39 protein-coding genes, 2 pseudogenes and 1 CRISPR repeat array are annotated in these 47,636 nt (G+C 40.5%); of the genes and pseudogenes, 24 read left to right on the top strand and 17 right to left on the bottom strand.

Features of this window, described 5'->3' with window-relative positions:
- The 7 genes and pseudogenes from BV372_RS37240 to BV372_RS30250 form a co-directional block, all read left to right on the top strand.
- A pseudogene (locus BV372_RS37240) lies at window positions 1-232 on the top strand (hypothetical protein); the annotation flags it as partial.
- A gap of 110 nt (window positions 233-342) precedes the next feature.
- Window positions 343-735: a hypothetical protein gene (locus BV372_RS36800; protein WP_179198288.1), complete on the top strand. Its 393-nt coding sequence runs from the start codon at window positions 343-345 to the stop codon at window positions 733-735.
- Window positions 736-1,007: 272 nt separating this feature from the next.
- Window positions 1,008-1,601: a Uma2 family endonuclease gene (locus tag BV372_RS30270; RefSeq protein ID WP_086690520.1), complete on the top strand. Its 594-nt coding sequence runs from the start codon at window positions 1,008-1,010 to the stop codon at window positions 1,599-1,601.
- Between the two features lie 395 nt (window positions 1,602-1,996).
- The gene (locus BV372_RS30265) at window positions 1,997-2,587 is read left to right on the top strand and encodes a LemA family protein (protein WP_086690518.1); all 591 of its coding nucleotides are present in this window, start codon (window positions 1,997-1,999) and stop codon (window positions 2,585-2,587) included.
- 6 nt (window positions 2,588-2,593) lie between these two features.
- Window positions 2,594-4,510 carry a M48 family metallopeptidase gene (locus tag BV372_RS30260; protein WP_086690516.1) on the top strand — a complete coding sequence of 639 codons (1,917 nt, stop codon included), beginning with the start codon at window positions 2,594-2,596 and terminating at the stop codon, window positions 4,508-4,510.
- 391 nt (window positions 4,511-4,901) lie between these two features.
- On the top strand, window positions 4,902-5,156 hold the full coding sequence (locus BV372_RS30255) for a hypothetical protein (protein ID WP_086690514.1): 255 nt from the start codon (window positions 4,902-4,904) through the stop codon (window positions 5,154-5,156).
- A gap of 3 nt (window positions 5,157-5,159) precedes the next feature.
- Window positions 5,160-6,413, top strand: coding sequence for a murein transglycosylase A (locus tag BV372_RS30250; RefSeq protein ID WP_086690524.1), 1,254 nt, complete (start codon window positions 5,160-5,162; stop codon window positions 6,411-6,413).
- A 98-nt stretch (window positions 6,414-6,511) separates the two neighbouring features.
- Here BV372_RS30250 and BV372_RS30245 read toward each other — a convergent pair whose 3' ends face one another.
- On the bottom strand, window positions 6,512-7,381 hold the full coding sequence (locus tag BV372_RS30245; RefSeq protein ID WP_086690512.1) for a DUF5895 domain-containing protein: 870 nt from the start codon (window positions 7,379-7,381) through the stop codon (window positions 6,512-6,514).
- Between the two features lie 356 nt (window positions 7,382-7,737).
- A pseudogene (locus tag BV372_RS38490) lies at window positions 7,738-7,965 on the bottom strand (hypothetical protein); the annotation flags it as partial.
- A 26-nt stretch (window positions 7,966-7,991) separates the two neighbouring features.
- Here BV372_RS38490 and BV372_RS30240 point away from each other — a divergent pair.
- Both BV372_RS30240 and BV372_RS30235 read left to right on the top strand, forming a co-directional pair.
- Window positions 7,992-8,195, top strand: coding sequence for a type II toxin-antitoxin system HicB family antitoxin (locus BV372_RS30240; RefSeq protein ID WP_086690510.1), 204 nt, complete (start codon window positions 7,992-7,994; stop codon window positions 8,193-8,195).
- On the top strand, window positions 8,192-8,419 hold the full coding sequence (locus BV372_RS30235) for a type II toxin-antitoxin system HicA family toxin (RefSeq protein ID WP_086690508.1): 228 nt from the start codon (window positions 8,192-8,194) through the stop codon (window positions 8,417-8,419). Before BV372_RS30240 ends, BV372_RS30235 begins: the two co-directional genes overlap by 4 nt.
- 18 nt (window positions 8,420-8,437) lie before the next feature.
- Here the strand turns inward: BV372_RS30235 and BV372_RS30230 are convergent, their stop codons facing one another.
- Entirely contained in the window at window positions 8,438-14,155 is a 5,718-nt protein-coding gene (locus BV372_RS30230) for an alpha-2-macroglobulin (protein ID WP_179198287.1), read from the bottom strand.
- Window positions 14,156-14,573: 418 nt separating this feature from the next.
- On the opposite strand from BV372_RS30230, the gene pbpC reads away from it, so the two are divergent.
- From pbpC to BV372_RS36790, 4 genes are all read left to right on the top strand, one after another.
- The gene (gene pbpC, locus BV372_RS30225; protein ID WP_086690506.1) at window positions 14,574-16,907 is read left to right on the top strand and encodes a penicillin-binding protein 1C; all 2,334 of its coding nucleotides are present in this window, start codon (window positions 14,574-14,576) and stop codon (window positions 16,905-16,907) included.
- A gap of 39 nt (window positions 16,908-16,946) precedes the next feature.
- A complete protein-coding gene (locus BV372_RS30220) occupies window positions 16,947-17,264 on the top strand; it encodes a DUF433 domain-containing protein (protein WP_086690504.1) in 318 nt (105 codons plus the stop codon).
- A complete protein-coding gene (locus BV372_RS30215) occupies window positions 17,261-17,608 on the top strand; it encodes a DUF5615 family PIN-like protein (RefSeq protein ID WP_086690502.1) in 348 nt (115 codons plus the stop codon). Before BV372_RS30220 ends, BV372_RS30215 begins: the two co-directional genes overlap by 4 nt.
- A 144-nt stretch (window positions 17,609-17,752) precedes the next feature.
- Window positions 17,753-17,917 (top strand): hypothetical protein, encoded by a 165-nt coding sequence (locus BV372_RS36790; RefSeq protein ID WP_179198286.1) that lies wholly within the window; start codon window positions 17,753-17,755, stop codon window positions 17,915-17,917.
- On the opposite strand, the gene BV372_RS38020 is transcribed toward BV372_RS36790, so the two are convergent.
- The 4 genes from BV372_RS38020 to BV372_RS30200 form a co-directional block, all read right to left on the bottom strand.
- Entirely contained in the window at window positions 17,914-18,138 is a 225-nt protein-coding gene (locus BV372_RS38020) for a hypothetical protein (protein ID WP_256973547.1), read from the bottom strand. The genes BV372_RS36790 and BV372_RS38020 overlap by 4 nt on opposite strands.
- A gap of 68 nt (window positions 18,139-18,206) precedes the next feature.
- Complete coding sequence (locus BV372_RS38015; protein WP_256973546.1) at window positions 18,207-18,509, bottom strand: hypothetical protein; 303 nt, start codon at window positions 18,507-18,509, stop codon at window positions 18,207-18,209.
- Window positions 18,510-19,007: 498 nt separating this feature from the next.
- A complete protein-coding gene (locus tag BV372_RS30205; RefSeq protein WP_086690500.1) occupies window positions 19,008-19,502 on the bottom strand; it encodes a host attachment protein in 495 nt (164 codons plus the stop codon).
- Between the two features lie 221 nt (window positions 19,503-19,723).
- Window positions 19,724-20,173 (bottom strand): orange carotenoid protein N-terminal domain-containing protein, encoded by a 450-nt coding sequence (locus BV372_RS30200; protein WP_086690497.1) that lies wholly within the window; start codon window positions 20,171-20,173, stop codon window positions 19,724-19,726.
- Between the two features lie 361 nt (window positions 20,174-20,534).
- Between BV372_RS30200 and BV372_RS30195 the strand changes: the two genes are divergently transcribed.
- On the top strand, window positions 20,535-20,774 hold the full coding sequence (locus tag BV372_RS30195) for a hypothetical protein (protein ID WP_086690495.1): 240 nt from the start codon (window positions 20,535-20,537) through the stop codon (window positions 20,772-20,774).
- Here BV372_RS30195 and BV372_RS36785 read toward each other — a convergent pair.
- The gene (locus BV372_RS36785; protein WP_179198285.1) at window positions 20,749-20,895 is read right to left on the bottom strand and encodes a hypothetical protein; all 147 of its coding nucleotides are present in this window, start codon (window positions 20,893-20,895) and stop codon (window positions 20,749-20,751) included. The two genes, BV372_RS30195 and BV372_RS36785, sit on opposite strands and share 26 nt — an antisense overlap.
- Before the next feature lie 65 nt (window positions 20,896-20,960).
- Between BV372_RS36785 and BV372_RS30190 the strand changes: the two genes are divergently transcribed.
- On the top strand, window positions 20,961-21,359 hold the full coding sequence (locus BV372_RS30190) for a hypothetical protein (protein ID WP_086690493.1): 399 nt from the start codon (window positions 20,961-20,963) through the stop codon (window positions 21,357-21,359).
- Here BV372_RS30190 and bchH read toward each other — a convergent pair.
- Together bchH and BV372_RS30180 are read right to left on the bottom strand one after the other, a co-directional pair.
- Entirely contained in the window at window positions 21,339-25,034 is a 3,696-nt protein-coding gene (bchH, locus tag BV372_RS30185) for a magnesium chelatase subunit H (RefSeq protein ID WP_086690491.1), read from the bottom strand. The two genes, BV372_RS30190 and bchH, sit on opposite strands and share 21 nt — an antisense overlap.
- Window positions 25,035-25,118: 84 nt before the next feature.
- Window positions 25,119-26,729: a hypothetical protein gene (locus BV372_RS30180; protein WP_086690488.1), complete on the bottom strand. Its 1,611-nt coding sequence runs from the start codon at window positions 26,727-26,729 to the stop codon at window positions 25,119-25,121.
- Window positions 26,730-27,207: 478 nt separating this feature from the next.
- On the opposite strand from BV372_RS30180, the gene BV372_RS30175 reads away from it, so the two are divergent.
- On the top strand, window positions 27,208-28,149 hold the full coding sequence (locus BV372_RS30175) for an N-acetylmuramoyl-L-alanine amidase (protein ID WP_086690486.1): 942 nt from the start codon (window positions 27,208-27,210) through the stop codon (window positions 28,147-28,149).
- Between the two features lie 242 nt (window positions 28,150-28,391).
- Window positions 28,392-29,468, top strand: a complete 1,077-nt coding sequence (locus tag BV372_RS30170; RefSeq protein WP_086690484.1) for a peptidoglycan-binding protein — start codon at window positions 28,392-28,394, stop codon at window positions 29,466-29,468.
- Between the two features lie 14 nt (window positions 29,469-29,482).
- Here BV372_RS30170 and BV372_RS30165 read toward each other — a convergent pair whose 3' ends face one another.
- Window positions 29,483-30,067 carry a hypothetical protein gene (locus tag BV372_RS30165; RefSeq protein ID WP_086690482.1) on the bottom strand — a complete coding sequence of 195 codons (585 nt, stop codon included), beginning with the start codon at window positions 30,065-30,067 and terminating at the stop codon, window positions 29,483-29,485.
- A 381-nt stretch (window positions 30,068-30,448) separates the two neighbouring features.
- On the opposite strand from BV372_RS30165, the gene BV372_RS30160 reads away from it, so the two are divergent.
- Together BV372_RS30160 and BV372_RS30155 are read left to right on the top strand one after the other, a co-directional pair.
- Window positions 30,449-31,105 (top strand): hypothetical protein, encoded by a 657-nt coding sequence (locus BV372_RS30160; RefSeq protein WP_086690480.1) that lies wholly within the window; start codon window positions 30,449-30,451, stop codon window positions 31,103-31,105.
- A 104-nt stretch (window positions 31,106-31,209) separates the two neighbouring features.
- Window positions 31,210-31,617 carry a hypothetical protein gene (locus BV372_RS30155; RefSeq protein ID WP_086690478.1) on the top strand — a complete coding sequence of 136 codons (408 nt, stop codon included), beginning with the start codon at window positions 31,210-31,212 and terminating at the stop codon, window positions 31,615-31,617.
- A gap of 14 nt (window positions 31,618-31,631) precedes the next feature.
- Here BV372_RS30155 and BV372_RS30150 read toward each other — a convergent pair whose 3' ends face one another.
- Complete coding sequence (locus tag BV372_RS30150) at window positions 31,632-32,159, bottom strand: DUF1772 domain-containing protein (protein WP_256973544.1); 528 nt, start codon at window positions 32,157-32,159, stop codon at window positions 31,632-31,634.
- 958 nt (window positions 32,160-33,117) lie between these two features.
- Window positions 33,118-33,948: a D-alanyl-D-alanine carboxypeptidase family protein gene (locus BV372_RS30145; protein WP_086690474.1), complete on the bottom strand. Its 831-nt coding sequence runs from the start codon at window positions 33,946-33,948 to the stop codon at window positions 33,118-33,120.
- A gap of 100 nt (window positions 33,949-34,048) precedes the next feature.
- Between BV372_RS30145 and BV372_RS30140 the strand changes: the two genes are divergently transcribed.
- Together BV372_RS30140 and BV372_RS30135 are read left to right on the top strand one after the other, a co-directional pair.
- Entirely contained in the window at window positions 34,049-34,966 is a 918-nt protein-coding gene (locus tag BV372_RS30140; protein WP_086690472.1) for an AEC family transporter, read from the top strand.
- 279 nt (window positions 34,967-35,245) lie between these two features.
- Window positions 35,246-36,151: a CRISPR direct-repeat array (repeat unit 37 nt; unit sequence GTTTCAATCCCTGATAGGGATTTTAGTTAATTGGAAC).
- Between the two features lie 308 nt (window positions 36,152-36,459).
- On the top strand, window positions 36,460-37,266 hold the full coding sequence (locus BV372_RS30135) for a Uma2 family endonuclease (RefSeq protein ID WP_086690470.1): 807 nt from the start codon (window positions 36,460-36,462) through the stop codon (window positions 37,264-37,266).
- A gap of 27 nt (window positions 37,267-37,293) precedes the next feature.
- Here the strand turns inward: BV372_RS30135 and BV372_RS30130 are convergent, their stop codons facing one another.
- Window positions 37,294-37,812 carry a phosphoribosyltransferase gene (locus BV372_RS30130; protein WP_086690468.1) on the bottom strand — a complete coding sequence of 173 codons (519 nt, stop codon included), beginning with the start codon at window positions 37,810-37,812 and terminating at the stop codon, window positions 37,294-37,296.
- Window positions 37,813-37,883: 71 nt separating this feature from the next.
- Here BV372_RS30130 and BV372_RS30125 point away from each other — a divergent pair, with 71 nt between their 5' ends.
- Complete coding sequence (locus BV372_RS30125; protein WP_086690466.1) at window positions 37,884-39,314, top strand: MFS transporter; 1,431 nt, start codon at window positions 37,884-37,886, stop codon at window positions 39,312-39,314.
- 165 nt (window positions 39,315-39,479) lie between these two features.
- On the opposite strand, the gene BV372_RS30120 is transcribed toward BV372_RS30125, so the two are convergent.
- The 3 genes from BV372_RS30120 to BV372_RS30110 all read right to left on the bottom strand — a co-directional run bounded on the left by BV372_RS30120 (window position 39,480) and on the right by BV372_RS30110 (window position 42,751).
- Window positions 39,480-39,872, bottom strand: coding sequence for a DoxX family protein (locus tag BV372_RS30120; RefSeq protein ID WP_086690464.1), 393 nt, complete (start codon window positions 39,870-39,872; stop codon window positions 39,480-39,482).
- A 184-nt stretch (window positions 39,873-40,056) separates the two neighbouring features.
- On the bottom strand, window positions 40,057-41,412 hold the full coding sequence (locus BV372_RS30115; RefSeq protein WP_086690462.1) for a (Fe-S)-binding protein: 1,356 nt from the start codon (window positions 41,410-41,412) through the stop codon (window positions 40,057-40,059).
- Between the two features lie 55 nt (window positions 41,413-41,467).
- Entirely contained in the window at window positions 41,468-42,751 is a 1,284-nt protein-coding gene (locus BV372_RS30110) for an FAD-binding oxidoreductase (protein WP_086690460.1), read from the bottom strand.
- 900 nt (window positions 42,752-43,651) lie between these two features.
- Here BV372_RS30110 and BV372_RS30105 point away from each other — a divergent pair.
- Both BV372_RS30105 and BV372_RS30100 read left to right on the top strand, forming a co-directional pair.
- Window positions 43,652-46,378, top strand: coding sequence for a histidine kinase dimerization/phosphoacceptor domain -containing protein (locus BV372_RS30105; RefSeq protein WP_086690458.1), 2,727 nt, complete (start codon window positions 43,652-43,654; stop codon window positions 46,376-46,378).
- Between the two features lie 14 nt (window positions 46,379-46,392).
- Window positions 46,393-47,517, top strand: a complete 1,125-nt coding sequence (locus tag BV372_RS30100; protein WP_086690457.1) for an ATP-binding protein — start codon at window positions 46,393-46,395, stop codon at window positions 47,515-47,517.
- Window positions 47,518-47,636: the final 119 nt, after the last annotated feature.

Here is a 47,636-nt window from a genome sequence, read left to right as displayed (position 1 = left end):
CGAAACGGCAAATGTAGTGTCCGAAACGGCAAATGTAGTGTCCGAAACGGCAAATGTAGTCTCTGAAACGGCAATTGTAGTCTCTGAAATAGCAAATGTAGTGTCCGAAATAGCAAGTGTAGTCTCCGAAACGGCAAATGTAGTCTCCGAAATGGCAATTATGGATTTGGATGATAGACGCAATAGACCTTATGGAGAGTCGCACTGCAATTTTCCGAAATTCGCAACCTAAGTATGTGAGTAATTAAATTTGCTTCTGGTAGCTGTAACTTCATTTCTTCAGCATTCAGTTCTAGTAAAATCTAAGCTGAAAGGCTATGCAAGAAAATCTTTTAACAACACATGGCAGAAAAAAAATTAGAAGCTTTAATAGCGAAAACAGTCAAAAAAGCGATCAAAAAAGAAATAGGTAAATTTAAAAAAGATAATTTAGCGATTGTATCAAATCAAACTAATAATACATTAGACCGTTTTGTAGCTAATGTTGATACTTGGGAAGATAAAGACAATACGGAAGAAATTATTGATGATATATATGCCAGTCGTTATGTGAGTTTACCTTCAAAAGAAGATGCAGAACTTGAGCGTAAGTTACGAGAACTAAAGTTTAAACAAGAACTTAGAAAAGATTGGATATCATTTCTTTTAAAAGATGTAATAGTATATTCTGCTACTGTTATCTTTATCTTTACTGTCGCTGGGTTTTATCTATTCACTCTGATTCAGAGGTATTAACTTGCGTATTATATCCTGTGAGCAGCGTTATACTTGTGATAAGTAATCAATCATAAAATATTATTTCTGTATGAAATAAACCACATCTATTTTGAGAACCATAGTTTTAAAAGTAGTGGGAGCATCTTGCTCCCTGCTGGTAGTAGCGGGCAAGATGCCCACACTACTCCAGGTTTCTAAATGGACGAGGTTTAAAAAGATAAAAGTAGCCTTTAAGAGTTATCTTCTCGTTGCAACAAAGTTTAGCAATCTATAGATAAGACCAATAAGCTATGACTCCACAAATCCTAGATCAAATTACTACCTTGCAAGAACAGCGGTTTCTGTTACCTGGCAATTACACTTGGGAAGAATTTGAGAAGATTGAAGCTTTAACAGCAGATGCGCCAGGTTTGCGGATAACTTATCTTGACGGATGTATAGAGTTTAGAACTCATAGTGAAAAGCATGAGATTATTAAAAGTGTTGTAGCTATATTACTAGAAGCATATTTTTTTGAAATAGGTATAAAATTTATCGCTGTAGGTAGTGCCACCCGTCGAGCAAAAGAAAAGAGTGCTTCCTTTGAACCTGATGAATCTTACTATATTGGTGAGAAGAAAGAGCATCCTGACTTAGCTATTGAAGTTAATATTACCAGTGGCAGTATAGATAAACTAGAAAAATACAAGAGATTTAAAATTACTGAGGTTTGGTTTTGGGAAAATAATCAATTATCTTTATATGGATTAAATAATGATAACTATGAACAAATTACTCAAAGTACTTTACTAACAGAATTAGATATCAATTTATTAGTACGTTGTGTTTTAATGCCTTCAATTATTGAAGCTAGAGCAGAGTTTATCAAAGGAATTCGGCAGTAGTTGACCCATGTGTGAGTTGAAGTATTCTTGCCATAGCAATTCTATTTGATTCGTGAAAATAAATCTTGATTAATGAACCACTAAGGCACGAAGACACAAAGAAAAATTCAATTTCGTCCATTAGAGCTTAATACTGAAGTTATGAAGAAGGCGATCGCACTGTAAACCGTTTCATAAACAACATTAATCTAAGTAATTTTTCGTAACTAATTTTACAGGCGACGAAGCAAACTTGCGGAAAGTAGACTCTTGTGTATATCCATGACAATTTCGCTGGATATAACGGCTACTTTGATGGGTAATGCAAACAAGTACCATACTTGCTTTGCTTAATGGCAATTTTCCTGTCAGGGTGTTGCATTTCTCAATTCGCAAGTTTTTGGAACTTTAAGAATATGATCGGGCTTTTAATATTTTTGGTTGTTGTAATTGCCACTGTAGTTGTCATTATCATTAGTAGCTACAACGATTTAGTCAAGTATCGCAATCGCTACAAGAATGCTTACTCCCAAATTGATGTGCAATTACAGCGTCGCTATGACTTAATTCCCAATTTGGTGGAAACTGCTAAAGGTTACATGAAACATGAACGGGAAACCCTCGAAGCAGTAATTGCAGCCCGGAATTCTGCGGTTAATGCTAGTAGTCGCGCTGTACAAAATCCTGGCGATCCGCAAGCGATGCAGCAGTTGGGTAATGCAGAAGCGGCGCTGACGGGTGCGTTAAGTCGCATGATGGTACTTTCGGAAGCTTACCCTGAACTGAAAGCCGATCGCTCGATGAGTCAGGTGATGGAGGAACTATCTTCTACAGAAAACCGGATTGCTTTTGCACGTCAGGCTTTTAATGATGCTGTGACACTCTACAACACCAAAGGCGAATCGTTCCCCAGCAACTTAGTAGCACGCACTTTTAACTTTACTAATGCCGAGTTGCTGCAAGAAGCCACACCAGAAATGAAAACTGCTCCCCGCGTGTCTTTTTAGGTGTCTATGAATTTCTTTGAACATCAGGATAAAGCACGCCAAAACACACAACAGTTAATCGGGTTATTTGCGCTGTCGATCGCAGTTATGGTTGTGGCGATTTATATTGCCGCGTTATTTCTGTTTCGCATGGCTCCCCGGATTTGGTGGCATTCAGGATTATTTCTCTCTGTAGCTGGTGTCACCATTATTGCGATCGCTTTTGGCAGTGTATATAAAATCTTATATCTGCGGCAGGGAGGCAGTATCATTGCTCAGGAGTTGGGGGGACGACTCCTACTACCCGAAATGGCAGATGAACAAGGGCGACAACTGTTAAATATTGTCGAGGAAATGGCGATCGCTTCTGGTATTTCTGTGCCCGAAGTCTATCTCCTAGAATCAGAACAAGGTATTAATGCCTTTGCTGCTGGGTTTTCACCTAACGATGCCGTAATTGGTGTTACCCGTGGAAGTTTGCAACACCTAAGTCGGGATGAATTACAAGGAGTAATCGGTCATGAATTCAGTCACATTCTCAATGGAGATATGCGGCTGAATTTGCGTTTGATGGGACTGCTACACGGAATTTTGTTTATTTACTTAGCCGGGGAATTGCTGTGGCGTTGGCGCGTTCGCAGTAGCTCCGAAGATAAGGGTTTGCCTTTGTGGGCGTTTGGTTTGGCGCTGATGGCGATTGGCGGTATCGGATTACTCTGCGGTCGCCTAATTAAAGCCGCTGTCTCTCGTCAAAGGGAATTTCTGGCTGATGCCTCGGCGGTACAATTCACTCGCAACCCTGATGGTATGACTGGAGTACTGCAAAAACTCCAACAGATGGATTCACGCTTGATTACGCCAGGTGCAGAAGCCGCCAGTCATATGTTCTTTGGCAATGCTCTCAAACCTTCCTTTTGGGAAGATATGTTTGCTACTCACCCACCGCTTGCAGAACGTATCCGCCGTGTTGGGGGTTTGAATGCGCGTGATTTAGCTGCAATGCCATCTCCTATGCGCCATCAACCGCATTCCCAGGATGGATTAGCAATGGGTTTTGCTGGTGGTGGAAATACTACAACAGTCACACCAGAACAGGTAGTCAATCAGGTGGGAAGCGTTGCACCAGAGCATTTTGCCCATGCTCAAGCATTATTGGCGCAGTTACCAGAAACTCTACGCTTGGGAGTAAGAGAACAGCAAAGTGCAACAGCGATCGCTTTTGCCTTAGCTATAGATACAGAAAATCCCGAAGTACAACAACGCCAAATCGCTTGGTTAAGCCAAGTGCAACCTGCTGAGTTGGTAGAGAAAACACTAGAATTTAGTAGCGAAGTTAGCCAACTAGATCCCAGCTTGCGCTTACCACTTGTGGATTTGACAATACCCGCATTACGGCAAACTTCTGCTAAAGAATGCCAAAGGTTGTGCAAATGTGTTCAAGGTTTAGTGACAGCTAGAGGAAGTTTATCTCTGTGGGATTTTGTATTGCAGTTAGTACTGTGGTATCGACTCCAGCCTTGTATCAATCCCACATCAACTACAACAGTAGAATTTACTTCTATAGAACAGATTTGGTCAGATTGCATATTAGTACTGTCAGCACTAGCACGAGTGGGACAATCTCAACCGGATGAAATCGCCTATGCATTTCGTTCTGGTATTTTTCGCCTTCCGGGAGCCGGACAGCAAGAAAAACCAGATGCACCTGTTGCTTGTAACTTTACTGATATTAAGAAAAGTATTGAGCGCCTCCGCCTTGCTAGTCCTAAACTTAAGCAAGCTCTGGTTGATGCCTGCGCTCACACTGTTTTACTAGATAATAAAGTTACGCCATCAGAGGCAGATTTGCTGAGAGCGATCGCCATGACTCTAGACTGTCCTATACCCCCATTTTTAAATTCTCAAAGAGGTTTTCCCAAGCCCAAACAATCTTCAGCAAAGTAAAGTTCATGCCATGATTGATACCCGTACACACCAAGTCCGCCGTTGCGGACTTTTTATTTTGCAGAGTTTTGATTTTTGCAAAAACAGAGAATTTACTGGGAACGGGCTACGAGCTACGAGATCCCCGACTTCTTCAAGAACTCGGGGATCTCACTATCTTACGAGAACTGCTATATAAAGATTTTTTTCCCAAAACAATTTACTGGGAACTGTATCCGGGTAAGCTTCCGTCATAGGCGAAAGTACAAGTTAATGGTGAGGAGTGGTGAGTGATGAGTTATTAACTCAAAACTCTCTAAAATATCTGTGTCTGCTCCCGTATACTTCCCCTTCTCATTCTGGTATAAGGTGGTTAACAATGGGTTGAATGTGTTTCAAATAATTCAACTTTATGCCTAGAACCCCGAATGAATACGCAGTACACCTTCTACTAGAAAGTGGTCATCGCGAAGAAGTACGTTTTCCTACTATTCAAGAGTTTCAGAAGTGGTATAGTGGCGAACTTGTGCCAAAGTCTGCTTCTCATGACTTTATTAGCGTGCCGATCAAGAATATTCAAGGGGAGTATATGGTAGTACGCCCATCTCGAATTACCGCAATCCGGGTAGAACCAATTTTTAGCTCTAGTGTTGAAAGATACGATTAAATGATGAGAAAAACCCTTGCCTTGCTTTCCTTAAGTCTAGGAATTGCCTTTGTAAATACACTCTGGTCAGCTGTTGCTCAGGTTCCTGATTTACCACCGCCAGTACAGACTAATCCTGGAATACCTTTAGTAGTACCACCTAGCAATCCTGAAGTACAGCTGCCGCTCAAACCTACTGACTTAGGAAACTGTACCCCTAGCTATGCTTGTTTGGGCTGGGATGAGCAAATTTGGGGTAGCAGGGGTAAACGCGGCGATCGCCAAGCACTTTTAGCAGCAATTGATAATAGCTTACGTTACCTGGAAAAAGATAAGGCGATCGCTGCTTATCAACAATATCCAATTAAAGAAATTACCTTGGATCGGGTACGTCGGAGTTTGGTACGCTTCCGTCAGCTGGTTGTCAAATCTAAATCACCAGCCCAACTACAAGCTGCTGTCCGCAAGGAGTTTGTGTTTTACCAATCTGTAGGTAACGACGGCAACGGTACTGTTAAGTTTACCTCTTACTACGAGCCTGTTTATCTAGCTAGCCGTGTACGAACTTCTGAATACAAATATCCCCTTTATCGACTACCACCAGATTTTGACCAATGGGCTAAACCTCACCCAAAACGGATTGATTTAGAAGGTCAAGATGGGTTACTGGGGGATAAAAGCCAGTTGCACGGTTTAGAAATGTTGTGGTTCCGCGATCGCCTAGACGCATACATGATCCACATCCAAGGATCTGCCCAAATTCAGTTAACTGATGGTAAAAAAACCTCTGTTGCTTATGCAGGTGGAACAGATTATCCTTGGACAAGTATCGGCAAAGAACTTGCGAAAGACGGCAAACTCCCACTAGAGGGATTAACACTACCAAAGTTGGTCAGTTACTTTAAGCAATCTCCACAGGAATTGAGTAATTATTTGCCTCGCTGGGAGCGGTTTGTCTTCTTCAAAGAAACAAGCGGTACACCAGCCACTGGTAGTATTAATGTGCCAGTTACACCAGAGCGTTCCATTGCCACAGATAAGTCTATTATGCCTCCAGGCGCTCTAGCCCTGGTTTATACTGCTATTCCTTATCCCAATACTGTTGGTAACCTAGAGTTTCGGAATGTTAGCCGCTTTGTGCTCGATCAAGACACAGGTAGCGCCATCAAAGGGCCGGGAAGGGTAGATTATTTTATGGGAACCGGCAAATTAGCAGGCGATCGCGCTGGGATTACAGGCGGTAACGGCTCCTTATATTATTTATTGCTCAAAGAATAGATATTGGGCATGAGGCAAACAAGGAGTGTGGAAGGTGTGGGAAGATGGGGAAGACTAAGTGTGGTTTCTTTCTCCCCACACCCCAGTCCCCTCATCCCCTAATAAGGCGGATAACCAAAATCATCTTCATCAGCGTAAACATAAGAACTGGAAACACCCGCCATTTCCATTTTAGGTGTTTCTATTTTCACAGCTTCCTTACCAAATTCTTTGTGTTCTTCAAAAGTCTTACAAATTATTGTAGACTCAGGCGAATCAGAAGCTATTAAGTATTGTGTTAATGTTCCAACTGTCGGATGTTTGAAATCCACAGTAGAAGCAACCAAAACTGTATTTGGTTCTATGCCTCTTTCTTCACACTCAATGATGGGAGAAAAAATTCCGTGAGCATGGAATAGAGGACCTTTGGGTGACACAGCTTGCTTTCTATATGCCGCATAGGCCCTTTCTAATTCAGCAACAAAACCACTAACAACTTTACCTTGTTGATATTCGCAGTAGGTTTTGCTGAAACTTGCCCCAGCTGCACCATTAAGAGTTAATTGTAGTGGAGTTTCATGTAAAAACTTTTTATTTTCTCCTACTAAAAAAATCAAATACCGAGTGAAAGTTTTAAATTTAAGTTTATCTGCTAAAAAAGCATCGTAATTTTCTTTAAGTGTACCCAATTTCAGCCCAGTTTCTCTATCTTTGACAGATAGCGGTCCGCGACGTACTATCACTAAGTTTGGAGTACTAGTAATAAATACAGTTTCGGCTCCGGAGCTAAATTCATGCTCTACCTGTTGCCAATTATCGTCTGGCTGAAAGCCAACAGCATGGGCATTATCCAGCTTTACTGCCAAACCATAAGATTGGATACCATCTGTGCCATACCGAGGATTAATCATCTGACACCAGGGAATGACTTGAGAAGGGGGTGCATTAAATTTCTCGTCCTCAAAGTCGAACTTAGCAGATGCTTTCATCGTTTTAGGCTATCCAAGTGTTGTGCTAAATAAGTGTATCAGTAGTCAAGAGTTAAGAGTCAAGAGTCAAGCCTCAAGGGTCAAATCTTAATTTTGAATTCTTTGTCCCCCTTGCTTCCTCGTTCATACTTTACCAAATAGTAATACTTTTGTACCACTTATTTTATATATAGCAATCCGATTTGATTACTGAAATTATTTACATAGGGAGGGAACAGGGAACAGGGAACCGGGAACAGAGAAGAAGGAATAAAACTGTACTGAGTTTTTTTCAAAAATCAAATATGAGTCCTATATTAGGTAAATCCTAAAGTAGATTTTAACAACCGCTTCCCCTTGTCCGTGTCCCCGCGTCATCATCTGTTGCCTCTTTTTGGAGAATTGGTATTATTTCTCTCCTCTAATATCAGTGTAGACTCAGCCGCACGCCCAAATTCTTCTGGTGCATATTGCAAATGAACTTCCGCACCAGGCCAGAGGAATTTACCGGGGGTAACAGAACGTACTAAGTAATGCAGGCTATAAACTCCTGGCTCGAGGTGGTCGGCGTAGGCGATAATGCGATCGCCATAAATGATTAAAAATAGAGAAGTAAGTTCATTACCAAATTATGAAACTCAAAGTTGTATTAGAACCCAGTGATGAAGGTGGATACACCGTCTATGTTCCCTCGCTTCCTGGATGTATTAGTGAAGGAGAAACTGTTGAAGAAGCATTAGAGAATATCCAAGAAGCAATCGAACTCTATCTTGAGCCATTGGAAAATGAATTGAGTACTCAAGAGGGAGTAATTATTAGGGAATTGGTACTGTGAGTAAAGTTCCTATTTTACCTTACACTCAGATTATTGCTGCTTTAGAACGGGATGGATGGACAGTTGTACGCCAGCGAGGTAGTCACATTAGGCTAGAAAAAACCTGGCCAGATGAAGTTTTGAAATTGACAGTTCCGGCTCATCGACCAGTTAAGCGTTCTACTCTAGCCAAGATTTTAAAGCAGGCTCGTATAGACCTGGAAAGATTTTTAGATTTGTTGTAGCCAGAGATTACATAATTGTTACTTACTCTCCTCCAATATCAATGTAGACTCAGCCACACGCCCAAATTCTTCGGGTGCATATTGCAAATGAACTTCCGCACCAGGCCAGAAGAATTTACCGGGGGTAACAGAACGCACTAAATAATGCAGGCTATAAACTCCTGGTTCGAGGTGGTCGGCGTAGGCGATAATGCGATCGCGGTAAATATTTTTAAACCCAAGTTGCCAACTATCGGCTTTTGCTTGTAATGCTGCTGTTGTAGTTTGGAAACTTGCATCAACTGCTTCTAATCCTGCTGGTAGGGGATCTGTAATGACCACATGATCTACCGGATGATCGCTAATAATTTCTAAACCAATATCAAACACTTGTCCTGGTGTTAAAGTTAAGGGTTTATCAAAGGCGTAAAGTCCTAATTTTTGCAGAACTTTTTCTTCACCGACTTTCTGTATTTCTCTGGTAACTCGTAAACCGTTAAACTTTCCTGGTTGATTTCCTTGCAGGCGGTAATTATAAGCAACCAGATAATGTAATTTACCTCTACCTGATTTTTGCATAACTAAATCGTGACGACCACGAGGTAATTGATCCATTGGTACGTTTAGCTGCAAGCTAGGATTACTGTAGCCTTCAAAGCGATTTTCTCCTAACTTTTTACCAGCTAATTGTACAGAGGTAACAAAATTAGGTGGAGTGGGTTGTAGTTGACTATATTCTACTAAGGCTGTGAGTGCTTGGGCGTTGTTATAACTAGTTTGCCATGTGCCATTTCTTCGTTGTGCTAGCAAACTCTGAAATAATTTATCTACTACTTCCGGTTTAGCTTTGTTGGCAATAAATAGACGTAAAGCTTGCGCTTGTGCTGTTGTTGAGGAACTCATCCATCCCCAACTATTGGGTAGGCTAATAGCTGCTGTGCGACCAGTTTCATATATATTTTGTTGTAACTGGTTCAACATGGTTTGCGATTCGTCTTGCCATTCGGGAAATTGGGATAAGTACCGCGCTAGTTTGATTTGATTAACTAGATCAAAATTATTGCGCTGTTGATAAATATCTGCTAAGAAGCTATTGCGTTTATCTCCCAATTCTGCTAATGCTATCAATGCATTGAGTTGCAGTTGATTTTTACAAAGTTGCTGTTTGCAAAAGTCGTATTGTCCGGGGTTAGCGAGGACTTTCTGTAAATAACCCTTGAGGCGTGAAAGCATTCTAGAATCAATCAAACCGGGGAAGGCTTGATTTGCTTTAGCTAAAGATTCTGCTGCATAGGAAGACACCCAAGGATCGGATTTTTCTTGTCCTGGGTAAGAAGCAAAACCACCATCGGCTATTTGGAGTTTTTGCAGTTGTTCAGTTGCTAGATTTGCTTGTTGGTTGGTGTTGAATTCTGCAAATGTCTGTCCATATTTTTGTGACAGCGTTTGTAAATTCGCTGCAATAATTAACTGACTGGCTGCTGGTTCTGCGAATGGTAATTCATTATCAGCTAAAACTTGTTTGGCTGGTGCTTTAATTTCTGGTACTAAGGTACTCGCCAGTTGAATATTTAAACCTCCCGCATCTGGGAAGGTATTTTTATCGACATTTAATGGAATCTTCGTTTGCTTTTCGGTGATTCCTGTTTCCACAACTTGTTCGGTAATTTCTAGCGGCTTAATTTCTAGAGGTACTTCAAACGCATCGGTTGCATTATTTAACTGCGTGGTGAAGCGAACTTTCCCAACTCCTACATTCTCCGCCACCATTGGGAAGCGATAAGCTTGGGTAGCTGGTTCGGCTTTGGTTTGTAAATTTGTAGCGGTGGGGTTTTTATCAGCAAATTTTACTGTACCGCCAAGTTCACCGTTAATTGAGAGATTTCCGCTATTTCCAGTGTTGTTGGTGACTGATAAACCTGCGAGGATGCGATCGCCTGGACGGGCAAATTGTGGCAAGATGGCATTAGTCAGCAATGGTTTGGTAGTGATAAATGTGTTATCGCCATTGCCAAAACGCAGATTTCCATCGGTAGCCACAGCCATGACTCGCCATGTGGTTAAGTCATCGGAGAGTTTAAATGTGATCTGTGCTTTACCGCTAGCATCAGTAACCACAGAACCATTGTAGTAAGCTAAGGCTTGGAAATCTGTGCGGACGCGGGTATTAGCTGCGCCTGATGACAAGCCACCGCCGTAACCCCAGCCTTTGGGTTTGGGGATATCTTGGGGTTGAATGACGACATCAGGACGATTATCACTAAAACGAGTTGCGATCGCTTGTTCGGCGTATACTGTATTTACCAAATCTGGCGGACGATAACCAGATAGTTGCAGTACCGCTTCATTTACCACCATGACTGTAAATTGTCCTGGGGTGGGGATATCTTGATTATCCGTGAGTTCTAGTTGTAAGGTTTCCTCTGCACCAGGTTCTAAAGATGCTTGCAGTGGATTAACTTGCACCTTTAAATATTTATTCTGCAAGTTGACTTTAAATGGTGCAAAACCAATTTTCACTAATTTATCTAAACTTCCCGGTTCCACTTCATTAAGTGGTGCGCCTTGTCTAACTAACACAGCTTGTACTGCTGCATTAGGTAGCATTTCTGGCGTAACTTCAAACTGAATTTGTGGTGCGCCTCCCTTGACTTTGATAATCTGCTGATAGAGAGGTTTGTCTTTAATAACTGCAAAATATAATTCTGCTTCTGGGTAGGGAGATTGAATCAGTGCGGTTGCAGTTTCACCAGGTTTAAACTCTTTTTTATCAAGTTTAACTTCGAGGCGGTCTTCTTCTGGAGAACCCCAGAATACTTGATTGTTTCCAGTTACCCAAATTTGTAAATCTGTGGCGCTTAATTCGTCTTTTGTATCGCTAAAATTTGCTCTAATTCTGTAGGAACCTGATTCTTTAGGTGTTAAATTTACAGATTGAGGATTACTAGCAGATGTCACTTCTGCTTGTCCCACCGTCTTATATTCAACTTGATTTTTTGGTGTGCGGCTACCTTCTACTAACTTAGTGACACTACTATATTTGATCTCTTGTAATTCCAGCCGCAGCCGTTGACCTGCGATCGGTTTTCCTGTAGGGTCAGTAACAATAGCTTCTATAGAAAACGGTTTACCAGCATCAGCAACAAAATTACTTTTTAAACCGATGAGGCGATTAGTTGGTAAGGCGGTAAAGGTTTGCGAATTCGCCACCGATAAATTAGAAACATCTGCAACTTGCACATCTACCCGATAAGTCATTGGGTATGGTAAATCCTTCGCTACCCTCAGAGTTTGACTGCTTCTACCGTTCTCATCTAGTTTAGAATTTGCTTGTAATACATCGCTAGTTAAAGTTGGGCTTTCTTCCGGCCAGAACCATTGTCTACCAAAGCTAAATTCTTCCCAACCTTTAGGAATAAAATTAGCTTGTTGGCGCGTGACAAAATATTTAGCTTCGCCTCCTTCTACAGGCGCACCAAATAGATAATTACTAGCAGCTTTAGCATTCACTTCCTCGCCAATTAAGGCAAATTCTTTATCTAAATTCAGTTCGACTTTAAAATTAGGCGGTTTAAATTCAGCTAGCCGAAACTCTCCAGAAATTTCTTGTCCAGCTTTCCCTTTAGCCTCGACTGTATAATAGCCCAAACGTTGAGCTTTATTAATCGGCAACTCTAGAGAAAATGTACCAAATTCATTGGTTGTCTTTGTGCCTAAATTCGTTTTTTGTCCATCAGGATTAATGAGAGTTATTTGGTAAGCAGTATTTTTATCTTGCTGAATTGTGCCATTTTGTAAGTAATCAGCAAAGCCAGTTAACCAAGCTTTTTCACCTGGTTGATATAACTGCCTATCTGAGAAGATAATTCCTCGTGATTCCGGTTTACCATCTTGCCAACCTGTATCAATCCCATAACCATAAGCACCGCTATATTCTTCCGTACGGGTAAATGCCCAATCTTGATTTTCACGGGCAATTATTAAAAATTCTGGTGCTTTGACAAATCTTTGACTACCAGCAAAACATTGCTGTAAATCTTCTTGTTTAATAATTAAATTACCACTATCATCAGTTTTGCCAGTTGCACAAGGTGAAGCTGATGTGCGAGATTTTTCGTTCAATTTTGATTGATAAATTTCCACAGCCGCAGCTTTTACAGGCGAACCATCGCTTAAATGATGAACGCGAATTAAGCCAGAATCAGGAAACCACTGAGAAAATACACCCAAATTTGTTAATTGTACTAAGCCGTAAGTCGTCGGTTCCCGCCACAGTTCTTTACCATTTTCTTTATATTTATTGGTACGTGCTTGCACTCCATAAGCTAGCATTCCTGTGGGAGAAGATAACTTTTCTTTCAGAGGAATAGTGATATCAACTGATTGATTTTTCTTCCCTGTCACCGGGAAAGTTTGCCATTCAACGGGTTTAGGTAAAAAATTATTCGCATAATTATCGTAAACCAAATCTGTGGGTTGAATTAATTTATAAGCGGCTTTATACTTCGCCTCTGGTAGATTTATCGTATTAATATTTAGCTGTAAATCTTTACCTGAAGGAAAAATATTTAAATCTGAGGGAACCCAAATATCACCAGCTAAATCACCCGTTTCATACTTCACTGTGACAGGTTTACCCAAAGTCTGTCCAAATTTATCTTTGAGATTTCCACCAATAGTAATGTTATAAGTAGTGTCTGGTGCTAGTGCATAAGGATTGATGCTGACAACTCTATCTTCATCACCAATTTGGAAAAGTCTCGGAATATCTTTTGGTGTAGGCTCAATTTTAATATTTTCCCTAGCGGAATCGGCTAATAAGATGTTATTAAATTCTAGCTGCGGACTACCTTGAACAAATCTTCCGTAGGTTCCACCTGCATCTGGTTGTCCATATAAGTTAATTCCTTGAAATGCTAAAGGTGAATAAGTTGCTAATTTACTAGCAAATTCTTTATCACTGGGTAAATTACCATAAGCTGGACGGATACCAGGTGCAAAATTTAAGCGATAACGAGTTGCTTGCGCAAGAGTTTGCTGGGGAATAAGCTGATAAATCCAGTTCTTTACTGAAGGGTCAAATTTTTCTAAGGGATCTTCATTTTCTATCGGCTTATCTTCTTTAGCTAATTCAATTTTGAAGGCAATACCTTGATTTTTTCCTTCAGGAACTAACTGTAAATGTTCTTGAACTGAAGCTGTATCTAGTTCTACATTGGATGTAAATTGTAACTTAGGCTGTACAGCAATCGGTTCAATATCAGCCTTTTCCATCAGATTTACGCCAGGTAAATTCGCCAGCTTAATCGGTTGAGTATTAAAAGTCCAAGCTAAATCTTTATCTAAACGATGATTTTTTAAATCAGCCAAACCAGATTTTAGAGTAACTTGAAATCTTGTAGCTTGTGGTAAAGCTTTATCAGCTTGAAAACCCACCATGCGTGGTGTCAAAAAGCGAAATCTACCTGGTAATGGTGGTATAAGTTCAAATTTTTGCAGTAAGTTTTGCTGTTCTGGACTATCCAGACTTTCCACGGGAATTAACGCTTCTTTAAATCGAATGCGAATTTGGTTGAGTGGTTTCGCATCACCAATTGGGCTAATTTGTTCGATCCAATCTGGTAATTTGGGCGGTGAAAGAGGCGCAACTGTTGGTAGTTGTTCTTTCCCTGAGCCAATTCCAAAAAAATTACACCCTGCTATTCCTAGCATAAGTGTTAACGTAAGTAAGAATTTAATTAAAATTTTAATAATCATAATAGATTTAAAATATATATCTCTCTTCTCTCTGAGTCTCTGCGTCTCTGCGTGAGATTATTATATAGATAACCAATGCAACACGATTGTTCCTAACAATTACTACAATTCTTAACGATAGTAATCGGCTGGGAGTTGTGAGACTTTTTTAAACGAACCGCAAAGGACGCAAAGGACACGAAGAGGAAGAGAAATTTCAGAGAAATTAGAGATTTATATTAAGAAGTATTTACTTTTAACGGGTAATAATAGATAGATTTAAAGCTAGCTTATAATGCTCTACTGCCATTAGCAAATAAATACTAATGACAAATGCCAACTAGATAAAATGAGTTGTTAAGTGTTAGAAATATTTCCTGATTTAACTGCGATCGCTACGTGAAAATTAAAGTAAGTTTCAGGGGTAGAGGATTCGCTGATGAAAAGAACTTCACGTTGGCCGATCCAAATTACGCAAAAAGTTTGGCGTGGGTTGAATCGCAGCAAAAGAGGTAAGGTGATTTTAGCTTTGCTGCTAATTTGTTTGACGGTGCGCTTAATGCCATATTTTGCACCTGTTCGGACTACAGATATTATGCAAAGTCAGTTAGCGATGCAGTTTAGCGATCGCAATGGGCTACCCTTAGGAACTATACTTACCCGCGATCAAGAGCATACAGCAGTAGTCCCATTAGATCGGGTTTCTCCCCAATTTATTCAGGCGATTTTGGCTGCTGAAGATGGTAGCTTTTATCATCATGGGGCGTTGGATTTGAAAGCGGTTGTCCGCGCTGTTAAAGAAGCAATTCATGCGAAAAAAGTTGTGTCTGGTGCTTCGACAATTACTATGCAGTTGTCGCGGATGTTAGATCCTGTTCCCCGCAATCTTTCGGGTAAGCTGCGTGAGATTTGGTTATCTTGGCGGTTAACTGCGGGGATGAATAAAAATGAAATCCTCTCGGCTTACATTAATCGTTTACCAATGGGGGGAAATATCTACGGTGTGGAAGCAGCAGCGCGTACTTATTTTTCTATCCCAGCGAGTGATTTGAATCTTGCTCAAGCTAGTCTTTTAGCAGCTATCCCCAATAATCCCACTTATTTTGATCCTTTAGAGCATTGGGAACGGTTGAAGCAGCGTCAGAAATACGTTCTCAAGCAGATGGTACAGGATGGTTACGTTACTTCCTCATTAGCAGAACGCGCATCGACAGAAAAGGTTGTGTTTCAATCTCGTCAACGGGGAATTATTGCTGCACCTCACTTTTTATTTTGGTTAGCGAGTCAGCAAAGTACTCCAACGCCAGAAGGGGAGGGATTAATCCGCACGACAATCAATCGCCCTTTACAGCAATTTGTGGAAGCACAGGTACAGCAAGTACTTTCTTCTCTCGCGGCGAATAACGTCCATGATGCGGCAGCTTTGGTAATTGACAACCATACTGGGGAAGTATTGGCTTATGTCGGTTCACCCGATTACTTTAATGAAGCCAAACTCGGACGCAATGATGGAGTACAAGCACTGCGTCAACCAGGTTCTACCCTCAAGCCGTTTGTGTATGAGTTGGCGTTAGAAAAAGGTGCAATTCGCCCAAATACAATTTTGGCTGATGTACCTGCTTACTACGCGATTCCTGGTGCAAAACTGTATAGCCCTACAGATTATACTCAAACTTTTCTCGGCCCGGTGCGGGTGCGCGTTGCTTTAGCGAATTCCCTGAATGTTCCCGCAGTCAGGGTATTAGAAAAGGTAGGCGTACCAACTTTCTTAGAACATCTGCGTCAATTAGGTTTTGAACACCTCAATCAAACCCCCGAATATTATGGTTTAGGTTTAACTTTAGGTAGTGGCGAAGTCAGTCTTTGGGAATTGGCTAGGGCTTACGTCACTATGGCGCGACAAGGTGAAGCCACATCGCTGGTAAGTACATTCTCTAACTCTGCAATCCAAAATCCAAAACCTCAAATCCAAAATCCGACAACATGGCAATTAATAGCTGATATGTTGAGCGATCGCCATGCCCGTGCAACTGCATTTGGTGTAGACTCGGTGTTAAATTTACCCTTTCCATCTGCTGTTAAAACTGGCACTTCTTCAAATTTCCGCGATACTTGGACAGTTGGCTTTACTACCGATTACACCGTTGCTACCTGGGTAGGAAATTTCAATGGCGAACCGATGCGCCAGGTATCAGGCGTTACAGGGGCGGCTCCCTTGTGGAATCGCATTATGTTACATCTGCATGAGCATCAAGAACCATCTAGTTTTACACCTCCAGAAGGTTTAGTGCAATTACCCATCTGTGCAATTTCGGGGTTAAAACCTACACCAGATTGTGCTTCAGTGGTGCAGGAATATTTCTATTCAGAAGACAAAATTGCCTATGAAAATCAACAACCAGGCAATTTACCACCAGAATATGATGAATGGTTAGCTAAACAGCAACAATCAACTTTTAATACTAGTAATATTAGGATTTTATCTCCCCATAATGGCGATTTATTTTTGCTGTATCCAGGGGAACAAACAACGCAGAAACTAGAGTTTAAGCTAGTAGGAAAGGCATCTGAACTCGTAGAGTGGCGGTTAAATGGAGAAAAGCTAGCTACAGATTCAGCTAATTCTTTATTTTGGTATCTGCGTCCTGGTAAGTGGACATTGGAAGCAAGAAGCGGGGAAATCAGCGATAAGGTAAGCTTTCAAGTCCAGTTAGCCAGTAGAAAATCCACACGTCGCGGCTTTTCGGTTGTGAATTCTCAGGTGGGTAATTAACGCCGATAATAAAGTGAGGTTATTAAGAACGCACAAATCATGACATTCACGACCACCGAACATAAATACGTACAACTAAATGAGCGTGGTATACCTATCATTGCAGGTACAACCATGAAAGTTGTGGAATTAATTGAAGCTCAGATGGCTTATGGCTGGAGTCCAGAAGAGATTCATTTTCAACATCCTTATCTCTCCATGAGTCAGATTCATTCTGCCTTAGCGTACTACTGGGATCATAAACTCGAAATTGATGCAGATATTGAACGACGTTTCGAGTATGCAGAGCGAATGCGTAAGGAAGCGGGGCCATCACCTCTTGCTGCTAGGCTTCGAGCACAGGGACTTATAAAGTGAGCATTGCACTTTACATGGATGAACACGTCCACCGAGCAATTACAGCGGGTCTGCGTCTACGAGGTGTAGATGTATTGACAGTTCAAGAAGATGAACGGACTGGGTTCGCCGATACCCTCATTCTTGATCGTGCTACCGAACTTCAGCGAGTTATCTTTTCTCAAGATGCCGATTTCTTGGCTGAAGCTGCTCGTCGCCAGAGTGAAGGTCTGAATTTTTCTGGCGTGATTTATGCTCATCAATTGCTGGTTTCTATTGGTGATTGTGTGAGGGATTTAGAAATAATCGCCAAAGCTACCAATCTTGGGGACTTTGCTAATTCTGTCTATTACCTACCACTTTAAATAAGATTATCTTCCCTATAAATGAAGAGATCGCTCTTCGGTGGGATTACTGAAAAATGTAATATATTTCTTCAGAAATTTGCCCTTTTGAAATTGATGTTATAAATTATAGTTCTCAAGTTTTCATTAAAGGTTCATATAACTATGACAAACACACCTACTAGTTCCAAAACACAAGAAAACCGATCTGCTAAGAAGAAACAACAGTCCTTCCCCAAAACAGATATTGGTTCTCCTAAAGTCCCTATCCGCAAAAAGCAGACAAAGCAAGAGCATGAATTACTTAGTGATTGGGAACACGCAAGTTAACCTGTTGCTATTGAATTCCACTTACATAGTTGAGAAGCAATTGTCATGCGAGGGCGATTATATTGATAAAATCCATCAATATCCAACAAAGCATTGCGATCAAGAATCCACTCAATCGTATCTTCTCCATCTTTGGTATTCAGAAAGATGTTTCCTTGGCTAATTGTCAGACCTTTCTCTGAGTCCCAATGAAATGCAGATTCTGCTGATGTACGGCCCATGATATCGCTAAAGCTTCACCTGCGATTCGATTGCCATCAACTTTACCCCGAAGACAAATAAACTGATCTCAATGGGGATAACCGTAATATCCATCAACGCGGTTACCTATTTTGGCGAAGGCGAAACAAACCCCTGCACCATCTCGCCAATCTTGAGGATCGCTTTGAGTACAAAATTGATAGTTCTTATCTGCTAAATCCGCAATTTTATGCCTTCGACTTCGCTCAGGGTCAACTGATTTTGCCACTATTTGAGCTGCAACTTCAAAGCTTTGGGTTGAAGAATATTGACTGCAAGAAATTGGCAAGCCTGCTAATACTAGGGCTAGAAAGACCATACCTATCTGCGAGAGATTGCTTTTATTAAGCATCTTCCCACCTCCAGATTTCTGGAAGGCTCGCACTTTGATGAGATATAGCAATCCGATTTGATTTTTGAAATGATACGTAGGGTGGGCATTGCCCACCCTACAGATACTGGAAGGCTCGCATTTTTATCAGATATCAGAGTGGAACTATGGCAAATTCAAAAGTGACTTATCTTTAAATAGCAGGGGCAGCAGCTACAATCATCAATATCAAAAGTGCCAAAATCAACACAGAAATTTTGACGATTAGATAAGTGCTAAAATCAGGTACTAAAGTATTGTGTAACATTTTTACCTCCATTTGCGTGTCTTTGCCAGACAAAAAACATTTGAGGTTTTATCGGGAAGCTGAAATTGTTTTTTAAGCTCAGTTGCCCTTCAAATCTATTTTCCCTTAAAAATTGATACACCAAATCATAGGTAAACTTTAAGTAACATTTTTTAGCCTACTGAAACTAAGTTGTGATGCATCTAAACTTTGTAGGTACAAATGACCAATGATTAAACTGAAGCTCTTTTGTGTGGTGGTAAAAGTTGTTTACTAGCAAGATACTCATGCAATTCAGAAGGTTTGAGATGGCAAAGCTCTTTTGCTAATTCATGAGTCTTGATATTTCTGGGTAATATAGGCGTTAAAGCTTCTCGAATCAAACCTAATATCCGGGGTTCAGCAATCATCAAAAGCTGTTGAATTTGATGAGCCTGTATGAAATTAACAATCTTAGCAGCGATACTTTGGGTAAAGCGACGTTCAAATTGAATCATTTGATTGTCGCGCCCATCATCATAGCTGTGTGCTTGACCAGCAACACCGCGATTCCGTCCAGTTTTAGTACTTGTCCACAGTTCTTGACCTTGAAGTTCGCTATTAGAACTCAACAAAGCTTCATGTTCGATTAAATTCGGGCCAGACTCATATCCCGATAATTCTGATGGCTTTAAGGTTAAAAAACGTGCTTTCGTACCATCAATCACAGCAACAAGGTATCTATTCATAACAACCTGCTTTCAATGCTGGATTTCTAAATACTAGCAATACTAATGAGCATCTTAAAGCCTTTACTTATAAAGCTTCAAATATAGGTGTACTGCCTGATTACAAAATTTTACAACTGCATCCCGAATTCTTTTGTGAAAGACTCTGCATCTGTTGCCAAGATTTGTTGAATGAATTATTTTTGGGTGAGATATATACTCACCCACGGAACTGAGAACTTTTATAGCACTTGTTTCAAGAAATTTACTAAATCCTCAAGGTTCGGTGTATCAAGTAAATCTAATAGTTCTGTTGACTGCTCCGAAGGTATATAGTCAGCGGGTAAATTAACGATTGAAGTGCCTAAATTTTGAGCTAAATGATACCAAAAACCTAGTTTCAGATCAGTATTCATTGAGGCATACTCTTCAACAGAAATACTTGTTTCTCCCCTTTCCTCTGGGTTAACTAACTGTCGTAAAGCAAATACCTGTTCTGCTTCGGGCAGTTTCTGAATTTGTGCTACTAAATTGCCAGTATTTTCATTGGGTACATCATTCAGCGCGATCGCCGGAATTTCATCAGAAATATCAGTATAAAGTAATGCCAGCGCTGATAGGCGATCGTCTGCATTCAAATTTTTAAATTTTGATACAGCTTGTTCTAAAAAATTGATGTTCGTAGATGTCATAACAAACTCCGATACAATAGTTAAATTTTGTAGCTATAGCTATAGTTGGCTCAAAAAGGTAATTTAATTTCTAAAGTCAAATTGACCGATTCTGCTTGTATCTCTATTCAGGTTATATAGTTGAGTGTGAGCTAGTCACTACAAAAAGATAGAACATTCCCACAAAATTCTCATATTAGAACTAGTCAAAAGATAGATAGAGCCATTGGTTACAGCGTCCAGTCTGCAATGTCTAGGGTGGGCTTTGCCTACGCTAGTCTAGGTAATCAACTAAAATCTCGTTGGTTATACCAATTCTCCAAAATAACCAACAAATGCAAACATTGAAACATCAACTAAATCTGAATTTTGAATTGGGATTATGGCTTCTGGAATTTATGCGATCGCAAACATTGGGCGTTTTAAACTCTTTGTTGGCGATGTCACTAGTATAAAAGTAGTATGGCCTCCAATACTAAAGATGCTCAACAGTGGCACCTATCCTCACACGGCGTTGCAACAAGAGTGGCAGCAAGCCGGACAGTTGCGACGTTTTACATTTCACACTCAAAAAGAAATTGCAGGCGATCGCGATATTATTGGTATTGAACATCTACAATAATCTCAATTTCCCATCCAGTTTTGAGCAAGTATAGTAGCTGCACTTTTTCTTTTATGCTTGCTACTTTTTCCACTAACAGCATCTGCTTGAGTTCTTCTGCACTTTCTGTATCTGCGTCCATCCTCTTCTATCGGCGGTTAATTCTTTCTTGCTATACCTCACCAATGTGGGAATCGCTATAATGCGATGCCTACGGCTGGCTGCGCCTACGCAAAAGCCATTTCGGGAGTCGCCAAAATAGCTTTTGAGACAGCATTTGCTATTTCGGATACTACAATTGCTATTTTTGATGCTACATTTGCCATTTTCGATACTACAATTGCTATTTTTGATGCTACATTTGCCATTTTCGATACTACAATTGCCATTTTCGATACTACAATTGCCATTTTCGATACTACATTTGCCATTTCGGCGATCGCATTTGCCATTTTCGATACTACAATTGCCATTCTTGATGCTACATTTGCTATTTTCGATACTACAATTGCTATTTCGGGAGTCGCCAAAATAGCTTTTGAGGCAACAATTGCTATTTCGGCGATGCTAAAGCAAAGGGTAAATTTATACTGTCACCCCTTCTAACTCTTCATCAGTCAACTCATACAATTGGCGTAACTTATCTAACTTATCTTGTTCGGCTTGCCAGAAACCCCGCCCATGCGCTTCTAACATTCTCCCAACAATATTGCGAAAAGCTTCGGGATTCGCCTTGCGTAATTTTTCCGCCATCTCTGCATCTAAGGCATAGGTATCTGCTGCTTGGTCATATACCCAATCATCAGTAAAATCCGCAGTACCACCCCAACCGATTAACGCCGTCATCCGTTGAGATATTTCAAACGCACCACCAGAACCTTGATTTGCCATCGCTTGCGCCCATTTGGGATTTACCAACTTCGTGCGGTATTCCATCCGCAGTAAATCATCTAAGTTGCGAGGTGTAGTGTCTTTCGAGAAACTTTCCACAAAACTGGTTGTCACCTTCTTACCGCGTTGCTTTTCTGCCGCCTTCTTCAAACCACCGGTATTGGCGTAATATTCCTGAATATCGGTTAAACCATATTCTACCGAATCGATTTCTTGGACAATGCGATCGCTTGTTTTCAATAAAGTATTCAACACCTCAGGCCTAGCCTGTCCCTTATCTTGTCTTCCATAGCTGAACACATTGCGGCTTTGCCAAGTATTGCCTAACTCCTCACCAGATTCCCAGTTCCCATCCACAACTTGGTCATTCACCAAAGAACCAAAATCTCCCGCCGGGTTAGAAAACAATCTTGCAGATGTATTCTCCACCCCTTGCGCCTTTAAAGCTAAAGCGTGTTTTCTAATAAAATTCTGGTCTTCTGATTCCTCAGCATCAGCAGCCCGTTGAAACAAATCATCTAATAATTCGATGATATTCACAAAACTATCTCGGAAAATTCCCGATAGATTTCCTAACACATCAATGCGGGGATGTCCTACCTCAGCCAAAGGTTTTAACTCATAACGAACAATTCTCCCCGTTCCTTCCTTCACAGGTTCAGCACCCACCAATTCTAATAGAATCCCCAAAGATTCACCCTTAGTTTTAATTGCATCCAAACCCCATAACATCACCGCCACAGTCTCCGGATATTTCCCATGTTCTGCTAAATGCTGGGCGATAATTTTTTGCGCAATTTCTCTCCCCCGTTCATAAGCCGCAGGTGAAGGCATTCTATAAGGATCTAAAGCATGAATATTCCTACCCGTAGGTAACACACCAGGCCCATCCCGCAACAAATCACCACCAGGCGCAGGCGGAATATACTCCCCATTCAAACCCCTCAATAAATTCGTCAACTCATCCGTAGATTGCATTAATAAATTGGTTATTTCTTCTTCCTCCTCTTCGCGCCCTTCGCGCCTTTGCGGTTCGTCCCCAAAATAAGCCTCCAAATACCCCGCCAACCTCTCCTCATCCGGTGCTTCCCCCAAAGTATGCAACCCAGAAGAAAACAACCGGCTTTCTAAAACCTGCAAATACTCATACAACTTCACCAAATAGTCATCAAAAACATGGGCACTAAACATCCGCACATTTTCATAACTAAAAGAAATCCCCAACTTCTTCGCATCTGCCAACGGACAATCTGCATCTAAACCAGTGTCCACAATTTTTCGACAAATAGCTTCCTTCAGCGCATAATTCTTTTGCGGGTCTTCCCGATACTCAGAGATTAAATCCCTTAGCGCCAACAACTCCTTATACAAACCAGCACGACCATAAGGCGGGACATTGTGAGAAATTAACACCCCATAACCGCGACGCTTCGCCAAAATAGATTCCGAAGGATTATTCGCCGCATATATATATAGATTAGGCAAATCTCCCAACAAAATATCCGACCAAGAATAACCCGTATTACCCAAAGGCGAACCGGGTAACCATTCCACAGTACCGTGCATTCCAAAATGAACTACAGCATCAGCTTCAAACTCATTTTGTAGCCATTTATAAAAAGCAGCGTATTGAGGATGGGGAGTTAAATCTCGTTCAAACATTAACCGCATCGGGTCGCCTTGTAAACCCAAAGGCGGCTGCACACCTATCCAAACATTTCCTAACTGCACACCCCCAATTTGGAACTCATCACCATAAGTTTTAATTCCCGTTCCTGTGAGAGATTTCCATTGTTTTTCAATGCGAGAAGTGCGGAGATATCCCAACCAATTTTCCAGAGTACGGGCGTTAACGGTAGAACCCCCCCTAACCCCCCCGTGAACGAGGGGGGTTATGACTCCCTCCTTGCTAGCGGGGAGGGTTGGGGTGGGGTTTTCATCCGCTTCCTTCACCCAGCGAATTAACTCTTCCCCATCATCAGGTAAATCTCCTACGCTGTACCCTTGTTCTTTCAGTGCTTGTAGCAACTTCAAAAGACTACGCGGCACATTTAATAATGCAGCCGTACCCACAGCACCATAACCAGGCGGAAACCCATACAAAATAATCGCAATCTTGCGTTCCGATGCAGATTTTTGCCGCAAATTAATCCAGCTTTTCACCCTGCCAATTAATCGCTGTACCCGTTCGGGAACCAAATAAATATCTTCACCCACCAAACCACCAAGGGGAACAGTATCAATCGCCCCATCGAGTTCTGGTAAAGCGTACAATACTACACTTTGCAAACCGCCAATACCTTGGCGAGTCCAAGAGTAAATATCTTGAATTAACAATGGTGCAGCAACAAAATAAGGGACATTTTTAGCTGTAAGAATGCGTTTAGCAACTTCTACCTGTCGCCCTGCTTCCATTGAACCAGCTGGGCCACCCACTAAGGGGAAACCAATTGTCGAAACAACAGCATCCACCTTCACTGCTTCTGGGGAAAGTGAGGGAGTTTCAATATTACCAACTTGTCTTTGCTGAAGTTCGTAGTCGGTTGTCATCCAATCTCTGACAGCCACGTGTCCTTCCACACCGTTAATAAAAATCGGTAAAGGAATTAACCCAGCTGCTTCAAAACGGCGAATTAGTTGGGGAATATATTGTTGTTTAGTAATAACGTGTTTGCGATACAGCAGAATTCCCACAACTGCATTTTGAACTGGGAATTTCTGCCGATACCATTCCAGATATGCTTTTGGCGATTCAAAAAACCCTTGATAGTCTGGATGCAATAGCCCCATGTTGGGAGTTTCCACAGGTGCAGGAATATCGCCAACTTTTAACCCCAAGTATTTTTCTGCCAGTGTCCAGAATAGTGAAGCAACATTTTCTGGCCCGCCAGCATTCCAATAACCATAGATAATTAGCCAGTTGCGTAAATCTTGGACTTTTTGCATTGGCACATATTTGAGTAGTTTCGGCCCTACCTTTAAAAAGCTAATATAACCAGCGAGTTTGTCTTCTTCTCTACCGTTACTAAATTTATCCAGAATGAATTTAACAGGCTTAGGCATACCTTTGGGTTTATCGCCAATGGCAAAGTCACCCAGCTTCGTTAAACTCATCAATTCCAAAGCCGACTCGAATACCAGTCGGATGGGAATTTGGGAGATGCGATCGCGCAACCACAAAACTTGGTCATAATCAAATAGCAAGCTGCCAAAAAATACATCAGCGTCTTGGAGTGCTGCTTCTACTTCCTGGCGCTTGGTGGTAATATCGCGATCGCTAAACACTCGAATATCCAACTCCGAACAGCGAGAGTTAGCGAAAAAAGCTGCTTTTCTGTATAAGTCAGCGTTAAAGGATTCAAACCCAGCAATCAAGACGATGCGTTTCATGCCCGTAAGCTACGAAATATTTCTTTACTTCGATCTTAAACGGGCTGGCAGGCTGATTGCCGAAGATCTTCCTCCTGGCTACGATCAATAATTCCTTTTCAGCAAATTGCTCAAGATATTAAAGTTCTTGTCCAGCCCGCCGACAATATCCATAATATTGATCAAGTTGCGTGGTGGGCGAGAAATCAGCGAATCCACAGCAATCAAGCTTTGGAAATTCACGCGAATTTCACCAGGACGTTCAGTTTTACCATCCTGTTGATAAAACTTCACTCCTGCCAGTTGCATAATCTTAATTAGTTCTTGAGCAATGATGCCATAGCCAATCGTTGTCGGATGTATGCCATCTAGGGAAAATAAACCCCCTTGAGTACGACCATTGGGACCTGAAAGAAAGAAGCGAGAATCAGGTACAGGTGTCAACGCTTGCAGTTCAGGAGGTAATGGGTAAGCACCACCAACTTCGTCCCACCACTCTGGTTTAGCTTCCGGGTCTTGTAAATAACGGCGGGATGCTAACCTATCTAACAATCCCGCAGCATCAAATAAATACCAATCCCTGCCCTCAGTACGAGCCTGGCGCACAGCATCAGTTATATAGTCGTTATACTGGTCGATGGCGCTATCAATTGCTCTGGCTTCCTGTCCTGTGAGGTATGGGTGTTTGTTTGGGTCAAAATCTTGATCGTGTATCCAAGGTAAGGTGTAGTAAGGAAAGTATCGAGAACCTGGTTTCACTTTCTGATCTACCCCACGGGCAAAAGGCACAATCGTAATATGGGGTACTGTACCAAAAATCACATGACGAGCGCGGATTTTTTTAACTTCAGCAACTAACTGGTCAAGTTCTGCCTTAAAGTGAATCGGACGCCAAACAGTGTACTTATCGTTGATATCCATATCGTCATAGCCAGTATCACTCCAAGCAACATTAAAAGTGAGAATACTGCCCAAAGCATTATTACTACCAATGATCACAACCAGCGTTTCAATCCCTTCGGTTTCTGGCGTACCTTCATCAGCTAAAGCTGCGGCTGCTTGTACTGGCGAGAGTGCTACACCATTGCCATCCCGTGCTGAGTTTAAAGTCCGAATCGCCGCCCGGTCATTGTGATACTCAACCATTAACCGGAGATAATCATCCTTTGGCGGATTATTTTTGAGAATGTTGATGCAGATGTCTGCATTACGCGATATGATATTGCGCACATCCCATCCATAAACTGCTAAGTTATGGTTGATCCCTTGTTGAATGGGGAACAGCGAACCTTCACCACGTTCCCAATAGTTTTCATTGACATCTAAGTATTTACGTAGAAATAAGGCAGCACCAACAAACTCTAACGGGTTAATAGTCGGACCAAACTTTTTCTCTAAGTCATGGGCTAAGCGTTCCACATTTAATGGCAATCCATCTTCTGGTCCCTGATAAGTGGGATAGCGGAACTCTCCCCAACCCAATTCTTTGGCAATAATTGCCGGATATGAGAGTTGCGTATTAAATATTGCTCCACTTTGGAAACCTTGTGTAATTGAGTCCCCGACTGCTACCAGCCGATTTTTGGGAGTTCCGGTTTTCGTCACATTAACAGTAATCCCCAAAGTTGGGTCTGTGACGGGTTTGCGTGGTTGCACTGAGATGACCACATCAGGTGGGGTTTTGGCATCTAATATAGAACTGGATAAATTTGTCATGACTGCTTACTGCATTAAGTAACGAACTGAAGACAGAATACTTCGGTTAAGCAAATTTGATCAGTAGATATACATAAATCTCAATTACTAATTTTTTGCCAATCTTCTACCTCATACTCATTTCCTAAATTACTGCAATAAACTATTCTCCCCTGTTCCTCTGCCATTAACCTTAAACTGAACTAGTGTCAGCCTCTGCTTTGAGGCGATGTTAAGTGAAAAAAAGTTTTGTTAAATTACAGGAATTTATTTCCCTCAACTTGTATTTAAAAATTTTTATGTTCAATTTGAGCGACTATTATTTATTTTATGACTTTCGTCAGAGCCAATTTAACAACATTTGTGCTATAAATTTTTTTTAGTCATGGCATTTTTTAAGTTGAAAAATCAATTTTTCTCTGTTCAAATACATAAAAGAGGGTTATAAAAAGATGTCAGACATTTAAACTATTATGAAAATAAGTGGAGGATAACAAAGATGAAATTTGGAGTTGATATCGGGCATAATTGCCCTCCAGACACCGGAGCTAGAGGCATCAAAATTGAGGATAATTTAACCTTAGATGTCGGAAATAGAGTGATAACTAAGCTAAAATCTTTAGGGCATGAAGTCATACCATGTAAACCAGATAGAGCTAGCACAGTAACAGAATCACTTGCTAAAAGGTGTGATAAAGCAAATGCTGCCAGAGTGGATGTTTATGTATCCATTCATTTTAATTCCTTTAACGGGCAAGCAAATGGCACAGAAGTATTTGCTGGTAGCGAAACCAGCCGCAAGATTGCTAAACCAGTATTAGATGAAATCGTCAAATTAGGATTTTTTAGTCGCGGAGTTAAGAGTGGTTCTCACTTATATGTTTTGAGAAATACAAATATGCCTGCGATTCTGGTAGAAGGTTGCTTCCTCGATTCCCAGAAAGATATGAATCTTTTTAATCCAGAAGCACTGGCTAATGCCATTGTCAAAGGCTTAACAGGTAAATTACCAACTACTCCTGTAAACCCAGTACCAGATGAAGAGCAGAATGTAGATACCACTATTCAGAGATTGCAAAAGACTTTAAATCAACTGAAGATAACCGATAAAAATGGTAAACCTTTAGTGGAAGATGGCTTATCAGGTAGCGCCACAAGTTCTGCGGTAGCAAAATTTCAAAAAATTGCTGGGATTTCAGAAACCGGAACTGCTGACAAAGCGACATGGGATGCAATCAACTTGATTTTAGCAAAAAGAATTATTCGCCCAAATCATGCTGGTGGTCCAGTAATTCGGTACTTGCAATATCGTTTAGGAGTTGAGGTTGATGGTGTCTATGGCCCGCAAACAGAGGTGACGGTGAAAAACTTTCAAAAGCAAAATGGATTACTTGCTGATGGAATTATTGGCCCTGCTTCTTGGCAGAAGTTAATTGCTTAGTTATCAGCAATTCATGGCTATAAAAGATTATGCAAGTAAAGTTTTTCTAAATTGCCAATCTGCCAAAATTATGAAAATCATGATTGGCAATTTCATTATTTAAATCTCATGGATTACTAATAAATAGACGGCTTGCAAAGGGACCTGATGTAATAGATAAATGGATAAAAAATTATCATTTCATTTATGTGAATTTATCAAGCTTTTGCAAGAAGTCTATAAGTTTTAACGGAGAGAAATTTATGGCTTTTAATGTCAATTTTTTAAAATTGCCAGTAATAAAACTTGGTTCAGAAGGGCCTGTTGTTCGTGCTTGGCAAAGCTTTTTAAAAGATGCTCAATTTCCAATTAATGTTGCTGATGGTGACTTTGGTAAACAGACCGATCAAGCGACTCGTGGCTATCAACAAAGAAATGGCTTAACTGCTGATGGTGTTGTTGGTAACATGACCTATGTTAAAGCGCTGAATCAGGGTTTGATTTTAAAACTTGACATTTCAGCTAATACATTGCTAGGTTACCTTGGTTTTGGTGAAGCAGAGGTTAAAGATTTACAAGCTTCTTTAAATAAAGCTGGGCAATTAACTCCTCCCTTAAAAGCAGATGGAGACTTTGGTTATACAAGTAGCAAAGGATTAGCCGAAGCATACAAAAAAAGGGATGTACGCTTGCGTAGCGAACTAGAAGAGTCGTTAAGTAATGCTACTAAGCAAAAACTAGGACAGGATTTAACTCCAGCATTAGATATTTTAAACGGCTATGCAAAAATTCAGAGGTTTTGCCTCAGCGGGCCCCATTGGGTTGATAGCTTTCCTACTAGCAAGTTGATTTCTGATTTAGCTTCGCCATTTCGTCAACGAGTAGAAGCATTTCAAAAGGCACTGATTGATGCAGGGTGCCAAGTAATTATTACCGCTACCCATCGTCCTAAAGAACGTGCTTACCTGATGCATTATGCAGCCACCATTGATAGGCAAGACATCGCGCCAAAATATGTACCAAGTATGGCTGGAGTTAATATTGAGTGGGAGCATTACACCAATGCTGGCTCGCTACAAGCTGCCGCAGATATGGTAGAGGCTTATGGAGTTGGTGGTAATCCTGTTTCTTTAAATTCTCGTCATATTCAAAGACTGGCGATTGATTGGAATGTTACATGGAATGGCAAGATTAACATCAGAGATGGTAATGGGCGAATGGTGAGTGTAGGAGATCCAGCAAATGCTGCCCTCAATAGAACTTTATGGACAATAGGTAGTAGCTACGGAGTGTATAAGTTGAGTAATGACCCTCCCCATTGGTCTGTGGATGGTTACTGAGGGCTGACATTTAACTACCCACGATTGCGTTCTAAGAGCAGCATCATCATTAAACTTAACAAAACTTGCTCTTCTTCGCGATCGCTAAGTTGATCGATAGCTTTGATAATAAATCTTCTGGAGAGAAAAGAGGGGATTTTCTCTAAACGCATGACAATTGTGCCATCAGTCCGGCTAACTAAGTAGACTGGGTTGAACACATAACCAGTAAATATCCCCAGAATTGGAATCTCTGCAAATAGAGTATCTGCAACTTTTATCCAAGGATTTTTCTCCTGAATGTTGAGATTGCTAGTATCACCATCAAATATGTCATAGCGTGCACGCCAAAGCGATCGCAATCCTCGCCGTTTGACTGCACCAATGTCCCGACCGTTATTGTCTGTGAAGTTGTAACGTGCCGAAAAGTCAATAATCCGGTCAGCTTTGATGTGGTAGAGGGGACGGGTACGCTCTAGGTCGGCAAAGATGCTAATTGCTTCCTTCAGCTTGAAAAGCTTCTGCTTGACATAGAAAACCAAATTCCCTTGGCTATCAACAATCGATATTTGGGGCGCTAATGCCCAGAATTTGAACTTCAGTTCTAAAGGGTACTGCATAGCTTCAGTGAAAACATCAAGATTGATTCACTTATTTATCCCAGTTATGAGAGCTAATTAACCAGGTGAAGTAATAAAAATGTTGTCATTGCGAGCGAAGCGAAGCAATCCCAACCCTTGCGATTGCTTCGCTTCGCTCGCAACGACTGTAATTATTTTGCGTAGTTACTTATCTGTGTGCATCGGTGTTTATCTGTGGTTCCTTTTAATCTGATTCCGACTTTTCGCCACAAGTATATTAATCTGCCCAATGCTGAGTGATTTTGGATTTACAAAAAAATTTTGGCAGAGGGTGCATAAACCAATCAAGGTCAACCTATTGAGTAAGTGAAGGCGTTAAAGCCCAATCCACACAAACACTTAAACTTGAGGAGAATGACCATGAAATTCCGTCACTTAACTGGCTCTTTGCTAACAGCTACTGCACTTTTGACCTCCACATTACCAACATTTGCAGCGCCTTTTGATGTACAGCCTGCTGGCATTTTCAAACCTGGTATTCTCACCCCTGGAGCAGCCGTAGGTAATGGTACTCCTAAAACTCCGACACCTGGCGCACCTAGCAATCCAGTTGGTAATACTGAAATTCAAGGATTGGGAGATCACCAATCTTGGGTTGACCCGAAAACTTTAGCAAATGACCCACGCGCTTTGTGTAGTGATGTTGGTTTAGGTAACAACACCCGCAACAGTTCTAGCAAATTAGCGCTTGCAACCTCTACTAGTACTCGTTCTAGTTCTTCTCGTAGCCATAATGATGGCGGTGGAGGCGGTGTTAGCTTCTTAGGTATTGGCGTGAGTGGTAGCGGTGCTAGCCAAGGTAGTCAAAATAATAGTGACTCTAAAGATATCCGCAATAACCGCAACGAAGAAAATAGCAGTAGTTCCTCCACAGTAGTTCAAGGTAAAAATTGCGATGCTTTTGTTAACTCTGCTGCTGCTAGAGATATGAACTACGAAGACAACCTCACTCGCCGCTACGAAATTAAAACTGGTCGTCGGGGACAACAGGTTAATCAACTTCTAGACAACAAATAGATTATTTAGTGATTAACAGTAGTAGTTGAATTTGAATTTTTAAATTAATTCGACGCCGGGGTTAGCGCCCTGGCAATTACTTTCTTTACTTCTCAGGAAACATTATGAAAAGCCCACCTGGAGCAAGAATTATTACCCTGAGTACAATCCTGTTGCTATCGGTAACATCTTTAGCCAGCGCCCAAACTCCTAGAATTCGTGACTCTCAAATCTTGCCATATCTTCTGGATAATCCCAATGATAACTCTTTGGTAAAAGTGCGTTGTGTTCCTAGCGATCGCCAGGAAGCACAGAGAAATCGACGTATGATCAGAGATAGCCTCTTGCGACCAGCCCAAGGCAATCACAATGAGACAGTCACGATTGAAATAGAGGGAAGTTGCCGGAATGTGAGAATTCGTGTGCAAGATGACTCACAATTTTCTGATTTCCCTATCGATAATCCTGATTTAGAGGACTCTTGGCTAACTCGCAAAGGTTCTGGTTGGTATTGGTTCCGACATCATCGCTAACTATTTCAGGTTCCCTATTCTCTAGTTAACTGCATCTGTTCAGAGGTGAGGCGATCGCGAGTATGATTTATTGGCGTCTCTCGCAAAACGGAAAGTAGCAGCAAACTAAAACCAATCAATTGCAGACAAAAGCGCGCCGCATGAGAATACTCCCATTGACTACGTAGCTGCATCCAGTTTGCTGGTACTGATTGCGGTGTCGCTTGCCTAATTACAGTATTTGCAGGCTCAGTGAACAGAAAAAAGACTACAGGGAAAGCAAGCAGCAGAAAGATTGTACCTGCCAATGTGAATGGGAAAGCTGGTCGCCGTTTACGAACCAGAATTGTTAAGGCGATCGCGGCCAGTATCGCCCCAACCTCGATCAATGCACCAATATTAGGCGGTCCAAAGGCTACATACAGCGAATTTTGGATTCTGACGTACAACGCCCCGTCGTATTGCATTTTGGCAGGCAATTCTAATGTATGGCAGAACGCTATTCCCATGCTCAGGGCAACAAGGATCAGTGTGACGAACCGGAATATCAATAGAGCCATCATTGCCTCCTCTCAGGCTCGTTAGATATATTTAGTGCGTTTTATTATCTTGGTAACCATGCTGATGAGTTTCTACTACCTTAAGAAAGAAATTTTATGCGAGTTAACACTGAATAGCAGTCATTTATTTATAGGTAGTTAAAGATACTAGTATTGCCAAATTTTAGATTAATCTCAATATAATTTTGGGCGATCGCATCCATAGAGAGTTCAAAAGCAAAGAAAGGACAAGATTTCTGTTCTCTGCTTCTGCTTAACAGTTTACTAACGCCAAAATTGCTGTTTTATGAGCGCGATCGCTTCTAAGTAATTTATCCTATTCAAGCTATTTAGTCTCTATATGAACTTAGAAGGAGTTTTAACTCAAAGTGCTTATACAGTAAAGTATTTGCGTTTTAATTTAAAAGTTATTCAGAGAAAATAAACACAAATCTATCGTTAGATTGTTACTAAAATGAATATATATCAAATTTAGATAAAGTATTAAATTCTACAAGTTGAAGTTTTATCTTTGTGCTAAAGTTTTCTTGAAAAATTGGGGATTATTACTCAGTTTTAGCCACTGTAAAAAGATAGAATCTTAATGCAAGCTTATATATACTGAAACCAGCCGTAAGGCAGATGAGAGCGTTGATAAATAAATCTAAATTATTACGTATAAAGCAAAGGGCATCACGAGTATTTAGGGTGCAGATACATAGGTGAACACAGAGTAAAAAGCATATTTTTTACTCTGTATTTATTTTGATGATGAATTTTGGCAATATCCTTACAACAATCTTGTTTAAATGCCAAACCAGCAGTACTAGTACAGCTTGGCGTAAATAAACATACCATTTCAAATGGTGTAAAAGCCCGGAATACAATCATTTTGACTTTTGACTTTTTTACCCTGAGCGTAGTTGTTCGACGAAGTCGTTCCCGCAGGGTAGGATGAGTTTTGACTTACTCGGCAGCGGTACTAGGGCGTTGATTGTGGTGTAGGAGTAGGTTTTAAATTTTTGGCTTTGTAGAAAGTTTCCAAGCTATCGCGATCGCCTACAAAACGCCAGTGCCAAGGTTCATAACTGACACCTTGAGCATTATCTTTAGGAAAAGACATCTCAAAACTAAAACGGGCAGCATTTGCTTGTAGCCACTGATAAGCTTTGGTATTGTCAAAGTTGGCTTGGAGATTAGTTGCTGGTACTGCTCCGTCACCCACATCCACAGCATAGCCTGTGTGATGTTCGCTATGACCGGGAGGCGCACTCAGAGCCGCCCTTTGTGCTGGAGTTTGATTGCGCTGCGCACCTACACCGAAAAATAACTGCTCCTGCTCTTTGACTGAACGAAACCCAGAAATTGGTACTAAAATTACACCTGCTCTGCGTGCTGCTTTTGCCATCTCTTGAAATTTTTCAGCAGCAGCTTTTCGCATTCTGATTCGCACTCTTGGAGAAACTACTGCTAGCTCAGATTCTGGCGCTTCTGCATACGCTAAATGTCCCAATACAGTATCGCTGTTGTTAGTTTGCGTGGTTGCAGAACTATCAGAAGTTGGTGTTTGTGTTGGGGAAATAGTTGGTGAAGGTTGAGAATCAGCAGTTTTTTTAGGTGAAACAATAAAAAACAAAAAGCCACTACTAATAGCAAGCAGGACAAATGCCAATACTCCACCGGTCAGCAAAACTACAGGTTGCAAGCGCACCTTAGGTTTTGCATCGGGAGTATCGCGTAAAGCTGCTGGAATATCATCACCAGAAGCAGCCGATGAGTCTTGCGGTTCTCCAGAAAACCCAGCCTTATTCAAGAATTCACTCCTGCTTTTTTTCAATAGCCATAACAGATTGTAGACTGGAAAAAAATAAACGCAAGCGGTAGCATTTTACTCTGTTCTGTTAGGTGTAATCTTGACAAATCTTTTAGAACTATACGTCAAGCTAGGGGGACTAGTCCTCATAGGATTCATCCTTGGACGTAAGCTACCAGACACGGTTCCCTTTCGTTTGGGACAGTTCCTCTTCTACGTGGGAGGCCCGATAAGCATAGTAGGTTTTTTATATCAAGCCGACCTTTCAGCGCAGATTTGGATTGCACCTGCGATCGCTTATCTTGCCATTTTTTTAGGGGCTTTGTTGGCTTGGTTAGCAATTAAAGGGCAAACTTACTTCACTAAAACCATGCCCCGCAAACCAACACAAGGTAGTTTGCTCTTAGCGGCAATGGTGGGTAATACTGGTTCTCTTGGCTTTCCTATTATCCTAGCGATGGTAGGACAAAAATACTTTGCTTGGGCTTTATTCTACGATTTATTAGGTACACTCTTTGGCGCTTACGGCTTAGGAGTAGCACTAGCAGCTAATTTCGGCCGTAATGTGAGTGATTATTGGCAGATTTTTAAAGTTATAGTAATTAATCCTGTCCTGTGGAGTTTTGGTTTTGGCTTACTGTTTCGACAGGTGAAAATCCCTAATATAGTTGAATTTTATTTGGATAAATTGGCTTGGATTGCCGTTGCTTTATCCCTAGTATTAATTGGGATGCGACTGTCGCAGTTAAAGTCTTGGAGCAGCTTACCACAAGCAGGGATGAGCTTGGCAATTAAAATGCTGGTAGTTCCCTTAGTTCTTGGCAGTACCTTACCGCTTTTTGGTGTGACTGGTTCAGCAGCCCAAGTAATTGTGCTTCAAATGGCAATGCCACCAGCGTTTGCCACCTTAGTAATTGCCGAAACTTTCAATCTCGATCGCGACTTAGCTGTAACCGCCTTGGCAGCAGGGGCGGTAGTGTTACTTGTTACATTACCAATTTGGCTATGGCTGTTTTAACAAAGCTGAGAGAACAGGGAACAGGGAAAAGAGAATTAGAGACGATTGACAAAGTAAAGCTTAAATTGTAATAGCATGACACCGCTAAAGTAGTGCATTAGCTTAGATGAAATTAACCGCCGATGTACGCTAATAAACGCCGATAAAATCAACTTTTCTCTTGTACCAATTTAGGTTTGCCACGCCAGTAGGGTGCGTTATAGCAACGCTTAACGCACCGATAAATATCAGGACTTGTGCAATTTAATTAATTGCAATTGCTCTATAGCTCGCCTCTAAGTTTCAATGCATAATAGGGATTTTAGTTAATTGGAACAAAAAGTTAGCTGGTGTTGCCAATCCGCCTGGTTTCAATCCCTGATAGGGATTTTAGTTAATTGGAACTTCTACTTATGGAAGCGGAACCGTTACCGCATATGCGTTTCAATCCCTGATAGGGATTTTAGTTAATTGGAACTTTGATTGTAAGCATAAGCAATTGCTGCCATCCTGTTTCAATCCCTGATAGGGATTTTAGTTAATTGGAACGTAATATACAGAAAAGAAATGTATAGATAGAATGAGTTTCAATCCCTGATAGGGATTTTAGTTAATTGGAACTGTTTCATTAAGTCAGGTGTTCAGTTGTGTTTCGAGTTTCAATCCCTGATAGGGATTTTAGTTAATTGGAACTCTTCTCTTAGCTCCGACGCAGAAACTACGGCTGGGTTTCAATCCCTGATAGGGATTTTAGTTAATTGGAACATAAAGCACCACAAAATTATGTATGTGTAACTTACCTCAAGTTTCAATCCCTGATAGGGATTTTAGTTAATTGGAACCATTTTTCAATAATGAGCCAGTAGTTTATAGGCGTTTCAATCCCTGATAGGGATTTTAGTTAATTGGAACTCGCCTCTCCACCACAGATCCGCAATCGCCCTACCTCAAAGTTTCAATCCCTGATAGGGATTTTAGTTAATTGGAACGTGAGCTAGCGCAATGGGGAGGACACCGCAGAGTAGTTTCAATCCCTGATAGGGATTTTAGTTAATTGGAACTTACTACGGTGTTACTAGTGGCGGTTACTACCTTGTGTTTCAATCCCTGATAGGGATTTTAGTTAATTGGAACGTTAGAGGAAAAATCCGCAACCCTTATTAGTCGCGGTTTCAATCCCTGATAGGGATTTTAGTTAATTGGAACCGCCAAGACTTGAAAGCATTGATATATTTGGTTTTCAAGGTACAGTTTCGTCAACCTCCAATCAAAATAACTTTTGGGGCATTGAGTTGTCAAGGATGACATGAGTAAAATAAGCTCAAAAGCTTGTGTAGAAAAGATTAGGGAGTTTGCGTCAACCTCAAAACAGGCGTAAAAGGGTTCAAAACCAGAGGTGGTAAGCTTTTGGGGCGCAAAATTTGACTCTTGTTTTTAAACACCTACTGGTTGACGCCAGACTTAAAGGAAAAAGGACAGATGAAAAATATCGCGTAAATGTATCAGGTTATGCTATGTCAACTAATATTACTCCAAACCAGAGTTTCCCAGCACCGCCTGTCCCAGACTGGGAACCTACCCCACCACCAACAGATTTAATATTTGATGACGGAGAACCCTTGGAAAGTAATCGCCACCGCATTGGGATGAATGTTTTAATTCGGTCGTTGCAACAAGCTTGGGCAGACCGCAATGATTACTTTGTCGGCGGTAATATGTTTGTTTACTATAGTCGTACACAGGCGCGGAATCGAGATTTCAAGGGGCCGGATTTTTTTGTAGTTCTCAATGTCGAAGGAACTGCTTCTCGGCAAGGTTGGGTTGTATGGGATGAAGACGGACGGTATCCTGATGTAATTGTCGAATTGATGTCCCCCTCAACAAAAAATGTAGATATAGGCGAGAAAAAAAATCTCTATGAAGGAGTTTTTAGAACTAGAGACTATTTCGTTTTTGACCCCTTTGACTCTAACTCCTTGCAAGGATGGCGGTTGGATGCCAATTTTCGCTATCAGCCTTTAGTTGCTAATGAGCAAGGTTGGTTATGGTGCGAAACCTTAGAATTGTGGTTGGGAACTTGGGAAGGAACTATAGACCGAGAAACTGCCCTTTGGCTACGATTCTATGACCGCGAAGGAAATTTAGTTTTCTTACCAGAAGAAGCCGAACGCCAACGGGCAGAAGCCGAACGCCAACGGGCAGAAGCAGAATCTCAACGGGCAGATGTGGAACGCCAACGGGCAGATGTGGAACGCCAACGGGCTGAACGTTTAGCTGCACGTTTGAGGGAATTAGGAGAAAATCCAGAGGATTTATCATAAAGATACAAAAAACTCTTCATTACCCGATTAACAAAGTTGGCTCACCTTTGCTGCTAGTTCAGCAGGGTTCATATATTCATAGGGTTCAAAAGGTTGGTGAATCCAGGGGTTATCGGACAGGTAGTCAACATAGTAATCGGGTTCTATAACAGAACAAGCTTTATACCAAATTACAGCAGTGCGAATTTCTGCGATCGCAAACTCAGGATTTTGTTGTAACCAAGGAATAGTCTCTTTGAGTGTGACTCCAGAGTCTACAAGGTCATCTACTAAAAGAATCCGCGAACCTAAACTTTCAGCGGTCATTGTTAAATGCCGAGAAAAGGTTAACGAACCCCTTTCTTGCTTGCCTGGACCACTGTAAGATGATGTTGCTAAAATTGCCAGCGGTTGCTGGTATATACGGGAAAGAATATCTCCAACTCTCAGTCCGCCTCTGGCAAGACAGACAATCTGGTTGAATTCCCAACCCGATTGATAAATCTGAGCAGCCAGTTGTTCAATTTTTTGGTGATAATCTGACCAAGAAACGTAAAGGTCTGGCATAAGGGAAGTAATTTTTAGCTAATACTGAAGGCAAATGCAAACTTTCTATTTTAATATGAGCGCAAGATATTATGAATGATTCTGCCGCTGATGGCTCTGCTGGTGACACTCCTCAAACTGAAAAACTGCAATTTAAAACTAAACTGGCCTATGGCGCAGGAGATTTAGGCCCAGCGATTACTGCCAATATTTCGATATTCTTCCTGCTGGTTTTCTTTACGAATGTCGCTGGTATCCCGGCGGGTTTGGCTGGCAGCGTTTTGATTATTGGCAAAATCTGGGATGCAATCAACGATCCGTTTGTGGGGTTTCTGACTGATAAAACCAAATCTCGGCGCTGGGGCCGTCGTCTTCCTTGGCTATTGTATGGCGCGATTCCCTTTGGAGTTTTCTTTTTCTTGCAGTGGATTGTACCGCCGTTTAGTGTTTGGGGTTTGTTCTGGTATTACGTAGCGATTGGAGTGGTGTCTCAGGTGTTTTACACTGTTGTCAATTTGCCTTATACGGCAATGACACCAGAACTCACCCAAGATTATGACGAACGTACCAGCCTCAACAGCTTTCGCTTTACCTTTTCCATCGGTGGTAGTATTCTATCGTTGATTTTGTCCAAAATAGTCTTTTCTCTAATTAGCGATCGCTCGCAACAATATTTAGTATTAGCCGCAGTCTGTACTGTAATTTCGGTATTGGGGTTGTATTGGTGCGTTTACGGCACACGCGATCGCGTTTTGGCATTCGAGGCTAAACGCATTCAACTAGAAGAACCTCCATCTATCCCCTTCATCGAACAACTAAAAATTGTCTTTACCAATCGACCTTTTCTATTTGTTATTGGTATATATCTTTGTTCTTGGTTAGGTGTACAGATTACAGCCAGCATTATTCCTTATTTTGTAGTTTACTGTATGCGCCTGCAAGAAGCGGACGTACCTACAGTCATGATTGCAGTCCAAGGAACAGCCCTGGTAATGCTATTTTTTTGGAGTAATTTAAGTAAAAAAGTTGGTAAAAAAGTTGTTTATTTTCTGGGAATGAGTCTCTGGATCATAGCAGCAGCCGGACTCTATTTCTTACAACCTGGTCAAATAGGTTTAATGTATTTGATGGCAGTAATGGCAGGTTTTGGTGTGTCTACAGCTTATCTAGTTCCCTGGTCAATGATTCCAGATGTAATTGAATTAGATGAACTCCAAACCGGACAACGCCGCGAGGGAGTTTTTTATGGCTTTATGGTGTTACTGCAAAAATTTGGTTTAGCTTTTGGGCTGTTTTTGGTAGGAAATGCCTTACAAGCATATGGTTTTAAAGAAGCTGTAGCTGGTCAAACGGGACTACCTACACAACCGGAATCAGCATTACTAGCTATCCGCCTTGCAGTCGGCCCCTTACCTACTATTTGTTTAATAGCTGGTTTATTTTTAACGTACTTTTACCCAATTACCCGTGAAATGCACGCCGAAATCATGCTGAAACTCAAACAGCGACAAGAGAAGATTTAGTAATTGAGCGACGCGATTTGCAAAAACTATAAATGCGATCGCGATTTCAGCAAATGCTTATATCGAAGTTATTCTCGATTAAACAGACCTTATGAATGCGATCGCAAAAGCTGCAAATGCGATCGCAATTTCAATAAATACTATAAGATACACACCAAAAGTGTTTTAACTTGGCAGATCCCTATTAGAGGTAAGAAGCCTTTGATGTGGAAGACGAGCATAACCAGCGATCGCTAAGAGAATGATCAACACAAATGCTGGGATACTCTGCGGGGCTTCGCCTGATTTGAAATGTAGAAACACACAACCAGCCATCAAAACACCGAGTTCTGCTGCTCCTATTGTCGTCGTCCGGGGAACGATCAGAAGTCCTGCCCCAGCAATTTCCGCCACACCCACAAACAGACGAAACCAACTAGGTAATCCAAACTTGGTAAATTGAGCAACAAGTTGTTCAGCACCCGTAAGCTTTAAAGTTCCAACGAATAGGAAAAGCGCTGCCAAGATTGTTGTGAAACTCCACAATGCAATCTTTTTAGCTTTGCTAAACTTTGTCATAAAAGCAACCTCTTATTTAAAATTTTCTCTGTGTCTGTGTTTTAGAAAGTTCTGAACGCTGGCTTCCGGCGCTCAGACTTTCCGCTGTGTCTTCGTTGTTAAAAAATGATTTATGACCCACAGAAGAGCACAGAGAAATTTGAGCGGAGGAAGTCTCCGCTGAGAACTTCGTTGGAACGCGGAGTTAAACTGCCAATTTCACACCGCGAATAGAATAATCCAACAACTCCATCGGGTGGATTACGGAAATTTCCTTACCCTGCAAATGCAAATGCTTAGTAATCTGCAATGTACAGCCAGGATTAGCAGAAGCAATTAAATCAGCACCAGTATTAAGCAAATTTTGTACTTTTTGCTGACCCAGTTCTTCAGCCACTTCTGGTTGCAGCATATTATAAACACCTGCACTTCCACAACACAAAGCTGCATCCAAAGGTTCTTTTAACTTCACCCCTGGAATTTGCCGCAATAACTGACGCGGTTGCACGCTAATTTTTTGTCCATGCAATAAATGACAAGCATCTTGATAAACCATATTCAAAGGTTTATCTGTGATTGGCAATAGTTTCGCTGTTAAACCCACAATTGCCAAAAACTCTTGAGCATCTTTCACTTTCGCTGCAAATTCTTTCGCCTTTTCCCGATATTCTGGGTCATCTTCTAAAATGTGACCGTACTCTTTCAATGTATGCCCACAACCAGCAGCATTGATAATCACAAAATCCACATCTGCCTTTGCAAAACTATCAATCATCTGTCTGGCTAAAGCTTTTGCTTGTTCGGTTTGTCCTTGGTGTTCGGGAAGCGCCGCACAACAACCTTGCGATTGAGGAATTACAACTTCACAACCATTCGCCGTCAGCACCCGCACCGTTGCTTCATTTACAGGAGAGAAAAATAGCCTTTGCACACATCCCAAAATCATCCCGACTCGGTAGCGCTTCTCACCCTTTGCTGGGATAACCGTAGGCAAATTATTTTGAAAGGTTTTCAAAGTAATTTCTGGCAGAATTGATTCCATTGCTGCCAACCGGGGAGATATTTTTTTAAGTAAACCCGTAGCGCGAATTAATTTGGAAAAACCTAGCTTTTGATAAGCCATCAACGGTACGAGTAATATTCTCAAAATATCAGGGTTAGGAAATAGAGAAAATATTAGTTGACGAACCAATTGATCTGGCAGGCTGCGCGGATAATTACGTTCAACTTGGTGACGCGTTGCAGAAATTAACTTGTCATACTGCACACCAGAAGGACAAGTCGTCACACAAGCCAGACACCCCAAACAAGAATCAAAATGTTCTACCGTTGCCGTATTTAGTGCAATTTCACCTTCGTTAATTGCATCCATTAAATAGATGCGTCCCCTTGGAGAATCCATCTCCTTACCTAACACTCGATAACTAGGACAAGTCGAGAGACAAAATCCACAATGCACACAACTATCAATTAACTTTGGATCGGGTGGATGATTTCCATCAAAACCCTGCAAATTCTTCACACTCGCCGTATTATTAACGGAATTTTCTGAAACTTGCATAATATCTCTATCCCCTCGCTTTGCGTCCTTCGCGTCTTTGTGGTTCGTTTAAAATCTAAATCCCACCCACAAACCGACCAGGACTTAAAATATTCTTGCCATCAAACTGTGCTTTGATCCGACGCATCAACTCCAAAGCATTACCTGTATATCCCCAAACATCAAATTTTTCTTTTACTGTGGCTGGTGCTTCTAAAATAGAAAGAAACCCACTATGAACCTGGCAAATATCGCGCATTCTCAAAGTTTGATTTTGGCTATTTAAACACAATACTCCTAAGCCACTACTAATATGAATTAAACCCATTTCTACTTGATTTAAAACCTCTACAGCAGCGCTAGGTAATGCTCCTATTTTGCAAGTAATCGGGTAATTTGTAAAAGAACGCATTTTTTCTGGTAATCTCTCCCATAGATTAGCCTCATCCTGAGCTACATAAATTGCGCCGTCTAATCCTAATTTTTGCCCAACTTCTAACAAGCGGTTTGCCTGTTCGTTGACACTCTCGCTAATACTTTGAAAACGAGCAACTAATCCCAATCCTTTACCCAAATCTAGACTAGATACCAATTGCGTGGACAGTAAATCAGCTTGGGTTGGTGTTAACGCCGAACCTCGCAAAATATCAGTTGCGTTAGATATAGCCTCAGCCGTACCAGTGAGTACCACCGTTGCTGATGCTTCTTGCTGCGGGTAAACTCGGAATGTTACTTGAGTGATAATTCCCAATGAGCCGTAAGACCCAGTAAACAACTTCATCAGGTCATATCCGGCGACATTTTTAACCACTCGTCCCCCGGCTTTGGCAATTTGACCATCAGCACGTACAAAGGTAATGCCTAGTAACTGGTCACGCACACCACCATAACGTTGTCTTAAAGAACCTGTATTAGCTGTAGCTACTATACCGCCAATGGTTGCCAACTCTGGTGCAGTCGGGTCAAGGGCCAGAAATTGGCGAGAACTGGCTAAAATAGCTTGGAGAGCAGAGAACTTCATTCCAGCTTCTACCGTAACAGTCAAATCGCCAACGGCGTGTTCAATGAGTTGATTGATGCGTTCTGTACTAACTACCACATCAATTTCCTGAGCCAAACCACCCCAGCTAAGTTTACTACTACTACCGCAGGGGAGGACACGCCAATTTTGTCGGTGTGCTTCTGCAATAATGGCGGCTAGTTGTTCTTGGGTGCGGGGATAGACAATACAACTGGGATGCTTGCCAGCAGCCATTGCCTTGTGGATAGATTCTTTACGTGTGGGTTCAAGATTTTCCCAAAGATAGACAGCATTTTCTTCATTGACGATAGATGCCAGATCAGAAGCGATCGCTTTCATCAGTTTATTTTTTACGCCCTACTTCTAATTTACTGGCTAATCTCTCTAAAAAATTGCTGAGTGCCTTTAGGTATTGCAACTTTTCAAAGGGAACAGAACATCCCCATACTTCAAAGTTCTGGATGCAAACAGCGAAAAGTCCGCAAGTATCCGTTTTGTGGGCAAAATTTTATCGCTGTACTCCGTTGTCTTCCTCAAAAACTTGGTCACCCAGCACTATTGAAAAGCCTCTCATATTCAGAAATACTACATAATACCGCCAAAATCCTGGTTTTAATGCCTAAATACGGTAATTAATTAGTCTAAAGTTTCTAATTTAACTTAATACTCAGTAAAGCTTTTTAAGTAATAGTACTGAAGAAATAACATTATTAATGACTTAAGCTGACTATAGGAAATGTCATCTTAAAATCTATATTTAGCCATATTTGGCTAATATAGACCTTATATGACCATAAATTGTATATTTTTTTATCAGGGTAGCAATGTCATCAATCTATTATTTTAAAGCATCAGACTTATCTGATGTAATACAAGGTCTACACTTATATAACAGCAATATCTTCACCACTAGGCAATTATCTCTAAAATTGCCATTAGCGTTATAGCAGTAAAGATTGTTTCGTACTTTTCATTCATCATTTGCACTTTTTAATGAGAGCAATTGCAATCTTGAAATGCCAGAATCGGTGTTAACAGTAATATTCCATAAATAGCTTTTACTGAAAATGCTGTAATTTTTAATTCTTCAAGTTAAAAATTAAATTAAGCACAATTCAAGATTTTAATTTTATAACCTTATGGATAATAATTGAGCCAAACAATAATTATTCTTTACACTTTTAATTATTCAACTGAATGATTTTCTACAGCATTAATGTAGTTATTAAAAGTTGTCCTATGCCCATATCAGACTATGTCATTCAAGGCTCTGTCCTAACTTTTGCTCCTCACACACCCTTAAAAGAAATTATCATTTACATAGGACAATTAGGGGAAGATATTGGCATAGACAACGGATCATTTGTGGTTGCCCAAAGTTTGCATACCTACCGCAGCCAAGCCAAAGTAGTTGCAGGAAAATCAATTCCTACCTTCAAGCATATTATTGCTAGCAAAGAAACTTTACAAAAACATCAATTTATTCTACCTATTGATTGCATATATGTTGTAGAAGAATCGCAATTATTAGGCATATTAACACTTGTAGATATTATCAGATTTCTTAATTCTGGCATGAATTTGGCAGCAGTTAAAATTGCCGATGTGATGAAAAAACCTATTACGACTTTAGAGCGAGATTTCGATGTTAATAAAACATTGCCTTTCATGCAGCAGCATGGTATACGTCATCTACCAATCGTTAATGATAAAGGAGAACTATTAGGAATTGTTACAGCAGAAAGCCTAGCATTGGCTTTACAGAAAGAACTGTCATCAATCAAAGAAAATTTGCAATTAGAAATTGCACAGCGTTGCTCATTAGAAATGAGTTTAAAAAAAGCTGAAGAAGAGTCAGAAAAGCGAATTGCTCAAGCAACTAAAGAATTACTACAAGCTAATAAGCAGTTGCAAAGAGGAATATGTGATCGCATTGCTACAGAAGCACAACTCCTGCAAACCACTTCTGATTTACAAGAAATATTTCAAGCCTTTCCTGATTTATATTTCCGGCTAGATAGTGATGGGACAATTCTTAGTTACTACGCTAAAAGAATTTCAGAGTTGTATCTACCTCCGGAAGCTTTTCTCGGCAAAAAAATGCAGGAGGTTTTGCCAACGAATGTTGGTAGTCAATTCCTCAAAGCTATTCTTCAAGTGCAACAAACAAACTCTCCCGTGGCAATTGAGTATTTTTTAGTAATAGCAGGAGAAGAAGAAACTTTTGAAGCACGCCTACTACCATCAGTTCAGCACCAAATTATTGCCATTATCCGCAATATTTCTGAAGGTAAGCAAGTACAAGAAGCATTAGAGAAAGCTAAAGCAGAATTAGAAATTCGCATTGAAGAAAGAACAAAAGAGTTAAAGGACACTAATAGCCGCTTGCTACAAGAAATTAGTGAACGTCATCGTATCGAAGAAGCTTTACGATATCGAGTTGAGTTTGAAAAACTGATTACTGCTATATCAACCCATTTTATCAACCTTGCTCCTGATGAGATTGAGAATGGTATAAATCAAGCATTGCAGCTAATTGGTGAAGTTACTAATGTCGATTGCGCTTATGTATTTGTGTTTTCTGAAGATAGTCAGATAGATAATACTTATGAATGGTATGCCGAAGATATAGAAAAGCCAATTCACAACTTACAAGATATTAGAGATGTAGTTATATCTTGGGGACGAGAAAAACTGAGGAACTTTGAAACCATTAATATTCCTAATATAAATGACTTGTTGAATACAGCAAGCACAAAAAAACAAGACTTAACTACACAAAATATTCAATCGCTAATTATTGTGCCTATAGTATGTAGTGGTTTGCTGATTGGGTATCTTGAATTTGGCTCAGTAAAAACTACAAAAACTTGGTCAGAAGATAGTATTACCATGTTAAAAATGGTAGGAGAAATTCTTGGAAATGCTTTAGAACGCAAGCATGTAGAGCAAGCTCTAAGAGTAAGTGAGGAAAGATATATACGAGCCATTAGTGCTGGAAAAGTTGGAATATGGGAATGGAACATTAACACCAATGAAATTTATATAGATCCCAACTTACAAGCCATGCTTGGCTATACAGAACAGGAAGCTCCTAAATATTATGATGATTGGCTACAGTTTGTTCATCCTGATGATGTTGAATCGGTAAAACATGCACTAAATGAGTATTTAGCAGGGATGACTCAAAAATATGAAATTGAGCATCGAATGCTCAACAAAGATGGTAGCTGTATATGGTTTCTCAGCCGTGGTACATTCCTTTGCGATACTCAGAGCAATCAGTGTTTTATAGCTGGTTCAAATACTGATATTACTGCTCGTACACAAGCGGAGAACAAACTTAAGGTATCTCTAAAAGAAAAAGAAATTTTATTAAAAGAAATTCATCATCGCGTTAAAAATAATTTGCAGATAATCTCTAGTTTGTTGCGGCTACAAACTAGATATATTAACGACGGACACACCTTTGAAATTTTTCAGGATAGCCATAATCGTGTCCGAGCTATGGCAATAATTCATGAAAATCTATATCAGTCTCAAGACATCACAAAAATTGAATTTTGTGACTATGTAAAAAGTTTAACGAATAATTTATTGCGTTCCTATGGTGTTAATTCTGATGTCAAAGTTCATTTGAATATTAATAAAATATCGCTAAAAATAGATGCTGCCATTTCCTGCGGTTTGATTATAAATGAACTAGTTTCTAATTCAATAAAACACGCTTTTAGAGGTCGCAAACAAGGTGACATTTATGTAGAGCTTTTAGAGAAAGATAAAAACCAATATTCACTAATTGTTAGTGATAACGGAGTAGGGTTATCTAAAGACATAGAAATCCATAAAAATCAATCGCTTGGATTACAATTAGTTTGGAATTTGGTAGAACAATTAGAAGGGATGATTACATTCAATACGTCGTTAGGAACTTCATTCACAATTACTTTCAACGAACAAAACTAAGGACAGCCTAAAAAATGAAGGAAAAAATCCTGGTTGTTGAGAATGAAATAATTATTGCTTGCGATATCAAAACTTGTCTAGAAAAAGCTGGATATACTGTTCCAGCAATTGCTGCTTATGGAAAACAAGCAATTGCAAAAGCAGCAGAATTACGTCCAGATTTAGTTTTGATGGATGTGATGTTAAAAGGTGAGATGAGTGGTATAGAAGCTGCCGCTGAAATTGGAACTCGTTTTAATATCCCAGTGGTTTACCTCACTGCTTACTCAGACCCGAGCAACTTACAAAAAGCCAAGACTACGCAACCCTTTGGCTACATACTTAAACCATTTGAAGAAACTCAATTAATTACTACTATTGAAATTGCTTTGAACAAGTATCAGACAGAAGTTCTGATGCGTGAAGCTTTAGAAAAAGAGAAAGAACATCAAAAACTTAAAAGCCAATTTTTCTCGATGATGAGCCATGAGTTTCGTAATCCTTTAAGTAATATTTTTACTTGTACTGAGTTGCTTACAGATCATAGTCAGCAATTAAACGAAGCGAAGAAAGATGAATATCTCGCTCACATTCAAAATTCTGTACAACACCTTGAGCATTTATTAGGTGATGTTCTGTTAATAGGTAAAGCAGAAATAGGTAAAACTCAATTTAAGCCAGAGCCATTGGATCTAGAGAATTTTTGCAAGAATTTAATAACTGATACTCAACTTAGCGCTGGCGAAAATCATAATATTATATTTACAGTCCAAGGAAGCAACACTAGTACCAAAGATAATATCGCCACGCAAAATTCACAGTTGATCAGCTTGGATGAAAAAATGTTACGTCATATCCTCACTAATTTGCTGACAAATGCTGTAAAATATTCACCTCAAGGCGGCACAATTAATTTTGAAATTTTTTATGTATCAGGAGAAGTAATTTTCCGTATCCAAGATGAAGGTATTGGAATACCAGAAGCTGATCAAGAAAATTTGTTCAATTCTTTTCACAGATGTAGTAATGTAGGCAATATTCCAGGGAATGGTTTGGGTCTAGCAATTGTGAAACATTATGTAGAATTACATGGTGGAGAAATTTCTTTCGCTAGTAAACCAGGAATTGGTACAACGTTTATTGTTAATTTGCCAATTTGAATATTACCAATATTATTTTAGGCATCGAAAGATTGTAGATACCGTACCTCTATAACTTGATTTACAGCAGAATTCAGGAGTTAGAATTCAGAATTCAGAAGTAAAACAGTCTTTATGCT

Source organism: Nostoc sp. T09 (genome assembly GCF_002154695.1).
Taxonomy (GTDB): domain Bacteria; phylum Cyanobacteriota; class Cyanobacteriia; order Cyanobacteriales; family Nostocaceae; genus Aulosira.
This window is presented reverse-complemented; position numbering and strand designations above follow the sequence as displayed.

Coding starts and splice junctions, on each gene's coding strand:
- BV372_RS30170 (WP_086690484.1), top strand. CDS start 28,392: ATGGCTTTTAATGTCAATTTTTTAAAATTGCCAGTAATAAAACTTGGT.
- BV372_RS36800 (WP_179198288.1), top strand. CDS start 343: ATGGCAGAAAAAAAATTAGAAGCTTTAATAGCGAAAACAGTCAAAAAA.
- BV372_RS30180 (WP_086690488.1), bottom strand. CDS start 26,729: ATGACAAATTTATCCAGTTCTATATTAGATGCCAAAACCCCACCTGAT.
- BV372_RS30150 (WP_256973544.1), bottom strand. CDS start 32,159: ATGATGGCTCTATTGATATTCCGGTTCGTCACACTGATCCTTGTTGCC.
- BV372_RS36790 (WP_179198286.1), top strand. CDS start 17,753: ATGACAAACACACCTACTAGTTCCAAAACACAAGAAAACCGATCTGCT.
- BV372_RS30230 (WP_179198287.1), bottom strand. CDS start 14,155: ATGATTATTAAAATTTTAATTAAATTCTTACTTACGTTAACACTTATG.
- BV372_RS30270 (WP_086690520.1), top strand. CDS start 1,008: ATGACTCCACAAATCCTAGATCAAATTACTACCTTGCAAGAACAGCGG.
- BV372_RS30255 (WP_086690514.1), top strand. CDS start 4,902: ATGCCTAGAACCCCGAATGAATACGCAGTACACCTTCTACTAGAAAGT.
- BV372_RS30250 (WP_086690524.1), top strand. CDS start 5,160: ATGAGAAAAACCCTTGCCTTGCTTTCCTTAAGTCTAGGAATTGCCTTT.
- BV372_RS30175 (WP_086690486.1), top strand. CDS start 27,208: ATGAAATTTGGAGTTGATATCGGGCATAATTGCCCTCCAGACACCGGA.
- BV372_RS30105 (WP_086690458.1), top strand. CDS start 43,652: ATGCCCATATCAGACTATGTCATTCAAGGCTCTGTCCTAACTTTTGCT.
- BV372_RS30200 (WP_086690497.1), bottom strand. CDS start 20,173: ATGACATCTACGAACATCAATTTTTTAGAACAAGCTGTATCAAAATTT.
- BV372_RS30130 (WP_086690468.1), bottom strand. CDS start 37,812: ATGCCAGACCTTTACGTTTCTTGGTCAGATTATCACCAAAAAATTGAA.
- BV372_RS30120 (WP_086690464.1), bottom strand. CDS start 39,872: ATGACAAAGTTTAGCAAAGCTAAAAAGATTGCATTGTGGAGTTTCACA.
- bchH (WP_086690491.1), bottom strand. CDS start 25,034: ATGAAACGCATCGTCTTGATTGCTGGGTTTGAATCCTTTAACGCTGAC.
- BV372_RS30240 (WP_086690510.1), top strand. CDS start 7,992: ATGAAACTCAAAGTTGTATTAGAACCCAGTGATGAAGGTGGATACACC.
- BV372_RS30260 (WP_086690516.1), top strand. CDS start 2,594: ATGAATTTCTTTGAACATCAGGATAAAGCACGCCAAAACACACAACAG.
- pbpC (WP_086690506.1), top strand. CDS start 14,574: ATGAAAAGAACTTCACGTTGGCCGATCCAAATTACGCAAAAAGTTTGG.
- BV372_RS30100 (WP_086690457.1), top strand. CDS start 46,393: ATGAAGGAAAAAATCCTGGTTGTTGAGAATGAAATAATTATTGCTTGC.
- BV372_RS30135 (WP_086690470.1), top strand. CDS start 36,460: ATGTCAACTAATATTACTCCAAACCAGAGTTTCCCAGCACCGCCTGTC.
- BV372_RS38020 (WP_256973547.1), bottom strand. CDS start 18,138: ATGGGCCGTACATCAGCAGAATCTGCATTTCATTGGGACTCAGAGAAA.
- BV372_RS30160 (WP_086690480.1), top strand. CDS start 30,449: ATGAAATTCCGTCACTTAACTGGCTCTTTGCTAACAGCTACTGCACTT.
- BV372_RS30115 (WP_086690462.1), bottom strand. CDS start 41,412: ATGCAAGTTTCAGAAAATTCCGTTAATAATACGGCGAGTGTGAAGAAT.
- BV372_RS30245 (WP_086690512.1), bottom strand. CDS start 7,381: ATGAAAGCATCTGCTAAGTTCGACTTTGAGGACGAGAAATTTAATGCA.
- BV372_RS30155 (WP_086690478.1), top strand. CDS start 31,210: ATGAAAAGCCCACCTGGAGCAAGAATTATTACCCTGAGTACAATCCTG.
- BV372_RS30190 (WP_086690493.1), top strand. CDS start 20,961: ATGCCTACGGCTGGCTGCGCCTACGCAAAAGCCATTTCGGGAGTCGCC.
- BV372_RS30205 (WP_086690500.1), bottom strand. CDS start 19,502: ATGAATAGATACCTTGTTGCTGTGATTGATGGTACGAAAGCACGTTTT.
- BV372_RS30125 (WP_086690466.1), top strand. CDS start 37,884: ATGAATGATTCTGCCGCTGATGGCTCTGCTGGTGACACTCCTCAAACT.
- BV372_RS38015 (WP_256973546.1), bottom strand. CDS start 18,509: ATGCTTAATAAAAGCAATCTCTCGCAGATAGGTATGGTCTTTCTAGCC.
- BV372_RS30110 (WP_086690460.1), bottom strand. CDS start 42,751: ATGAAAGCGATCGCTTCTGATCTGGCATCTATCGTCAATGAAGAAAAT.
- BV372_RS30165 (WP_086690482.1), bottom strand. CDS start 30,067: ATGCAGTACCCTTTAGAACTGAAGTTCAAATTCTGGGCATTAGCGCCC.
- BV372_RS30220 (WP_086690504.1), top strand. CDS start 16,947: ATGACATTCACGACCACCGAACATAAATACGTACAACTAAATGAGCGT.
- BV372_RS30265 (WP_086690518.1), top strand. CDS start 1,997: ATGATCGGGCTTTTAATATTTTTGGTTGTTGTAATTGCCACTGTAGTT.
- BV372_RS36785 (WP_179198285.1), bottom strand. CDS start 20,895: ATGGACGCAGATACAGAAAGTGCAGAAGAACTCAAGCAGATGCTGTTA.
- BV372_RS30195 (WP_086690495.1), top strand. CDS start 20,535: ATGGCTTCTGGAATTTATGCGATCGCAAACATTGGGCGTTTTAAACTC.